Source organism: Bradyrhizobium liaoningense, from assembly GCF_018130785.1.
Taxonomy (GTDB): domain Bacteria; phylum Pseudomonadota; class Alphaproteobacteria; order Rhizobiales; family Xanthobacteraceae; genus Bradyrhizobium; species Bradyrhizobium liaoningense_A.
In genome coordinates this window covers 1-54881 of sequence record NZ_JAFCJT010000030.1, presented here as the reverse complement: position 1 = coordinate 54881, position 54881 = coordinate 1, and the positions used below count along the sequence as shown (strand labels likewise).

60 protein-coding genes (1 of these 60 running past the window's edge) are annotated in these 54881 nt (G+C 64.3%); 25 read left to right on the top strand and 35 right to left on the bottom strand.

Features of this window, described 5'->3' with window-relative positions; translation table 11 throughout:
- Together hutH and hutU are read left to right on the top strand one after the other, a co-directional pair.
- Positions 1-31, top strand: partial view of a histidine ammonia-lyase gene (hutH, locus tag JQ627_RS34640; RefSeq protein WP_212488828.1) — the final stretch only. Its footprint begins 1529 nt before the window's first position; only the last 31 of its 1560 coding nucleotides appear in the window; its start codon lies beyond the left edge, outside the window; its stop codon occupies positions 29-31.
- A 27-nt stretch (positions 32-58) separates the two neighbouring features.
- Positions 59-1729, top strand: a complete 1671-nt coding sequence (gene hutU, locus JQ627_RS34635) for a urocanate hydratase (RefSeq protein WP_212488827.1) — start codon at positions 59-61, stop codon at positions 1727-1729.
- Here hutU and JQ627_RS34630 read toward each other — a convergent pair whose 3' ends face one another.
- Complete coding sequence (locus JQ627_RS34630) at positions 1730-2350, bottom strand: TetR/AcrR family transcriptional regulator (RefSeq protein ID WP_212488826.1); 621 nt, start codon at positions 2348-2350, stop codon at positions 1730-1732.
- A 255-nt stretch (positions 2351-2605) separates the two neighbouring features.
- Between JQ627_RS34630 and JQ627_RS34625 the strand changes: the two genes are divergently transcribed.
- The 8 genes from JQ627_RS34625 to JQ627_RS34590 are packed head-to-tail and all read left to right on the top strand — an operon-like array spanning position 2606 to position 10969.
- Entirely contained in the window at positions 2606-3466 is an 861-nt protein-coding gene (locus JQ627_RS34625; protein ID WP_212488825.1) for a xanthine dehydrogenase family protein subunit M, read from the top strand.
- Positions 3463-3987: a (2Fe-2S)-binding protein gene (locus JQ627_RS34620; protein WP_212488824.1), complete on the top strand. Its 525-nt coding sequence runs from the start codon at positions 3463-3465 to the stop codon at positions 3985-3987. Before JQ627_RS34625 ends, JQ627_RS34620 begins: the two co-directional genes overlap by 4 nt.
- Positions 3984-6359, top strand: a complete 2376-nt coding sequence (locus tag JQ627_RS34615) for a xanthine dehydrogenase family protein molybdopterin-binding subunit (RefSeq protein ID WP_212488823.1) — start codon at positions 3984-3986, stop codon at positions 6357-6359. The genes JQ627_RS34620 and JQ627_RS34615 overlap by 4 nt, the downstream gene beginning before the upstream one ends.
- A gap of 23 nt (positions 6360-6382) precedes the next feature.
- Positions 6383-7624 (top strand): ABC transporter substrate-binding protein, encoded by a 1242-nt coding sequence (locus JQ627_RS34610; protein WP_212488822.1) that lies wholly within the window; start codon positions 6383-6385, stop codon positions 7622-7624.
- A 10-nt stretch (positions 7625-7634) separates the two neighbouring features.
- A complete protein-coding gene (locus JQ627_RS34605) occupies positions 7635-8510 on the top strand; it encodes a branched-chain amino acid ABC transporter permease (RefSeq protein WP_212488821.1) in 876 nt (291 codons plus the stop codon).
- Positions 8510-9505 carry a branched-chain amino acid ABC transporter permease gene (locus tag JQ627_RS34600; protein ID WP_249143642.1) on the top strand — a complete coding sequence of 332 codons (996 nt, stop codon included), beginning with the start codon at positions 8510-8512 and terminating at the stop codon, positions 9503-9505. The genes JQ627_RS34605 and JQ627_RS34600 overlap by 1 nt, the downstream gene beginning before the upstream one ends.
- Positions 9502-10257 (top strand): ABC transporter ATP-binding protein, encoded by a 756-nt coding sequence (locus JQ627_RS34595; protein WP_212488819.1) that lies wholly within the window; start codon positions 9502-9504, stop codon positions 10255-10257. Before JQ627_RS34600 ends, JQ627_RS34595 begins: the two co-directional genes overlap by 4 nt.
- Positions 10250-10969 carry an ABC transporter ATP-binding protein gene (locus tag JQ627_RS34590; protein ID WP_212488818.1) on the top strand — a complete coding sequence of 240 codons (720 nt, stop codon included), beginning with the start codon at positions 10250-10252 and terminating at the stop codon, positions 10967-10969. Before JQ627_RS34595 ends, JQ627_RS34590 begins: the two co-directional genes overlap by 8 nt.
- A 162-nt stretch (positions 10970-11131) precedes the next feature.
- On the opposite strand, the gene blaBJP is transcribed toward JQ627_RS34590, so the two are convergent.
- The gene (gene blaBJP, locus JQ627_RS34585; protein ID WP_212488817.1) at positions 11132-12016 is read right to left on the bottom strand and encodes a BJP family subclass B3 metallo-beta-lactamase; all 885 of its coding nucleotides are present in this window, start codon (positions 12014-12016) and stop codon (positions 11132-11134) included.
- A gap of 272 nt (positions 12017-12288) precedes the next feature.
- Here blaBJP and JQ627_RS34580 point away from each other — a divergent pair, with 272 nt between their 5' ends.
- A complete protein-coding gene (locus JQ627_RS34580) occupies positions 12289-13605 on the top strand; it encodes an esterase family protein (protein WP_212488816.1) in 1317 nt (438 codons plus the stop codon).
- Between the two features lie 22 nt (positions 13606-13627).
- On the opposite strand, the gene JQ627_RS34575 is transcribed toward JQ627_RS34580, so the two are convergent.
- The 3 genes from JQ627_RS34575 to JQ627_RS34565 all read right to left on the bottom strand — a co-directional run bounded on the left by JQ627_RS34575 (position 13628) and on the right by JQ627_RS34565 (position 15916).
- On the bottom strand, positions 13628-13900 hold the full coding sequence (locus JQ627_RS34575; RefSeq protein WP_212488815.1) for a TonB-dependent receptor plug domain-containing protein: 273 nt from the start codon (positions 13898-13900) through the stop codon (positions 13628-13630).
- 63 nt (positions 13901-13963) lie between these two features.
- Positions 13964-15331, bottom strand: coding sequence for a hypothetical protein (locus JQ627_RS34570; protein WP_212488814.1), 1368 nt, complete (start codon positions 15329-15331; stop codon positions 13964-13966).
- 315 nt (positions 15332-15646) lie between these two features.
- A complete protein-coding gene (locus JQ627_RS34565) occupies positions 15647-15916 on the bottom strand; it encodes a hypothetical protein (protein ID WP_212488813.1) in 270 nt (89 codons plus the stop codon).
- 154 nt (positions 15917-16070) lie between these two features.
- Between JQ627_RS34565 and JQ627_RS34560 the strand changes: the two genes are divergently transcribed.
- Positions 16071-16880, top strand: coding sequence for a substrate-binding domain-containing protein (locus JQ627_RS34560; RefSeq protein ID WP_212488812.1), 810 nt, complete (start codon positions 16071-16073; stop codon positions 16878-16880).
- On the opposite strand, the gene JQ627_RS34555 is transcribed toward JQ627_RS34560, so the two are convergent.
- The 3 genes from JQ627_RS34555 to pstS form a co-directional block, all read right to left on the bottom strand.
- Positions 16854-17552 carry an ABC transporter permease gene (locus JQ627_RS34555; RefSeq protein WP_212488811.1) on the bottom strand — a complete coding sequence of 233 codons (699 nt, stop codon included), beginning with the start codon at positions 17550-17552 and terminating at the stop codon, positions 16854-16856. The genes JQ627_RS34560 and JQ627_RS34555 overlap by 27 nt on opposite strands.
- Positions 17549-17914, bottom strand: coding sequence for an arsenate reductase (glutaredoxin) (gene arsC, locus JQ627_RS34550; protein ID WP_212488810.1), 366 nt, complete (start codon positions 17912-17914; stop codon positions 17549-17551). Before arsC ends, JQ627_RS34555 begins: the two co-directional genes overlap by 4 nt.
- Positions 17915-18094: 180 nt before the next feature.
- Entirely contained in the window at positions 18095-19150 is a 1056-nt protein-coding gene (pstS, locus tag JQ627_RS34545; RefSeq protein ID WP_212488809.1) for a phosphate ABC transporter substrate-binding protein PstS, read from the bottom strand.
- Between the two features lie 404 nt (positions 19151-19554).
- Here pstS and JQ627_RS34540 point away from each other — a divergent pair, with 404 nt between their 5' ends.
- From JQ627_RS34540 to JQ627_RS34525, 4 genes are all read left to right on the top strand, one after another.
- On the top strand, positions 19555-20406 hold the full coding sequence (locus tag JQ627_RS34540) for a 3-hydroxybutyryl-CoA dehydrogenase (RefSeq protein WP_212488808.1): 852 nt from the start codon (positions 19555-19557) through the stop codon (positions 20404-20406).
- Between the two features lie 135 nt (positions 20407-20541).
- Positions 20542-21006, top strand: coding sequence for a group III truncated hemoglobin (locus JQ627_RS34535; protein WP_212488807.1), 465 nt, complete (start codon positions 20542-20544; stop codon positions 21004-21006).
- Positions 21007-21270: 264 nt separating this feature from the next.
- Positions 21271-21924, top strand: a complete 654-nt coding sequence (locus JQ627_RS34530; RefSeq protein ID WP_212488806.1) for a ubiquinol-cytochrome c reductase iron-sulfur subunit — start codon at positions 21271-21273, stop codon at positions 21922-21924.
- Positions 21925-22053: 129 nt separating this feature from the next.
- Positions 22054-23781: a methanol/ethanol family PQQ-dependent dehydrogenase gene (locus JQ627_RS34525; RefSeq protein WP_212488850.1), complete on the top strand. Its 1728-nt coding sequence runs from the start codon at positions 22054-22056 to the stop codon at positions 23779-23781.
- Positions 23782-23971: 190 nt separating this feature from the next.
- Here the strand turns inward: JQ627_RS34525 and JQ627_RS34520 are convergent, their stop codons facing one another.
- The 8 genes from JQ627_RS34520 to JQ627_RS34485 form a co-directional block, all read right to left on the bottom strand.
- A complete protein-coding gene (locus JQ627_RS34520) occupies positions 23972-24232 on the bottom strand; it encodes a hypothetical protein (RefSeq protein ID WP_212488805.1) in 261 nt (86 codons plus the stop codon).
- 57 nt (positions 24233-24289) lie between these two features.
- Complete coding sequence (locus JQ627_RS34515) at positions 24290-26602, bottom strand: molybdopterin cofactor-binding domain-containing protein (RefSeq protein ID WP_212488804.1); 2313 nt, start codon at positions 26600-26602, stop codon at positions 24290-24292.
- Between the two features lies 1 nt (position 26603).
- Complete coding sequence (locus tag JQ627_RS34510) at positions 26604-27056, bottom strand: (2Fe-2S)-binding protein (RefSeq protein WP_014493612.1); 453 nt, start codon at positions 27054-27056, stop codon at positions 26604-26606.
- A 630-nt stretch (positions 27057-27686) separates the two neighbouring features.
- Entirely contained in the window at positions 27687-28250 is a 564-nt protein-coding gene (gfa, locus tag JQ627_RS34505) for an S-(hydroxymethyl)glutathione synthase (RefSeq protein WP_212488803.1), read from the bottom strand.
- A gap of 33 nt (positions 28251-28283) precedes the next feature.
- Entirely contained in the window at positions 28284-29393 is a 1110-nt protein-coding gene (locus JQ627_RS34500) for an S-(hydroxymethyl)glutathione dehydrogenase/class III alcohol dehydrogenase (protein ID WP_014493614.1), read from the bottom strand.
- A gap of 57 nt (positions 29394-29450) precedes the next feature.
- A complete protein-coding gene (locus tag JQ627_RS34495) occupies positions 29451-29972 on the bottom strand; it encodes a c-type cytochrome, methanol metabolism-related (protein WP_014493615.1) in 522 nt (173 codons plus the stop codon).
- An 81-nt stretch (positions 29973-30053) separates the two neighbouring features.
- On the bottom strand, positions 30054-31862 hold the full coding sequence (gene xoxF5, locus JQ627_RS34490) for a lanthanide-dependent methanol dehydrogenase XoxF5 (protein WP_212488802.1): 1809 nt from the start codon (positions 31860-31862) through the stop codon (positions 30054-30056).
- A gap of 46 nt (positions 31863-31908) precedes the next feature.
- Positions 31909-32166, bottom strand: coding sequence for a hypothetical protein (locus JQ627_RS34485; protein ID WP_212488801.1), 258 nt, complete (start codon positions 32164-32166; stop codon positions 31909-31911).
- Positions 32167-32377: 211 nt separating this feature from the next.
- Here JQ627_RS34485 and JQ627_RS34480 point away from each other — a divergent pair, with 211 nt between their 5' ends.
- Positions 32378-33346, top strand: coding sequence for a helix-turn-helix domain-containing protein (locus tag JQ627_RS34480; RefSeq protein ID WP_212488800.1), 969 nt, complete (start codon positions 32378-32380; stop codon positions 33344-33346).
- Positions 33347-33384: 38 nt separating this feature from the next.
- Here the strand turns inward: JQ627_RS34480 and JQ627_RS34475 are convergent, their stop codons facing one another.
- The 6 genes from JQ627_RS34475 to JQ627_RS34450 form a co-directional block, all read right to left on the bottom strand.
- Complete coding sequence (locus JQ627_RS34475; protein WP_212488799.1) at positions 33385-33810, bottom strand: hypothetical protein; 426 nt, start codon at positions 33808-33810, stop codon at positions 33385-33387.
- 132 nt (positions 33811-33942) lie between these two features.
- A complete protein-coding gene (locus tag JQ627_RS34470) occupies positions 33943-34944 on the bottom strand; it encodes a tripartite tricarboxylate transporter substrate binding protein (protein WP_212488798.1) in 1002 nt (333 codons plus the stop codon).
- A 100-nt stretch (positions 34945-35044) separates the two neighbouring features.
- Positions 35045-36067, bottom strand: a complete 1023-nt coding sequence (locus tag JQ627_RS34465) for an FUSC family protein (RefSeq protein WP_212488797.1) — start codon at positions 36065-36067, stop codon at positions 35045-35047.
- A 246-nt stretch (positions 36068-36313) separates the two neighbouring features.
- Positions 36314-37240, bottom strand: a complete 927-nt coding sequence (locus tag JQ627_RS34460) for a transporter substrate-binding domain-containing protein (RefSeq protein ID WP_212488796.1) — start codon at positions 37238-37240, stop codon at positions 36314-36316.
- Positions 37237-37593 (bottom strand): cytochrome c, encoded by a 357-nt coding sequence (locus JQ627_RS34455; RefSeq protein WP_212488795.1) that lies wholly within the window; start codon positions 37591-37593, stop codon positions 37237-37239. The genes JQ627_RS34460 and JQ627_RS34455 overlap by 4 nt, the downstream gene beginning before the upstream one ends.
- A 10-nt stretch (positions 37594-37603) precedes the next feature.
- A complete protein-coding gene (locus JQ627_RS34450) occupies positions 37604-39268 on the bottom strand; it encodes a methanol/ethanol family PQQ-dependent dehydrogenase (RefSeq protein WP_212488794.1) in 1665 nt (554 codons plus the stop codon).
- 341 nt (positions 39269-39609) lie between these two features.
- On the opposite strand from JQ627_RS34450, the gene JQ627_RS34445 reads away from it, so the two are divergent.
- The 4 genes from JQ627_RS34445 (at position 39610) to JQ627_RS34430 (ending at position 41527) form a co-directional block, all read left to right on the top strand.
- Complete coding sequence (locus JQ627_RS34445; protein ID WP_212488793.1) at positions 39610-40002, top strand: EF-hand domain-containing protein; 393 nt, start codon at positions 39610-39612, stop codon at positions 40000-40002.
- A gap of 170 nt (positions 40003-40172) precedes the next feature.
- Positions 40173-40253, top strand: a complete 81-nt coding sequence (pqqA, locus tag JQ627_RS34440) for a pyrroloquinoline quinone precursor peptide PqqA (protein WP_012029362.1) — start codon at positions 40173-40175, stop codon at positions 40251-40253.
- A gap of 24 nt (positions 40254-40277) precedes the next feature.
- The gene (locus tag JQ627_RS34435; RefSeq protein ID WP_212488792.1) at positions 40278-41183 is read left to right on the top strand and encodes a hypothetical protein; all 906 of its coding nucleotides are present in this window, start codon (positions 40278-40280) and stop codon (positions 41181-41183) included.
- Between the two features lie 134 nt (positions 41184-41317).
- Entirely contained in the window at positions 41318-41527 is a 210-nt protein-coding gene (locus JQ627_RS34430; protein ID WP_212488791.1) for a hypothetical protein, read from the top strand.
- Positions 41528-41537: 10 nt separating this feature from the next.
- Here the strand turns inward: JQ627_RS34430 and JQ627_RS34425 are convergent, their stop codons facing one another.
- Genes JQ627_RS34425 through JQ627_RS34405 form a run of 5 tightly spaced genes read right to left on the bottom strand, consistent with a single transcriptional unit; the run spans position 41538 to position 45158 of the window.
- Complete coding sequence (locus JQ627_RS34425; protein ID WP_212488790.1) at positions 41538-41885, bottom strand: hypothetical protein; 348 nt, start codon at positions 41883-41885, stop codon at positions 41538-41540.
- Positions 41886-41911: 26 nt separating this feature from the next.
- On the bottom strand, positions 41912-42706 hold the full coding sequence (locus tag JQ627_RS34420; protein ID WP_212488789.1) for a pentapeptide repeat-containing protein: 795 nt from the start codon (positions 42704-42706) through the stop codon (positions 41912-41914).
- A 47-nt stretch (positions 42707-42753) separates the two neighbouring features.
- On the bottom strand, positions 42754-43482 hold the full coding sequence (locus JQ627_RS34415) for an ABC transporter ATP-binding protein (RefSeq protein ID WP_212488788.1): 729 nt from the start codon (positions 43480-43482) through the stop codon (positions 42754-42756).
- Positions 43472-44209, bottom strand: coding sequence for an ABC transporter permease subunit (locus JQ627_RS34410; protein ID WP_212488787.1), 738 nt, complete (start codon positions 44207-44209; stop codon positions 43472-43474). Before JQ627_RS34410 ends, JQ627_RS34415 begins: the two co-directional genes overlap by 11 nt.
- 1 nt (position 44210) lies before the next feature.
- A complete protein-coding gene (locus JQ627_RS34405; protein WP_212488849.1) occupies positions 44211-45158 on the bottom strand; it encodes an ABC transporter substrate-binding protein in 948 nt (315 codons plus the stop codon).
- Positions 45159-45293: 135 nt separating this feature from the next.
- Between JQ627_RS34405 and JQ627_RS34400 the strand changes: the two genes are divergently transcribed.
- Positions 45294-45653, top strand: coding sequence for a hypothetical protein (locus tag JQ627_RS34400; RefSeq protein ID WP_212488786.1), 360 nt, complete (start codon positions 45294-45296; stop codon positions 45651-45653).
- A 157-nt stretch (positions 45654-45810) separates the two neighbouring features.
- Here the strand turns inward: JQ627_RS34400 and JQ627_RS34395 are convergent, their stop codons facing one another.
- Both JQ627_RS34395 and JQ627_RS34390 read right to left on the bottom strand, forming a co-directional pair.
- Positions 45811-46629: a quinoprotein dehydrogenase-associated SoxYZ-like carrier gene (locus JQ627_RS34395; RefSeq protein ID WP_212488785.1), complete on the bottom strand. Its 819-nt coding sequence runs from the start codon at positions 46627-46629 to the stop codon at positions 45811-45813.
- 52 nt (positions 46630-46681) lie between these two features.
- Positions 46682-47608 carry a quinoprotein relay system zinc metallohydrolase 2 gene (locus tag JQ627_RS34390; RefSeq protein ID WP_212488784.1) on the bottom strand — a complete coding sequence of 309 codons (927 nt, stop codon included), beginning with the start codon at positions 47606-47608 and terminating at the stop codon, positions 46682-46684.
- Positions 47609-47737: 129 nt separating this feature from the next.
- Here JQ627_RS34390 and JQ627_RS34385 point away from each other — a divergent pair, with 129 nt between their 5' ends.
- Together JQ627_RS34385 and JQ627_RS34380 are read left to right on the top strand one after the other, a co-directional pair.
- Positions 47738-48619 carry a substrate-binding domain-containing protein gene (locus JQ627_RS34385; RefSeq protein WP_212488783.1) on the top strand — a complete coding sequence of 294 codons (882 nt, stop codon included), beginning with the start codon at positions 47738-47740 and terminating at the stop codon, positions 48617-48619.
- On the top strand, positions 48616-49173 hold the full coding sequence (locus JQ627_RS34380) for a PQQ-dependent catabolism-associated CXXCW motif protein (protein ID WP_212488782.1): 558 nt from the start codon (positions 48616-48618) through the stop codon (positions 49171-49173). The genes JQ627_RS34385 and JQ627_RS34380 overlap by 4 nt, the downstream gene beginning before the upstream one ends.
- A gap of 107 nt (positions 49174-49280) precedes the next feature.
- Here the strand turns inward: JQ627_RS34380 and JQ627_RS34375 are convergent, their stop codons facing one another.
- The 6 genes from JQ627_RS34375 to JQ627_RS34350 form a co-directional block, all read right to left on the bottom strand.
- Positions 49281-49580, bottom strand: coding sequence for a copper-binding protein (locus JQ627_RS34375; RefSeq protein WP_212488781.1), 300 nt, complete (start codon positions 49578-49580; stop codon positions 49281-49283).
- 137 nt (positions 49581-49717) lie between these two features.
- Complete coding sequence (locus tag JQ627_RS34370) at positions 49718-50329, bottom strand: hypothetical protein (protein WP_212488780.1); 612 nt, start codon at positions 50327-50329, stop codon at positions 49718-49720.
- Positions 50326-51174 (bottom strand): ABC transporter permease, encoded by an 849-nt coding sequence (locus JQ627_RS34365; protein ID WP_212488779.1) that lies wholly within the window; start codon positions 51172-51174, stop codon positions 50326-50328. Before JQ627_RS34365 ends, JQ627_RS34370 begins: the two co-directional genes overlap by 4 nt.
- A complete protein-coding gene (locus JQ627_RS34360; protein ID WP_212488778.1) occupies positions 51171-51977 on the bottom strand; it encodes an ABC transporter ATP-binding protein in 807 nt (268 codons plus the stop codon). The genes JQ627_RS34365 and JQ627_RS34360 overlap by 4 nt, the downstream gene beginning before the upstream one ends.
- Positions 51974-52942 carry a YVTN family beta-propeller repeat protein gene (locus JQ627_RS34355; RefSeq protein WP_212488848.1) on the bottom strand — a complete coding sequence of 323 codons (969 nt, stop codon included), beginning with the start codon at positions 52940-52942 and terminating at the stop codon, positions 51974-51976. The genes JQ627_RS34360 and JQ627_RS34355 overlap by 4 nt, the downstream gene beginning before the upstream one ends.
- Positions 52943-52964: 22 nt before the next feature.
- Positions 52965-54146 carry an ABC transporter substrate-binding protein gene (locus JQ627_RS34350; protein ID WP_212488777.1) on the bottom strand — a complete coding sequence of 394 codons (1182 nt, stop codon included), beginning with the start codon at positions 54144-54146 and terminating at the stop codon, positions 52965-52967.
- A gap of 59 nt (positions 54147-54205) precedes the next feature.
- On the opposite strand from JQ627_RS34350, the gene JQ627_RS34345 reads away from it, so the two are divergent.
- On the top strand, positions 54206-54778 hold the full coding sequence (locus JQ627_RS34345) for a DUF3280 domain-containing protein (protein WP_212488776.1): 573 nt from the start codon (positions 54206-54208) through the stop codon (positions 54776-54778).
- The last annotated feature ends 103 nt before the right edge of the window (positions 54779-54881 follow it).

The window sequence follows — 54881 nt, the reverse complement described above, 5'->3', positions numbered from 1 at the left end:
TCCATCCGATCCGTTTCCAAGATTTGACTGAACAAGACTCGTCTGAAGAGGTTTTCGCATGAACCGCCGACTGGACAACGACCGCACCATCCGCTCGCCGCGCGGCAGCGAGATCAGCGCCAAGAGCTGGCTGACGGAAGCGCCCCTGCGCATGCTGATGAACAATCTCGATCCGGATGTCGCGGAACGTCCGAGCGAGCTCGTCGTCTATGGCGGCATCGGCCGCGCCGCGCGCGACTGGGAAAGCTTCGACCGGATTACGGCGGCCTTGCGCAAGCTCGAAGGTGACCAGACGCTGCTGGTCCAGTCCGGCAAGCCGGTCGGCGTCTTCCGCACCCATGCCGACGCTCCACGTGTGCTGATCGCGAACTCCAACATCGTGCCCCATTGGGCGACGCTCGATCATTTCAACGAGCTCGATCGCCAGGGCCTGATGATGTACGGCCAGATGACGGCGGGCTCCTGGATCTATATCGGCAGCCAGGGCATCGTGCAGGGCACTTACGAGACGTTTGTCGAGGTCGGCCGTCGCCACTATGGCGGCAGCCTTGCCGGCAAATGGATTCTCACCGCTGGCCTTGGTGGCATGGGCGGCGCGCAGCCGCTGGCCGCGACCATGGCCGGCGCCTCGATGCTGGCGGTCGAATGCCAGCCGAGCCGTATCGAGATGCGGCTGCGCACCGGCTATCTCGACCGGCAGGCCGCAACGCTCGACGAAGCGCTTGCGATCATGGCAGAGGCTGCGAAGACGAAGAAAGCCGTCTCGGTCGGCCTGCTCGGCAATGCCGCTGAGATTTTCCCGGAACTGGTGCGTCGCGGCGTCAAGCCCGATATCGTCACCGACCAGACCAGCGCGCATGACCCGATCAATGGGTACTTGCCGAAGGGATGGACGCTCGCCGATTGGGAAGCCAAGCGCGCCTCTGATCCGAAGGCGGTCGAGCGCGCATCGAAAACGTCGATGGTCGAGCACGTCCAGGCCATGCTGGATTTCCACGCGCAGGGCATTCCGACGCTCGACTACGGCAACAACATCCGCCAGATGGCGCAGGACATGGGCCTGAAGAACGCCTTCGACTTCCCCGGTTTCGTGCCCGCCTATATTCGTCCCTTGTTCTGCCGCGGCGTCGGGCCGTTCCGCTGGGCGGCGCTCTCGGGCGATCCCGAGGACATCTTCAAGACTGACGCCAAGGTCAAGGAGCTGATGCCCAACGACAAGCATCTCCACAATTGGCTGGACATGGCGAAGGAACGCATCAAGTTCCAGGGCCTGCCGGCCCGGATCTGCTGGGTTGGTCTCGGCGATCGCCATCGCCTGGGCCTCGCCTTCAACGAGATGGTGGCACGCGGCGAATTGAAGGCGCCAATCGTGATCGGCCGCGATCATCTCGATAGCGGCTCGGTGGCAAGCCCCAATCGCGAGACCGAGGCGATGAAGGACGGATCGGATGCGGTGTCCGACTGGCCCCTGCTCAACGCGCTGCTCAACTGCGCTAGCGGCGCGACCTGGGTCTCGCTACATCATGGCGGCGGCGTCGGCATCGGTTATTCCCAGCATGCCGGCATGGTGATCGTCGCCGACGGTACGCCGGAAGCTGCGAAGCGGATCGAGCGCGTGCTCTGGAACGATCCCGCCAGCGGTGTCATGCGCCATGCCGATGCGGGCTACGAGACCGCTATCGACTGCGCCCGTGATAAGGGCCTCGATCTGCCGAGCCTGGCGAAGTAGCTAGTCGCTCACGAGGAGCTTTGGCATCGTCATCTTCGCGCCGTCCATAAAGATCTGGACGGCGTCGCGGACGATTGCGTCGAGATCGGGCGGGATCGGCGTTTCGTAGATGAACTTGCGGATGGCGAGATAGAAGATGCGGCCGTGCAGGCCCCAGAACAGCTCGGTCTCGCGCTCGCTCAGTGGACGGGCCTTCGCATCCGGCAGCTTCAGATCGTGGCGCAGCTCGGCCGCCGCAGGCTCGATGATCTCGCGTCTGACGATATCGAGATAGCGGCCGGTGATGCCGAATGACTTCATGCCGGAGAAAACGAAGATCCGCACCCAATTGTACTCGAACACGCGCTCGACATAGTCGAGATAGAAGCGCGTCAGCCGCGCCTCCAGCGACAGCGAGCGGTCGCGGATCATCGGGCCCCAGTCGGGCGACCAGCGGCTGAGATAGACCTCCTGGTACACCCGCTCGATCAGTGCCTCCTTGCTGGGGAAGTGGCGATAGATCGCCGAATGCGTGATGCCCATGCGCTTGGCAAGCTCGCGGGTCTGGCCCTCGAAGCCGCGTTCGGCAAAGAAGCGGATCGCCTCGTCCACGATCGCGCGCTCGCGGTCGGCCGCACGCATGTTGCGGCGCTTTGGCGCGGACTTGCTGCCTGTCTCGGTCCGCCGTCGGACCGGTCGCTTCGCCGTTTTCTGCGCTTTTCGGGCCATTTCGTCGCTGAATCGCACGTCTCAGAGCCTTCATAGCCCAAGCCGCATTTGTGACCAAATGGTCATTTTCTGTTGACCGCCCTCCGGCGGCGTGTCAGGATTTTGAGACCAGATGGTTACAAATCTGGCATCCCGGCTGATGAGCCGACGGATCTCGAGGAAACGGCATTGAAGGCGAGGGCTTTCAGCTATTTTCGTGCTGCGACGATCGACCAGGCGCTGGATGCTCACGCGCGCGCTGGCGAAGACGCGCGCTTCATCGCCGGGGGCCAGAGCCTCGTGCCGGCGTTATCGCTGCGGCTGCAAGCACCGCGCTTGCTGATCGACATCACCCATATTGACGAGCTGCGCGGCGTCAGGCGCGACGGCGGCTACTTGCGCATCGGCGCATTGACGCGCCATTGCGAGATGCTGAGCGAGCCGCTGATCGCCGAGTTCGCGCCGCTGCTGCATGCGGCTGCCCCCTTCGTCGCCCATCCCGCGATCCGCAATCGCGGCACCTTCGGCGGAAGCATTGCGCTCGCCGATCCTGCCTCCGAATTCCCGGCGATGACCCTGGCGCTCGATGCCGAGATCGAGATCGCCGGTCCTTCCGGCAGCCGGCGCGTCAAGGCGGACGACTTCTTCGTCGAGTTGTTCGAGACCGCCTTGCAACCCGGCGAGCTGATCACCGCGATCTACGTCCCGCTGTTCAAGGCCGACCAGCGCTTTGCGTTCGACGAGCTGGCGCGGCGCCGCGGGGACTATGCGCTGGTCGGTTGCGGCATGCTTGCGACCTTCACCGGCGATCGCATCGACGACATCCGCATCTCCTTCTTCTCGGTCGGCAATACGCCGATGCGGGTGAAGGGCGCTGAGCTTACCTTGATAGGCTCGAGCCTCGATGCGGAACGTATCGCCGCCGCCCAAGCCGCGCTCGAAGGCGATCTCGCGCCGCCCGACAGCGACGAGATACCGCCGGCGATGCGGCTGCATCTCGCCCGCGTGCTGCTTGGCCGCCTGCTCGGTCGTCTGTGTGAGGGTGAATGAGCGGTTTTGACGAAACCCTTCCGGATGATGCGGACGAGACCGTGCGGGTCCGATTCATCGTCAACGGCCGCAAGGTCGCCTGCGAGGTGGCGCCACGGGAGACGCTGGTCGATTGCCTGCGCAACGCGCTCGAGCTGACGGGCACGCATGCCGGCTGCGAGATGGGCGCCTGCGGGTCCTGCCTGGTGCAGCTCGACGGCCGCGCCGTGCATTCCTGCCTGATGTTTGCGGTGCAGGCCGACGGCGCCAGGATCGACACCATCGAGGGGCTCACCGAGAGCGGCGTCATCGCCGACCTCCAGGCCGAATTCCATCGCCGCAACGCGCTGCAATGCGGCTTCTGCACGCCGGGCATGCTGGTCAATGCGCACGAGTTGCTCTCGCAGGTGGCGCAGCCGAGCCGCGAGGACATCCGCGATGCGCTGTCCGGCAATTACTGCCGCTGCACTGGCTATGAGGCGATCGTCGATGCCATCGAGGCCGTCGCGAAAGCGCGCAGCGAAGGCGGAGGCGCGTCATGAGTGCGCCGCTGACCTCGCTCGACCGCCCCAATTCGTACATTGGCCGCTCGGTGCCGCGGCCGAATGCCAAGCGGTTGCTTGCCGGGCGCGGGCGCTATGTCAGCGATCTCCGGCTGCCGCGCATGCTGTATGCCGCGTTCCTGCGCAGCCCATACGCGCATGCGAAGATCGTCTCGATCAATGCGCAGCAGGCCCGCATGCTCGAAGGCGTGCATCTCGTTGCCACCGGCGCCGATCTCGCAAGGATCTGCACGCCCTGGACCGGCACGCTCGATCATTTCAAGGGCATGACGTCCGCGCCGCAGTTGCCGTTGCCACTCGATCGCGTGGTCTGGGCCGGGCAGGCGGTGGTGGCCGTCGTTGCCGAGAGCCGGGCGATTGCCGAGGATGCGCTGGAGCTGATCGAGGTCGACTATGAGGACCTTCCCGTCGTCGTCGATATCGACGGCGCCCGTGAGGCCGGCGGTCCGCTGATCAATCCCGGCAGCGCAAATAACACCTGCTTCCGCAGCCAGCTCGACAGCGGCCCCGTCAACGAGGCCTTTGCACAGGCCGCGCACGTGGTGGAGGAAGAGTTCTCCTTCGGCCGCCACACCGCGGTGACGCTGGAGCCGCGCGCCATCGTTGCCGATTATGATCCTGCTGCCGGCGCGCTGACGGTGCATCATGCGACGCAGACGCCATACCAGTTCCAGGACCTCTATTCTCGTCACTACAAAATTCCAGAAGCCCGCGTCCGCGTGATCGCCACTGACATTGGCGGTTCCTTCGGGATGAAGCTCCACGTCTATCACGAGGACATGGCGGTGGTCGGCCTCTCGATCCTGCTCGGCCGTCCCGTCAAATACGTCGCCGACCGCATCGAGTCCTTCGTCTCCGACATCCACGCCCGCGACCATCGCGTCCGCGCCCGGATGGCGCTGGACGCCAAGGGCGAGATTCTTGCGATGGACGTGCTGGACCTCACCGCGATCGGGGCGTTCTCGACCTATCCGCGCACCAGCGTGGTCGAGGGCAACCAAGTGATCCGCCTGATGGGCGCGCCCTATCGTTTCAAAAATTACCGCGCCACGCTGGAGGTGATTTTCCAGAACAAGGTGCAGACCAGCCAGTATCGCGCCGTCGGTCATCCCATCGCCTGCGCCGTCACCGAACGGCTGGTCGACATGGCCGCGGCCAAGGTCGGCCTCGATCCCTTCGCCATCCGCGCGCAGAACGTCATCGCCGACGATGCCTATCCACAGACCTCGCCGAGCGGCTACCGCTTCGAGGCGCTGTCGCATCAGGCCTGCCTGAAGCAGCTGCACGAGATGATGGACCATGACGCACTCCGCGCCGAGCAGGCCGATTTGCGCAAGCGCGGCATCTATCGCGGCATCGGCATCGCGGCGTTCGTCGAGATCACCAATCCCAGCCCGGCCTTCTATGGCGTCGGCGGTGCGCGCATCTCCTCGCAGGACGGCGCGATCCTCAGCCTGACGCCGTCGGGCGAGGTGCGCTGCCTGATCTCGGTCACCGAGCAGGGGCAGGGCACCGAGGCGATCATCAGCCAGATCGTGGCCGATCAGCTCGGCCTGGCGCAGGAGCACGTCAAGGTCATCACGGGGGATACCGAGGTGACGCCGCATGGCGGCGCCACCTGGGCCTGCCGCGGCGCCGGCATTGGCGGCGAGACAGCGCTCCAGGCCGCGCGCGCGCTCAAACGCAACATTTTGGAGATCGCCGCGCTGATCCTCCAGGAACAGCCCTCGGCGCTCGACATCATCGATGGCGAGGTCGTGGATGCCGCGACGCGAAACCGGCGGATGCCGATCTCCGAGATCGCGCGTATCGCGTATTTCCGCTCCGACACCTTGCCGCCGGGCACGCAGGCGCAGCTCACCGTGAGCCATCACTTCGCGCCGCAGGGATATCCCTTCGCCTTCACCAATGGCATCCAGGGTTGCTCGCTGGAGGTCGATGTCGAGACGGGCTTCATCAAGGTCTTGAAGCATTTCATCGTCGAGGATTGCGGCCGCGTCATCAATCCGATGCTGGTGGACGAGCAGCTCCGCGGCGGCATCGTGCAGGGGCTCGGCGCGGCCCTGTTCGAGGAATGCCGCTACAGCGAGACCGGCCAGCTCGTGAACGGCTCGCTCGCCGATTACCTCGTGCCGATGCCGATGGAAATGCCCGACATCGTCATCGGCCATGTCGAGACGCCGACCGCCGACACCGAGCTCGGCGCCAAGGGGGTTGGCGAGGCCGGTACGGCGGCGGCGTCCGCCTGCGTACTCAACGCCGTCAACGACGCGCTCACGCCGTTCGGCGCGACGATCAATTCGATCCCGATCACGCCCACAAAAATCCTGAAGGCCCTGAAGCGTTTCTAGAAAAAAGACAGTTGGAGGAAATCATGCCCAAATCCGGTTCGACCTCGAAGATAACCCGCCGCACTGCGCTCGCTGGCCTCTCCGCCGGCGCGGCGCTGCTTGCCATGCCGCGTCTTGGCCGCGCCGCGGACGAGACGATCCGCATCGGCTTCCCGACGCCGCTCACCGGGCCGTTCGCCGCTGAGGCGCGCGATCAGGTCAAATGCGCCGAGCTTGCCGTCAAACTCGTCAACGACAAGGGCGGCATCGGCGGCCGCAAGGTCGAGCTCCTGGTCCGCGACGACAAGCTCAACGCCGGCGAGGCCGCGACCCGCACGCTCGAGCTGATCGAGAAAGACAAGGTTCACGCCGTGGTGGGCGCGCTCTCCAGCGCGGTGCAGCTCGCGGTCAACGAAGTTACCCGCGCCCGCGGCGTGATCTACGTCTCGATCAGCCAGTCCGACACGATCAACGAGGCCAAGGACTTCAGCAAATACACTTTCCACGAGGCACTCAATCCGCACATGACGACCGCCGCCGTGGCGCGACAGACCCTGAAGAAGGGCATGAAGGTCGCCCATCTGGTGGCCGACTACGCTTATGGCCATGAAATGCTGCGCGGCTTCAAGCGCGCGCAGGCAGCGATCGGCGCGGACAATGTCGGCGAAATCCTGCATCCGTTCGGCGCGGCCGACTATTCCACCTTCATGCCGCGCCTGATGTCGATGCGGCCGGATGTGCTCTGCATCTCCAATTTCGGCCGCGACCAGGCCAACGCGATCAAGCAGGCCGTGGATTTCGGCGTGAAGCAGCAGATGAAGATCGTCGTGCCCGTGATCCTGCACAACCAGCGCCTCGCGGTCGGCCCCGACGTGTTCGAGGGCGTGGTCGGCGGCGCCAATTATTATTGGGGACTGGAGTCGCAGAGCAAGTCGGCTGCCGCTTTCAACGCGGCCTTCAAGGCCGCCAATGGCGGCGCGATCCCGACCGATTACGGCGCTTACGGCTATTCCGGCGTGGGATCGTTGCTGGCAGCTATGCAAGCCGCCGGCGGCACCGACACCGACAAGGTGGTCGATGCGCTCGAGAAGCTGCAATACGATTTGACCAAGGGGCCGCAGCATTACCGCAAATGCGACCACCAGTCTGTGCAGTCGGTGTTGGTGCTGGAGTCCAAGAAGAAATCCGCCATGGCGAACGACAACGATCTGTTCGCCATTCTCGCCAACGACGCGGGTTCCGACGACATGCTGCGGACCTGCAGCGAGCTCGGCCACGCCACCTAAGACATAGACGATGGACCTGTCGCTGATCATCATGCAGCTTCTCTCCGGGATCGCCCTTGGGGCGGTCCTGGTGATCACTGCGCTTGGACTGACGATCGTGTTCGGCATGCTCGGGGTGGTCAATTTCGCCCATGGCGCGCTTTTCATGATCGGCGCCTATGCCGGGCTGTATCTGGCATCGCTCACCGGTAGCTTCTGGTGGGGATTGCTGCTCGCGCCCATCCTGATCGGCGCGTTCGGCATGCTGATCGAGTTCGTGCTGATCCGCAGGCTCTACGGGCGCTCGATCGACGATCCCCTGCTGCTCACCTTCGGTCTCAGCTACATCCTGGTCGAGGGCGTGCGCATCGTGTTCGGCAGCGACGGCATTCCGTTTCCGACCCCGCCGCAGCTCGTTGGCGTACTCGATCTCGGCATCGGCTTCTTCCCGCGCTACCGGTTGTTCGTCATCGCGCTGGTTGCGGTGGTGCTGCTGGTGCTCTGGCTGACGCTGGAGAAGACCCGCATCGGCCTGATCGTGCGGGCCGGCGCCCGCGATCCCACCATCATGCAGGTCCTCGGCGTCGATATCGGTCGGGTCTGGCTCGCGATCTTCGGCCTCGGCGTCGGACTTGCTGCGTTGGGTGGTGTGCTCGCCGGTCCGATGCGCAGCGTCAATCCGGAGATGGGCTCGCTGGTGCTGGCCGAAGCCTTCGTGGTGACCGTGATCGGCGGCCTTGGCTCGATCGTCGGGGCGGTCGTTGCCGGCCTCATGGTCGGCATCTCCATCAGCCTGGTGGCGCTGTTCGCACCTGAAATGGCGACCATCGTGATGTTCGCGTTGATGGCGGTGGTGCTGCTGATCCGCCCGCAAGGCCTATTCGGCGTGAGAGGGAGGACCGCGTGATGTCACCATCGAGCGACGAAGCGGTCGCCAAGCCCTCGTCCAGCGGGCTCGGCTGGCTTCTCGAACAGCGCGTGCTGCTGTCCATCGCGGTGCTGGCCGTGCTGCCCTGGCTGCTGCCGTCGCAAGCGCTGGCCGTCAACGTCCTGATCTACGGCGTCGTGGTGATGGGCTACAATCTGCTGTTCGGCTACACCGGGCTGCTGTCGTTCGGCCAGGCGGCCTTCTTCGGCGCCGGCGCCTATTTCACCGGCATTGCGATCGGCCGCTACGGCGTGCCGTGGTTCGCTGCGGTGCCGATCGCGGTGCTCCTCAGCACTTGCCTTGCCGCCGCGATCGGTATCGTCTCGACGCGCACCCGCGGCATCTATTTCTCCATGGTGACGCTGGCGCTGGCCCAGCTCGTCTACTATGTCGCGCTTCAGGCATCGTCCTTCACGGGCGGCGAGAACGGCCTGCGCGGCTTTACCGTCGACCGCATCAACCTGTTTGGCTTCCCCGTCAATTTCCTCGACCCCGTCAACAAATATTACGTGCTGATGGCCTTCGCGGCGCTGGCGATGTGGTTCCAGTCGCGGATCCTGAACTCGCCGTTTGGCGCCGTCATCGAGGCGATTCGCGAGAACGAGCAGCGGGCGCGGGCCTGCGGCTATGACGTCGAGCGCAGCAAGCTGATCGTGTTCATGCTGTCGGGCGCGATCTCGTCGCTCGGCGGCTGCATGCTGGCGCTGCATCTGTCGATCGTGCCGCTGGACCTTCTGCACTACCAGACCTCCGGCATGATCGTGATGATGGTGCTGCTCGGCGGCGCGCGCAGTTTCTTTGGGCCCTTCGTCGGCGCGGCGAGCTTCCTGATCCTGGAAGACGCCATCTCGCTCTGGACGCCGCATTGGCAGATCTTCGTCGGTGCGATCTTCGTCCTGTTCGTGCTGTTCCTGCCCAAGGGCATCTGGGGCACACTGCTCGACGCCATCGGTATCGGAAAGGCGCGGCCATGAGCGGCGAATTGCTCCGCGTCGAGGGCATAGGAAAGCGCTTTGGCGGCTTCGTCGCGCTCGAAGGCATCACCGTGTCCTTTGCCGCGGGACAGCTCACCTCGATCATCGGACCGAACGGCGCCGGCAAGAGCACCTTCTTCAACATCCTGTCGGGGGCGCTGGCCCCGACGTCGGGGAGGCTTCATTTCAGAGGGCGCGAGCTGAACGGCCTGCCGCAGCACCGTTTCGTGCATCAGGGCATCTCGCGCTCCTACCAGATCACGAACATCTTTCCGGACCTGTCCGTGCACGAGAACGTGCGCGTGGCTGCTCAGGCGCTGACCGTGAGCTATGACATCTGGCGCAACCGCGCCCGGCTGACTGAGCTGAACGCGCGCGCCGATGCCGCGCTCGATGCAGTCGGGCTGCTCGGAGCGCGCGGCGAGCTGGCAAAGTTTCTCTCGCATGGCCAGCAGCGCGCGCTGGAGATCGCGATCGCGCTGGTCTCCGAGCCGGAATTACTGCTGCTGGACGAGCCGACCGCCGGCATGGGGCCGGAGGAAACCAAGGACATGGTCGGGCTGCTCGAACGGCTCGCCGACAAGCGCACCGTGCTGCTGGTGGAGCACAAGATGAAGATGGTGCTGGGCCTGTCCAAGCGCGTCGTGGTGCTGCACCACGGCCGCTTGCTCGCCGACGGCGCGCCCGATGAGATCAGGAGCAATCCGGAAGTCCGCCGGGTCTACCTCGGACAGAGTGAAGGCTATGGCTGAGACCGCGCTGCTCGAAATCAATGACCTCCAAGCCTGGTATGGTGCAAGCCACATCCTTCACGGCATCTCCCTGCACGTGAACCAGGGTGAGGTGGTCGCTCTCGTCGGCCGCAACGGCGCCGGCAAAACGACGACCTTGCGGGCGATGATGGGATTGATGCCGAAGGCCACCGGTCGCGTGCGCTTTGCGGGCGGGGAACTTCTGTCGCTCCGCGCCCATCAGCGCTTCCATCTTGGCCTCGCCTACGTGCCTGAGGAACGCCGCATCGTCCCTGGCCTATCTGTCCGCGAAAATTTGCGGCTTGGCCTCGTCGCCGCCGGCAGCGAGATCGAGGAACGCGCCGCGATCGACGAGATCGCCGAAACCTTTCCTCGCCTGAAGGAGCGCCTCGATCAGGAGGGCGTGACGCTCTCCGGCGGCGAGCAGCAGATGCTCGCGATCGCCCGCGCGCTGATTGCAAAGCCCAAGATGATCCTGCTCGACGAGCCCTCGGAAGGCATCATGCCGGTCCTGGTCGAGGAGATGGGCGTGCTGTTCCGCCGCCTGCGCGACGAGGGCAAGACGCTGCTGCTGGTCGAGCAGAACGTCGAATGGGCGCTACGACTGGCCGATCGTGCCGTGATCATCGACCAGGGCGAGGTGGTGCACGAGAGCAGTGCCGCGGCGCTGCTGGCGGACAAGGACATCCAGGAGCGCTACTGCGCGGTGTGACGGCGCCGGAGGGCTTCACGCCAGCCGATCATCCGAAGAGCTTGCCGAGCTCGTTGAGCATTGCGATCGCGGCCTTGTCCAGGAGTTCGTGCAAGGCTGCGAGCGGACCCAGTGGCTTCACCTCTCCCGCGGGAGGAGAGGTGAAGAGAGAGCAAACGGCCGCTATTTCTTCTCCAACGCCGCCGTCTGCTTGGCGAGCTGCTTGTCGAAGTCCTCCGACAGGCCGGTTGCGTAGGTTGCGAGTTCGCCCGGCTTGACGAACGGGTTCGGTGCGCCGTCCTTCATCTCCGCACGCTTGGCCTGCATGCCATAGACTTCCGGATGCGGCCCGAGCAGCACGTCGATCTTCATCGCCTTGGCCTTGGCGAAGGTCGCGCGGTAATCATCAACGATGCCGGCATAGGTCGGCTGGCCGACCAGCCGGTTCAGCGCCACCGTGCCGCTGCAGAAGAACAGCACCTCGCGGTCCTGGCCACCGTCCTTGACGGTCATCTCCCAGCTCGTGCAGCCCGGCGAGTGACCGGGCGTTGCATGCGCCGTCAGCATGGTGTCGCCGAGCGTGACCTTGTCGCCTTCCTTCACCGTGCGGTCGACCTTCACCGCGGGGAAGGTGAGGTCCTCGTTCTTCTCGTCGCCTGGATAGTAGCCGCCTTCGAGCAGAGGCTTGTCGCGCTCACCGGCAACGAGCTGTGCGCCAGTCTCCTTCTTGATTTCGGCGAAGCCGCCGGTGTGGTCGAGATGCGCATGCGTGTTGAGGATGATCTTGATGTCGGCGACCTTGAGGCCGAGCTTCGCGATGTTGTCCTTGATCATGCCGGTCGACTGGGGCATCGCCGTGTCCATCAGGATCAGGCCCTGCGATGTCTTGATGACATAAACGGCAATGCCGTCGGTTCCGACATAATAGATGTTGCCGATCAGCTGGAACGGGTCGAATGGCGCCATCCATTTCTGCATGACCACTGCCAGGAAATCCTTGATGGTCTGCGCCTGCGCGCCGGTTGCGAGGAACGCCAGCGCACATAGCGTGGCCGCGAGCTTCTTCATAGGTTGCCTCCCGGAGTGTTCTTGTTCGTTTTGACCGTGCGTGCCCTTTGCGCGGCACGGCCGGTGCGCAAGCTACGTCGCGCGAGCTGCGGCAGCAACGGCCTCGTATCCGGAAAAATTTCATGGACATGCACGGAATACCGGTCGCCGTTCGGTTTGAGCATGGCGGCTATCGCTGCAATGCGGCCGCTTGCTGTTTGACCGCGCGCAGGCGGCCCGCCATACTTTGCGTCAAGACGAGCCAGAAAGACTTGTCGGCACCGGGAGCTGAAATGACCAATTCATTCCCCGTCCTCGCAGCGACGCTGATTTCCGTCGTCTCTTTTGCTTCGATCGCCTTCTCGCAGCCGGCCTGCGTCACCCAGAACATGGCTGTGCCGCCCGGGGCCAACACCACCGACAAGGCGGCACCGTTCTTCATCGACACGACCGGCCTTGATTTCAAGACGGCGCCACCGACGCGCGATCCTTCGAACCCCAACTATCCGCGCGCGACCGAGCTGCCCGACGGCACGCTGCCGCCGCCCGGCGCCGAGGGTAATTTCATCATCGGGCCCACCCACAATCCCGCGCCGGAGACGATTGCGAAGGAAGGCGTACCACACGGCACGACAAAATCCTTCACGCTGACGTCGAAGGAGAGCACGATCTACAATCCCGGCCTGATCCGCGACGACGTCGCCGGCTGCACCAATTCCTCGATCATGACGACCGTCACGGCGCCGGACGACAAGTCGCACATGATCGTCACGACCAGCCATCCCGGAATCTGGTCGCGCACGATCGACGTCTACGTGCCGGCGCAATATGTGCGCGGCACCGAGGCGCCGTTCATCGTGGTCGGCGACGGCGGCTCCAACGCCTACAAGGATCTCGCCACCACGCTCGATAATCTGATCGCGCAGCGCCGCGTGCCGCCGATGATCGCGATCCAGATCGGCAATGGCGGCCAGGATGCGCAGGGCAGCCAGCGCGGTCGCGAATATGACGCGGTGTCAGGCGCCTACGCGCAGTTCGTCGAGCGCGAAGTGCTACCGCGGGTCGAGGCAAACGCCGACGTCAAGCTGACCGGCAATCCCGAAGGGCGTGCGACCATGGGGCTGAGCTCGAGCGGGGCTGCGGCCTTCACGATGGCGTGGTTCTATCCGGATCTCTATCACCGCGTGCTGGCCTTCTCACCGACCATGGTCAACCAGCAATGGCCGCACGATCCGTCGCTGCGCGGCGGCGCCTGGGAATATCACAGCGCATGGACGGGGCCGCCCGGTCCCAACCTCATATCCAAGGCCGGCGTGCTCACGCCGGCCGAGCCGCCTGGCGTACCGCTGATCGTCGCCGCGCCGGCGAAGCCGATCCGCTTCTGGTTCTTCGGCGGCGACCAGGACCTGTTCTATCCGAACCCCACCATTCCCGACGGCATGCACGACTGGACCCTGTCGAACGCGCTGATGGCGAAGGTGCTGGCGGAGAAGGGCTATCACTACCAGTTCCTGTTCGTGCGCAACGCCAAGCACGTCGACCGGCCGACGATCGCGCAAACGCTGCCGTCGGCACTGGAGTGGATCTGGAAGGGCTATCCGATTCCCTGAACGAAAGGCCGCGCGAAAGCGCCTAGCGCCCGATCGTCACGCCGGCGGTCGAGCGCATGGCGTCCCGGAGGGTCGTCGCGTTCATGTCGTCGAGGACCTGACGCGTCAGCACGGTGGTCTGGCCCGGCGTGTTGAGGATCGTCTGGCCGCGCGAGGTCGAGAGCCGGTCGGCCTTGTAGGGCGCGGCCGGATCGGTGGCGGGCACATGGCGCGGGCGTTTGCCGGACGCCGCAAAGGCCCCTTGCGAGATGCAGAGGGCGGCAATCACGACCAGGCGCAATGATCTTGCGGGCATGCGGCCTCCCATGTCCAGGGCGTCAGCTTAGCATATGGCGGGCATGCTCACAGAGGACAAGGGTCAGGCGAGAGCGGCCTGGCGTTCCCGTAGCGGTTCGCGGGGCCGGTCGGGGTTACGCGGCTCGGCGAGCCGGGTAAAGCTGCGCTGACCCGCCGACGGAGGCGCCTCGACGACGACGCCCTCGCAGACGATCTGCCCGCCCAGCATCCTGAATTCGAGCTTGTCGTAACGTGGCATGGTCTCGCCGGGCGCGGGCGGCAGCAACTCGACGCGGCCCTGGATGTTCAGCGTGGCATCGCCGGCACCGTGAAGCCGCGGATTCCACATCCTGATCCCGGTCTCCGTCCAGCGTTGCCGGATCAGCGTGGCGCGGTCGAGGGGTTCCACGACCTTCGCGCGCGTCTTCGGCGCGCCGGGGATCACCGGAGCGGGAGACGAGAGGACCGGCTCCGGCGCGACCTGCGTGACGACGCTCGGTGCGTCGGCAGAGGAACCCTCCGCGGCGATCGGTGCTATCGGGCCAGGATCGTTGGCCGGGGCCGGCTCGATCTCGATTGCGACGATGGGGGAGAGCGTGCTGTCGATGCTGCTCCCGGAGACGTCCTCCGCCGAGACTTCGCTGTCCGCAAGCGCGGCACACGAGTCCTCCACGACAGCCGACTCAACAGCAGCGACGTCAGAGGAGGTATCGTCGTTGACGGCGAGAACAGGGGCATCAGCCGGAGCGATGTCGATGTCGATCGACGAGACCAGCGTCTCCTCTACGACGGCAAGCTCCTCCTCGGTCGAGAGTTCGGGAGATGTATCGCTGCTGATGACGGGCCCGGGAGCGTTGGCCTGCAGGCTCTCGGCCTCGACTGGCGCGACCCGCGCCTCTTCAACGATGACGGGTTCCACGTCCGCCGGGAGTTCCGCAGGCGGGTCACTGCTGACGAGCTCGGGAGTATCGACCGCTTCGCTCTCGATCTCGACGAGGGGGACCGCAGTCTCTTCTACGACGACGGATGCAACGTCGGTCTGGAACTCCGCAGGCGGCTCGTTGCTGACGAGCTCGGGAGCATCAACTGCCTCGCTCTCCACCTCGACTGACGAGACCGAAACCTCTTCGACGACCGGCTCGACCTCTGTCGGCGCGTCCAAGGATGAATCGTCGATGACGGCGATATCAGTTGGCGCTGCAGACGGGCCCTCCGAGATGACAAAGATAGCGGTGCCATCTTCGGCGACCGGAGTCGCAACGGAGATCTCGGTGTCATCGCACAGCGGGTGAGAGCTGCTGCTGTCGGGAGCCGGAACAGCTTCTGCGATGTCGGCAACGATTGCGGGAGAATCACTTGCCACGATCGGCGCGACGTCGATGCTGCTGCCGTGCGGCAAGGGCCGAAGTCGGGTGAACGCCCATTTCACCGCAGGAATGCGGCGCAGCAACGATATCAGTCTCGAAAGCACAGGGAGTTGTCCAAGAGGTACTCGGCGTGAGGCAATCGCTGATTCGCCAGCAATGCAAAAAACTGCCCCGGCCGTCACATCGATGTCAATGTTGGTGGGACCAATTGCAGAACATCCGTGCGCCCACCACGCGGGAGAGGGCGACGCGCCCGAGTGTCGCGCTTTCGGACGATCCACGATTGCAACGCCAGCTGTGTTGCATCCTTCATTCGAAATGCATCAATGCGAGCGTATGCGCGAAAACCCTTATGAGGGGACGATCATCCCCCCTCGAGATTTCGGAGCGCTGGCGGCCTACTTCCCGGAGCCGGCGCCGCCGGCCTGGCTGCCCATGTTGTTGGTGTTGCTGCCGCCTGCGCTCGGAGGCTGCGTGCCCTTGCTGTTGCCGGCCTCGTTCTGCATGTTCGACGCCTTGCCCGTCGTCATGCCCTTGGTCGCCGGACCCCGCGACGATTGACCGACCTCGCCCTGACTGGAAGCGCCCGGGGCGGGCTGCGTCTGTGCGAAAGCGCCACCGGTTGCCAGCGCCATGATGCAGGCGGATGCAAAAATGATCTTCTTCATGGGATTCTCCGTGGGGTCTACCTTCGTGACAACCTGCCCATGGAGACGGCGTTCCTAATCAGTGGCTCCACCAGGTGGGCCGATCGTCGGGGTTCCCCGCGCTGTTCGCCCGGAGTAATTTCGAACACCCGACATCCGATATGAGGACGACGCAATGAGGAAGCTTGCCGCCATCGCAGCGGTTCTGCTCTGGTCGACGAGCGCTTACGCGCAGGATCGCAGCATCACCGTGGCCTCGACGACGTCGACGGAACAGTCGGGTCTGTTCGGTTACCTGCTGCCGCTGTTCTCGAAGGCTGAGGGCATCGACGTGAAAGTCGTCGCCGTCGGCACCGGCCAGGCCCTCGACATCGGGCGGCGGGGCGATGCCGACGTGGTGTTCGTCCATGACAGGCCTGCCGAGGACAAGTTCATGTCCGAAGGGCAGGGCGTGAAGCGCTTCGACGTGATGTACAACGACTTCATCATCGTCGGGCCGAAGAGCGATCCGGCGCGGATCGCCGGCGGCAAGGACGTCACCGATGCGCTGCGCAAGATCGCGGCGACAAAGGCAACCTTCATCTCGCGCGGCGACAAATCCGGCACGCATGCGGCCGAGCTGAGATTGTGGAAGGAAGCGGGCGTCGATATCGGTGCCGGCAAGGACAGCTGGTATCGCGAGATCGGCCAGGGCATGGGTCCGGCGCTGAACATGGCCTCGTCGTCGAACGCCTATCTTCTGTCGGACCGCGGCACCTGGCTGTCATTCAAGAACCGGGGCGAGCTTGCCGTCCTGACCGAAGGCGACAAGCGGCTCTTCAACCAGTACGGCGTCATGCTGGTGAATCCGGCGATGCATGCGAATGTGAAGGCGAAGGACGGACAGGCCTTCATCGACTGGCTGGTCTCGCCGAAGGGGCAGGATGCGATCGCCGGCTACAAGGTCGGCGGCGAGCAGCTATTTTTCCCCAACGCGTCCCACTAGCAGGAAGGCGACGGTCGAGACCGCGACGCTGAGTGCGAGCAGGATCAGTCCGAGCCCGAGGGCCAGTGGCAGGTCGCCCTTGCTGGTTTCCAGCGCGATCGCCGTCGTCATCGTACGCGTGAAGCCACGGATGTTGCCACCGACGATAATGATGGCGCCGACCTCGGCGATCGCGCGCCCGAAAGCTGCGAGAAAAGCCGTCAGCAGCGACGTCCGGCCAAGCGCGAACAGCAAGCCAATGCTGCGCAGCGTCGATAGTCCGTCGATCCGCGCGAGGTCGCCATACTCCGCCCAAAGGAGGCTCGCCGGCCGGTGCACCAGCGCGACCACGATCGGGGTCGCGAGCAGTGTCTGCGCGATCACCATGGCGGTCGGCGTGAACAACAGTCCGGCCGCTCCCAGCGGGCCGGACCGCGACAGCAGAAGATAGAGCGCAAGCCCGACCACGACCGGCGGAAGGCCGAGCAGCGCATTGGTCAGCACGATGACGACCTGCCGCCCGCGGAATCGGGTGATCGCGAGCAGGGCCCCGAACGGCGCGCCGATCAGCAGCGCGACGATGCCGGCGGTCAGGCTGACACGCACCGACAGCGCGACGATGCCGAGCAGCTCGGCGTCGGCTTCGCCGATCAGGGTGAACGCGGCGCCGATGGATCGCGCGAAGTCGTTCATCCGGCCGAACGCTTCGGCGTCGGATGAAGCACCAGATCCGAAGGGCGGCAAAGTCTGACGTTGTTCGGGGTCACCACGATCGGCCTGTTGATCAGGATCGGATGTACCATCATCGCTTCGAGCAGCTGGTCATCCGTCAGTGCCGGGTTGTCGAGCCCGAGCTGCGCATAGGGCGCCGCCTCTTCGCGGACCGCCTCGCGCACCGAAATCCCCATGCGCGCGATGGACTGCTGCAACAAGGCTCGCGAGGGTGGCGTCTTCAAATATTCGACCACGTGCGGCTCGATGCCGGCACTCCTGATCGTGGCAGGCGCACTACGCGACGTGCCGCAGTCGGGATTGTGGTAGATGATCACGTCCATTCGAAAGTCCCCGGTCTTGGACCTTCGCGCGTTCTCGCCGCTGCGAGCCGGCAACAGGCCTTTCGCGGGACTAAATCACGATTCACGGCGAGATTTCCAGAAGGATCGGGGTCGCGTGGCTGGCACAAGGAACGTGGATGCCCGGGACAGGCCCGGGCATGACGGCCGCTCGTCCAAGCTTCAGCGCTTGACGTTAGCCGAGGCCGAGACCGTGGGGGGTGTCTCGATGCTCTGCTGCCAGTAGCGCTCGATCTGATCGACCAGGGCGGTCGGCAGCGGCACGTAATTGAGCGTCTCGGCCTGGGACTTTCCGTTCTCCAGCGACCAGCGGATGAAGTCGATGGCCGCTGCCGATCGTTCCTCGGATTTCGGCGCCTTCGGCATCAGCACGAAGGTCGTGGCTGTGATGGGGTAGGCGTCTTCGCCGGGCGCGTTGGTGAGCACGAGGTGGAAGTCCTTCTCTGCGTTCCAGTCCGCGCTCGAGGCCGCTGCCTGGAACGATGCGGCGTCGGGGACGACGAAATTGCCGGCGCTGTTCTGCACGACGCCAAACGAGATTCTATCCAGCCGTTGCAGCGCGTAGGTGTATTCGAGATAGCCGATCGCGCCGGGAACGAGGCTGACGAGCGAGGCGACGCCGTCATTGCCCTTGCCGCCGAGACCAAGCGGCCACTCGACCGAGGTGCCTTCGCCGACGCTCGTCTTCCACTGCGGGCTGACCTTCGAGAGGTAGTTCGACCAGTTGAACGTCGTGCCGGATCCGTCGATGCGATGAACCACCGTGATCGCAATGTTCGGTAGCCTGATGTCGGGGTTGATCGCGCGAATGGCCGGATCGTTCCATGATTTCAGCTTGCCGAGATAGATGTCGGCGAGCATCTGGCCGGTGAAGCGGATCTGGCCGGGCCTGACCCCATCGATATTGACGACCGGCACGACGCCCCCGATCACGATCGGGAATTGCATCATGCCGAGCCTGTCCAGCTCCTTGGGATCAAGTGGCATGTCGCTTGCGCCGAAGTCGACGGCCTCTTTCTTGATCAGGCCGACGCCGATGCTCGACCCGACCGCTTGATAGCTGACGGTGTTGCCGGTCTTCGTCTTGTATGCGTCGATCCATTTCGCCATCACGGGCGAAACGAAGGTTGAGCCGGCTCCTTTGGTCTCGGCTGCCAAGCCCTGCGTGGCGATGAGCAGAACGGTGAGGATGACGGGAAGTGCAATATGCTTTTTCATTTGCGCGACGCTAACAGGTGGGGCACGAGGCTGATGTGGGCTATGTCACAATAGCGTCGCGAGGCATTCGCGCTGGCCATTGCGCATCAATTACACCACACCGTTAGCGACCACCGCATCGTCCGATTGATGTAGATCAAGGCGGTCCGAACGGGCCGGGCTCAGCCGTCCCCGGTGAAAAGCGCTCGGGGGTAGAGCACGCGCAAATTCGGGAAAACCGCCTGTCAGACCGCCAAATCGTGCCGTTTCGCAACCCAAAGGCGGCTTTATTCCCGCCTTGGATGCTTTAAGGAAGGGACAGGATCGGGTCGCTCCCGCGAGGTGGCGGTGCTAGACCCTGATGCAGGAACAATGGGGCCGGGCCGGAGCTGGCGCGGACCGCAGGATGAGAAGGATGTGAAGCAATGATCAACACCGTTGGCATCATCGGGGCAGGGACCATGGGGAACGGCATCGCGCAGATATGTGCCGCGGCCGGGCTCTCGGTCGTGATGGTCGACATTTCCGATGCGGCGGTGAACCGCGGGATTTCGACCGTCGGGGGCAGCCTCGAGCGCCTGGTCAAGAAGGAGAAGATGTCGGCGGCCGACCGCGACGCCACGCTCAAGCGCATCACCGGCACCACCGACCGCGCGAAGCTCGCCGATTGCGACCTCGTCATCGAGGCCGCGACCGAGAACGAGGAGCTCAAGGTCAAGATCCTGAAGGATCTCTGCGCCACGCTGTCGCCGCGCACGCTGCTCGCGACCAATACCTCGTCGATCTCGATCACAAAGCTTGCCGCCGCGACCGATCGTCCCGACCGCTTCATCGGCATGCACTTCTTCAACCCGGTGCCGGTGATGGCGCTGCTCGAGCTCATCCGCGGCCTGCAGACCTCCGACGACACCCATGCCAAGGCGATGGATTTCGCCAAGCGGGTCGGCAAGGTGGCGATCACTGCGAAGAACAGCCCGGGCTTTGCCGTCAACCGCATCCTGTGCCCGATGATCAACGAGGCGATCTTCGCGCTCCAGGAAGGGATCGCAACCGCCGAGGAGATCGATGCCGGCATGAAGCTCGGCTGCAACCATCCGATCGGGCCGCTGGCGCTCGCCGATCTCGTCGGGCTCGACACCATGCTTTCGGTGATGGAGGTCTTCTATAAGGGCTTCAACGACCCCAAATACCGTCCGGCTCCCTTGCTCAAGGAAATGGTCGATGCCGGCCATCTCGGCCGCAAGACCGGGCAGGGCTTCTACACCTATAGCGCCTGATGGCGCGGGCGGCGGGTGCTCGGCATCCGCCGCCCGATCCCCGCAATTTGCGCTGCGACAAAGACGCCGCGCGCAATTGGCCCGACAATGTCGAACGGGCGGCCTGCGGGAACAACGGAACGGATAGCGAAGGACATGTCGGATCGACTGAAGGCCGAGCGCGAGGCGGCGGCCGCGCGGCGGAACCTGCTGACCCAGGATGCGATCGAGCGCACCGGGATCACCGAGGAGATGATCGGGGAACTCGTCACCCGCTTCTACGGACGCGTGCGCGAGGATGCGCTGCTGGGGCCGGTTTTTGCGATCGTGCAGAATTGGGACGAGCATCTCGCCAAGCTGAAGGATTTCTGGTCATCGGTCGTGCTGATGAGCGGCCGCTATCATGGTTCGCCGATGCGGGCGCATGTGCCGCTCAGGCTCGTCGGCGATCATTTCGACCGCTGGCTCGATCTGTTCGAACAGACCGCGCGCGAGGTCTGCCCGCCGCCGGCGGCAGCACTCTTCATCGACAAGGCGCGTCGTATCGCCGACAGTTTTGAGATGGCGTCGGCGACCATCGCTGGCCGCATCGCTGCGCCGCGTCACGTGCTCCGGTCCTGACGGCAGCAAGCCTGCCTGTAAAACGTACAGTTGTATCGCTTCGAGGTTGCGCTGCGCAGCCAGTAACGCGTTGCACCAATTCCCGCATCATCGGTCTGATCTGCAAAATCATCATGCCGATCGCGCGACGTGACGTTGCAATTGCAAATATGCGCTGGAATGCATTCACTTGCGTTCAACCAAAGCGAGCAAAGACATATTGATGCGCTGCGGCGCCAATTCTCCGCCTTTTTTTCGGCAGAGTTCCAGCGCCTGCTGGCGTGCATGTCGCGCGCATCATTCAACACCACTCCCTCATCGTCAGAGAGCACCGCGGAACCTGAAGTCGACGCGGGCACAGAACAGACGCGGCGGACGCTGCTGCTTGGCGCGCTCGCCACGACCGCCTGCCTTGGTTGTTCCACGCAGGCGCGCGCGGGCGAGGATCCGCCAGGCTCCGACGAACGTCCGCAGAAGGGTGATCTCCTCGTCTTCTCCGAAGGCGACAAGGAGGGAAAGCTCATCACCGCGGCCGATCTCCCGGCCGGCGGACCGCCGGTCCATGCCTGGCCGAAGGATCCCAACACATCGGTGGTGCGCAGCGCCTCGCGGCTCAACGAGATCCTGATCATCCGGCTTGATCCCGCCGAGCTCGACGAGAAGACCCGCGCGCGCGCCGTCGACGGCATCCTGGCCTATTCGGCGATCTGCTCGCATGCCGGCTGTCCCGTCACCGCCTGGGTCAAGAGCGATGTCGGCGACAAGGAGGTGTTCAAGTGCATGTGTCACAACTCCGAATACGATCCCCGCGAGGGCGCGCAGGTCGTGTTCGGGCCGGCGCCGCGGCGTCTCGCCGCGCTGCCGCTCGCGCTCGCTGACGGTTCGCTCAGCGTCGCCGGCAACTTCATCGGAAAGGTAGGTGGCGTGCAGCCAGGATGATGGACGGTGCGGGGTATGCCCGCGTCACGAGAGGCCGCATCCGCCGAGGGGCGGACGACGGGACGAACGACAAGAATTCAAAACAAGAATTCAAACGGATGAAAAAGGGGAACGTCCATGAAAACGTCCATGACCAGGAAGCAATGGTTGCTGTCCGGCTTCGTCGCCTTCACGTGTCTTGCCTCGACCGCCGCCGGCGCCGGCCCGATCGAGAATTATTCTCCGGTCACCGCGCAGCGGCTGGAAAATCCGGAACCCAGCAACTGGATGCTCTATCGGCGCACCTATGACGGGCAGGGCTATAGCCCGCTCGACCAGATCAACACCTCGAATGTGAAGAACCTCACGCCGGTCTGGACGTTTGCCACCGGCGTGGTCGAAGGCCACGAGGCGCCGCCGATCGTCAACAACGGTGTGATGTTCGTGGCGACGCCGATGGGCCAGGTGATCGCGCTGAACGCGAAGACGGGTGACGAGTACTGGCGCTACAAGCGGCAGCTCCCCGACGATCTGTTCCAGTTGCACCCGACCAGCCGCGGTGTCGGCCTCTGGGAGGACAAGCTCTATCTCGCCACCACCGACGACCATGTCGTGGCACTCGACGCCAAGTCCGGCAAGGTGGTGTGGGACACCAAGGTGCAGGATTACAAGAAGGGCCAGTACATGACCCTGATGCCGCTGGTCGTCGACGGCAAGGTCATCGTCGGCGGCTCCGGCGGCGAGTTCGGCGTGCGCGGCTATGTCGCTGCATTCGATGCCAAGGACGGCAAGGAGCTGTGGCGGACCTACACCATTCCGGGCGAGGGCGAGCCCGGTCACGACACCTGGCAGGGCGACGACTGGAAGAACGGCGGCGGCTCGGCCTGGATGACCGGCAATTACGACAAGGACACCAAGACGATCTATTGGGGCGTCGGCAACGCCGCGCCGTGGCCCGGTGAGATGCACCCCGGCGACAATCTCTACACCTCGTCGGTGCTCGCGCTCGATCCCAGCAACGGCAAGATCAAGACCCATCACCAGTATCACCAGAACGATTCGTGGGACTGGGACGAGGTCGAAGCGCCGATGCTGATCGACCTGCAACGCAATGGGCGCAACATCAAGAGCCTGGTCCATCCCGGCCGCGACGCGATCTTCTGGGTGCTCGAGCGCACGCCGACCAAGATCAACTATGTCGCCGGCTGGCCGTTCGTCTCCACCGACGTCTGGAAGGGCATTGATGCCGAGAGCGGGCGGCCGATCGTCGATCCCGATCACAAGCCGGCCGTCGGCAAACGCGTCGAGTTCTGTCCGTCGCTGTGGGGCGGAAAGGACTGGCCGTCGGCGGCCTATAGCCAGAAGACAGGCCTTGTCTACGTGCCCGCCAACGAGAATTTCTGCGGCGGATTTACCGGCGAGAAGCTTCCGCTCAAGCCCGGCGAGCTCTGGCTCGGCACCAAGCCGGAAGACATCGGGCTGAAGACCAAGCCCGGCGCGGATCATTTCGGCGAGCTCCAGGCCTGGGATCCCGCCACCGGCAAGAAGGTGTGGCAGCACAATTTCCCGAAGTCGCAGTTGTTCGGCTCAGTGACGGCGACCGCAGGCGATCTCGTCTTCGTCGGCGGCACCAACGACCGCAACTTCCGCGCCTTTAACGCCAAGACCGGCGAGCTGCTGTGGGAGCAGAAGACCAACTCCGGCATCATGGGCATGCCGTCGTCCTATGAGATCGACGGCACGCAATACATCGCGATCCAGTCCGGATGGGGCGTCGACGCGCAGCGCATCCAGGATGCGCTCGCGACCAACAATATCGGCATCGAATCCAATGTGCCGCAGGGCGGCGTCATCTGGGTGTTTGCGCTGAAGAAATAAGCTCCGCGGGCGGATCGAAGGAAGCGGAGCGTCAGGGGGCAAATGCGGCGGACGGCAACGTCCGCCGCATTTTGCATGTGTGATGGATCGCTATCTGCGCACCACTTCGTGCCGAAGCAAAGGTCGTTGATGGCCGGGACGAGCCAGCCATGACGATGCGGAAGCGTTTGCGGGCAAAAGCGCCAGGCAACTACTTCCCGTGACGGTCCACCTTGTCCTTTTCCTTCTGGTTCATCTCCTGAACCTTGGGATCGGTGCTGCTCTGCCCGGTGGTCTGGGTGGTCGAGGCGGGCGGGGCGGTGGCGTTGGGGAGTGAGTTCTGGTCGGGCGCGGTGGGGCGCGTGGCCGTGGTCGGCGGGGTCGTGTTGGTTTGGGCGAACGCGCCAGCGGCTGGTATGAAAAAGGCGCCCGACAGCAACGAGACTGCGAGCGCCTTTGAGATGTTGGTCATCGATCTGCTCCTGTCAGATCGATGGAAACGGCGCGAGGCCGCCTTGTGTTCCCGCCTCTATGCTTCCAATTGCTTGCCGAGCGGCAGGCTGCGAATACGCTTGCCGGCGGCTGCGAAGATCGCATTCATCAGTGCAGGTGCGAAGGGTGGCACGCCGGGCTCGCCGACGCCGCTCGGCGGCGTGTCGGGTCCGGGCGGGACGATGTAGACATTGGTGACCCCAGGGGATTCATCCATCCTGATGACCTGGAAGTCGTCAAAGTTCTTCTGCTCCACCTTGCCGTCCTTGAAGGTGACCGCGCCGTATTTGGCGAGGCTAAGCCCCATGATCGCCGCGCCCTCGATCTGCGAGGCGATGCGCTCGGGGTTGACATAGGTGCCGCAGTCGATCGCGGTGTCGACCCGCGGCACCGACAGCTTGCCCTTCTCGTCGATGGCCACCTCGACGATGGTCGCGATGTAGCTGACGAAGCTGCGGTGCACGGCGATGCCGAGACCATGGCCCTTTGGCACCTGACGGCCCCATTCGCCCTTCTCGGCGACCAGCTCGACCACCTTGCGCAGGCGCGCGGTGTCGATCGGGTAGCTGTCATAGGGCTCGCCGTAGTTCCACATATCTTTCACGGCGGGCTTGACGATGCGTGGGCTGCCGATCAGCGCGAGCAGCGTCTCCTTCTGGTCGCGGCCGGTCGCATGCGCGATCTCGCCGACCATCGATTGCACCGCGAACGCGCGCGGGATGTTCGAGACCGAACGGAACCAGCCGATGCGGGTGAACGCCGCAGCCTCCGGGTTCTCGCAGGAGATGTTGGCGATCTCGAAAGGCATGTCGACGAGGCCCATGCCGAGCTCGAACGGTGCGGCATGATTTGCGCCGGCGGCGAAGGTCGAGGCGATGGTCGGCGCCACGCTGCGGTGGCGCCAGGCGATCACCTTGCCGCTCTTGTCGAGCCCCGCCTCGATCCGTTCCACGGAGACCGTGTGCAGGAAGTCGTGGTGGAGGTCGTCCTCGCGCGTCCACTGCACCTTCACGGGCGCACCGAGCTCCTTCGACAGAAGCGCGGCCTCGAGCGCGAAGTCGCATTTCGACTTGCGGCCGAAGCCGCCGCCGAGCAGCGTCACGTTGACGGTGACGTTGTCCTCGGGAATGCCGAGCGTCTTGGCGACGTCCTCGCGGGTGCCGCCGGGGCTCTGCACCGGCGCCCATATCTCCGCCTTGTCGCCCTTGACGTCGGCGACCGCGACCGGCGGCTCCATGCTGACATGGGCGAGGTGCGGCAGATAGTATTCGCCGACGACGACCTTGTCGGCGCCTTTCAGCGCAGCGTCTGCGTCACCCTCCTGGCGTACGACGAGGCCCGGTTTGCGCGAGGCTTCCTCGAGCTCCTTGCGATAGGCGACGGAGTCGTATTTGCCGTTGGCGCCGTCGTCCCAGGTCAGCTTCAACGCGTCACGGCCCTTGATTGCCGCGCCGGTGTTGCGTGCGATCACCGCGACGCCGCCGAGCGGCTGGAATTTCGACGGCCATGGCCAGCCGCGCGCCTGCATCACCTTCTCGACGCCGGGGACCTTCAGCGCGGCGTCCGGATCGAACGAGACCAGCTTGCCGCCGGTCACCGGCGGGCGTGCGATCACGGCATACTTCATGCCGGGCAGGCGTACGTCGGCGCCGTAGCGCGCCTTGCCGGTGGTGATGTCGTGGAGATCGACGATGCCGACCTGGCCCTTGCCCAGATAGCGGAAGTCCTTGGGGTCCTTCAGCTTGAGGCCTTCGATAGCAGGCACCGATTCCTTGGCGGCGTCGGCAGCGAGTTCGCCGAAGCCGAGCTTGCGGCCGCTGGCGCTATGGACGACCTCGTGGTTGACGGCCTTGACCTCGGTCGCCGGCACGCCCCAGCGCTTGGCGGCGGCCTGCTCCAGCATGGTGCGGGCGGAGGCGCCGATCTGGCGCATCGGGATCAGATAATGCCGCGTGCTGCGGGAGCCGTCGGTGTCCTGGTTGCCGAACTTGACCTCGTCGCCATGGGCCTGCTCCACCTTAACCCTGGACCAGTCGGCTTCCATCTCCTCGGCCACGATCAGCGGCAGGCTGGTGCGCACGCCGGTGCCCATCTCGGCGCGGTGGGCGAGGATGGTGACGGTGCCGTCGGGCGCGACCGCGACGAAGACGCGCGGATCGACCACGACGCCGTGCGGCATCTTGCCGGCGCCGGTCTCATAGGCGAAGGCCTGGCGCGACATCACGGGGGCGGCGAGCACGAAGCCGCCGGTGACGCCGAGCCCCTTCAGGATGCTGCGGCGCGAGACCTTCTCGACCCGAATGTGCTTCTCGAAGCCACGAAGCTTCCCGGGGTTGTCGATGAAATTCATGTCACACTCCCGTCGATGCGAGATGGACTGCGTTCTCGATGCGCTGGTAGCAGCCGCAGCGGCAGATGTTGCCGGCCATCGCTTCGCGGATCTGGTCGTGCGACGGCTTGGGGTTCTCCATCAGCAGTGCGGCGGCCTGCATGATCTGGCCAGCCTGGCAGAAGCCACATTGGGGCACGTTGACCTGACGCCACGCTTTCTGGACGGGATGATCGCCGTTCGGATGCAGCCCCTCGATGGTGGTCACCTCGCGCCCGGCGACGTCGTTGATCGACGTGATGCAGGAGCGCACGGCCTCCTTGTCGACGATGACGGTGCAGGCGCCGCACAGGGCCTGACCGCAGCCGAACTTGGTGCCTGTCAGTCCGGCCTCGTCACGCAAGAACCAGAGTAGCGGGAGATCCGGGTCGCCGTCCCAGCTCTGTTCCTGGCCGTTGATCTTCACCTTGATCATGATGGTCCCTCGCTCTTCATAAGCATGTTGATTTCAACATTGCCGACACAGGTCGACGCAATGACCGTTGCCGCCGCATTCCGGCCTGTTCTCCCGCGCGGGCAGATCCCGGCAGGAAGCTGGAACGCGACTCGTGATGTCCGGATGTGCTTGTTACTTCCCGTCTTGTTCTTGATTGATTGAATTCGCGCGGCATCGTGACGACGCAATCGTAGCAGAGACCGCGCCGGCCCGGCGTTCACAGCCGGTTGTTCTTGACGGGAAAAGATTGCAACGAAGGTTTGTCAAAAGCAGGGCGCGGCATCACGCCCCTGCGCCTGCGAAACGTGCACGACAAAAAAGCTTCGTCCGGCAGAGGCTGCGCGGACGAAGCAGGATGCCTCAGTCGAGGGAGGGAGAAACGCAGAGGCGCGGACTTCGAGGGGAAGTCGGCGGCACTGCGCAGTCATTCAGAGACCAGGACTGAGGAGCTCATCTGAGGAGCTCATGGCCCTCGTGTCTTGCGTCGTGCGAAGCGGAGGCATCGCAGCGATTGGTTGGGGCCAGACCCGTCCGGCTCGCTGGCGATGGTCGGGGCCAGCGAGCGGACGGGCACGGCGAAGGTCTGGCGGGCCTGTTCAGGCGGCCTTGTCAGGCAGCCTTGGCTTTCGCCACGTGGGTCGCGATCGCGTCCATCAGCGCCGGCGACAGGCAGTCATAGGGCTCAAGCCCGATTTCCTTCAGCCGCGAGCGGATCCCTGCCATCTGTTCCGGCTTCACGCCGGATTCGATCACGGAGGAGACGAAGGCGGCGAATTGCGGCGCCTGCGAGCCCTGCTCCTGGAACAGCTCGGGATGGATGAAATCGAGGCCGTAGAACGGGTGGCCCTTGTTCTCGATGCGGCCGTACATGTGCGTGCCGCAGGCCTTGCAGGCGTAGCGCTGGATCACCGCGGAAGCGTCGACGATCTGGAGCTTGTCGCCGTTCTCGGTCACGCTGACGTTCTGGCGCGGCACCACGGCGACCACCGAGAAGTTCGCGCCTTGCGGTTTCCAGCACTTGGTGCAGCCGCAGGCGTGGTTGTGGGCGACGTCGCCCTTCACCGCGACCTTGACCGGGTGGTCCGTGCATTTGCAGACCAGTGTGCCACCGGCAAAGTTGCCGCTACCCTGTTTGACGCCGTTATCGATCGAGGGATGGAGTGCAACAGTCATGGGTCGATCCTCCTTGGGTGTGACGCTTTCGAGCTAGAACACGACGACTGAACGGATGGATTTGCCCTCGTGCATGAGGTCAAAACCCTTGTTGATCTCCTCGAGCTTGAGCACGTGGGTGATCATCGGATCGATCTGGATCTTTCCGTTCATGTACCAGTCGACGATCTTCGGCACGTCGGTGCGGCCGCGGGCGCCGCCGAAGGCCGTGCCGCGCCAGTTGCGCCCGGTGACGAGCTGGAACGGGCGGGTGGCGATCTCCTTGCCGGATTCGGCAACGCCGATGATGATCGAGGTGCCCCAGCCGCGATGGCAGGCTTCCAGCGCCTGGCGCATCACGGTGGTGTTGCCGGTGCAATCGAAGGTGTAGTCGGCGCCACCGTCGGTCAGGTTGACCAGATGCGCGACGATGTCGCCGGTGATCTTCTTGGGGTTGACGAACTCGGTCATGCCGAACCGGCGGCCCCAATCCTCCTTGGAGTCGTTGATGTCGACGCCGATGATCTTGTCGGCGCCGGCCATCTTGGCGCCCTGGATCACGTTGAGGCCGATGCCGCCGAGGCCGAACACGACCACATTGGAGCCCGGCGTGACCTTCGCGGTGTTGACGACGGCGCCGACGCCGGTGGTGACGCCGCAGCCGATGTAGCAGCTCTTGTCGAACGGCGCGTCCTCGCGGATCTTGGCGACGGCGATCTCCGGCAGCACGGTGAAGTTCGAGAAGGTCGAGCAGCCCATGTAGTGGTAGACCGGCTTGCCCTTGTAGGAGAAGCGGCTGGTGCCGTCAGGCATCACGCCCTTGCCTTGCGTCGCGCGGATCGCGGTGCAGAGATTGGTCTTCTGGCTCAGGCAGCTTTTGCACTGCCGGCACTCCGGCGTGTAGAGCGGGATGACGTGGTCGCCCGGTTTCACCGAGGTCACGCCCGGTCCGATCTCGCGGATGATACCGGCGCCCTCATGCCCCAGGATCGACGGGAAGATTCCTTCGCTGTCGAAGCCGTCGAGCGTGTAGGCGTCGGTATGGCAGATGCCCGTCGCCTTGATCTCGACCAGGACTTCGCCGGCCTTCGGTCCTTCCAGATCGACTTCGACGATCTCGAGTGGTTTCTTGGCTTCGAAAGCAACGGCGGCACGTGTCTTCATCGTAAACTCCTCAAATTCTCGCAGGACGCCACGAGGTGGTATCGGTCCTGGTAACCTTCATTTCTTACCCATGCAGGCGTCTTCCGCCTTGGTGTAGGTCTCGTTCTTCTCCTCCTTCTTGGAGGGACGTTGACGGCCCCACGCCTCGTCGGAGCGGGCGCGCAGATAGACGTAGAGATCGTCCATGTAGCAGGCGACGTTCGGGTTGTCGCCGAAGGCGGGCATGACGTTCTCCTGCGCGGTCGAGATGTTCTTGCGACCGGAGGCGACGACGCCGAGGAAGTCGCCATAGCTCATGGTCTTGACCGAATCCTTCAACGACGGTGCGTAGGTGGATCCCATGCCGTCGGGGCCATGGCAGACGTGGCAGTCGGAGTGATAGCGGCGATATCCGGAATAGGTGAACCAGTCCACGGTGCCGTCGGCCGAAATCTTGTAGGTCGGGTTTCCTTCCTTATCGAGCCACTTTCCGTCGTCTTCCTTCTTGACGGCGGTCGGGTCGCCCGGACCGTCCGCAACGGCAATTCCTCCCGAAGTCACGAAGATGGTCGCAGCGATGACAAAGCAGATTTTACGCAAGAGATGATCCTCGAAGGCATCAGGTGGAGACGAGCCGGCGCGTGGAGTTGATCCACGCGCCGGGGCGACACGAAGGTGAGGCTAGTTCGCCGGCAGCGAGAACACGGTCAGCGTACCGCCGAGTGCCGTGTAGTTGCTGAGAGCCGCGTAGCCACCGACTGCGCCGAGACCGGCGGTCGGATCGGTCAGACCTGCCGCCAGACCGATGCCGGCCCAGCCGCCCACGCCGGAGAGCACTGCGACGTACTGCTTGCCGCCGTTCTCATAGGTCGTGACGTTGCCGATGATGCCGGAGGGAGTCTTGAACTTGTAGAGCTCCTTGCCGGACTTGGCGTCGACCGCCTTCAGGTAGCCTTCGAGCGTGCCGTAGAACACCACGCCGCCGGCGGTTGCGAGCGCACCCGACCAGACCGAGAACTGCTCCTTGTTCGACCAGACGATCTTGCCGGTCTTGCCGTCCCAGGCGATGAAGTTACCCATGTGGGTTTCACCCTGCGGCGGATACATCGAGAGCGTCGCACCCACATAGGGCTGGCCCGCGGTGTAGCTCACCTTGAACGGTTCGTAGTCCATGCAGACGTGGTTGGTCGGAACGTAGAACAGCTGCGTGTCCGGCGAGTAGGCTGCCGGCTGCTCGTCCTTGGTACCGAGCGCGGCCGGGCAGATGCCCTTCACGTTGTGGTCTTCGCCGGCCTTGTCGGTCGACGCTGCGTCGAGCACCTTCGGACGGCCATAGGTCGGCGAGTTCTTGTCCATGTCGACGCCGGAGGTCCAGTTCACCTTCGGATCGTACTTTTCGGCGACCAGCAGTTCGCCGTTCTCACGGTCCATCGTGTAGGCGAGGCCGTTACGGTCGAAATGGGTCAGCAGCTTGCGCGGCTGGCCGTTGATCTGCTGATCCGAGAGGATCATCTCGTTGACGCCGTCATAGTCCCACTCGTCGTGGGGCGTCATCTGATAGACCCACTTGGCCATGCCGGTGTCCGCGTCGCGCGCGAAAATCGTCATCGACCACTTGTTGTCGCCCGGACGCTGCTTCGGATTCCAGGTCGAGGGGTTGCCCGAGCCGTAATACACGAGGTTCAGAGCGGGATCGAAGGACATCCAGCCCCAGGTGCAGCCGCCGCCGATCTTCCACTGATCGCCTTGCCAGGTCTTCAGCGAGGAATCGGCTCCGACCGGCTTGCCGAGCGACGTTGTCTTGGCCGGATCGACCTTGATCTGGTCATCCGGACCTTCGGAGAAGGCGCGCCAGACCTGCTTGCCGCTCTTGAGATCGTATGCGGTGACGTGACACTGCACGCCGAACTCGCCGCCGGAGATGCCGACCAGGACCTTGTCCTTGACGACCAGCGCGGCCGACGTACCGGTCTCGCCCTTCGCCGGATTGCCATTTGTCGCCGACCACTCGACCTTGCCGGTCTTGGCGTCGAGCGCGACGAGGTTGGTGTCGGCCTGATGCAGGATGATCTTGCCGTCGCCGTAGGACAGGCCGCGGTTAACCGTATCGCAGCACATCACGGGGATGACGTTCGGATCCTGCTTCGGCTCGTACTTCCAGACGATCTTGTTCTCGTTCGAAAGGTCAATAGCGTAGACCTTGTTCGGGAACGGCGTGTGGACGTACATCATGTTGCCGATGATCAGCGGGCCGCCTTCGTGGCCGCGCAGCACGCCGGTGGAGAAGGTCCAGGCGACCTGGAGCTTGCCTACGTTTTGTGCGTTGATCTGGTTCAGCTTGGAATAGCGGGTATTGGCGTAGTCGCCCGCCGGCATTACCCAGTCTTTCGGGTTCTGCGACATCTTGATCAGCTCGTCATTGGCTGACGCGCTGCCGACGGCGAGCATCGCCGCGGAGCCAAGATAGGTCGCCATTAGCACCTTGCGCATAGTCATTCCTCCGTTGGTCTCGTTTTATTGTTTCCGAAGCAATTGCTTAATCACCGGGCTTCTCGTCCGGCGTCTGCTCGTGCAGGGCGGTCACGTCTGGGACCAGAAAACGATGCTGTGCTGTTTCCTCCTCCGGATGAGAGCCACGGGTCCACGTGCAGAGCGGCCCGTTCTTGTTGTTCCTGCCGCAATCCCTAACGACTTCGTCATCGGGAAACTTGCCCAAGAGGGAAACTGCTTTGCTTGACAGCGCACGGACGCGAAGATTTTGATTTTGCAGTAGCGAATTCAGCGGCTTCCGCATGGCTTCTCGACTGCCTTCGACGCTCAGGTTCCCCTTGACGGCGCTGCAACTAAGGCGGAGGATTAAGTTTCAAGGGTGGCAATGGAACGTGGCGCTCGTTCTAAAAGACCGCTCAAATTCGAGGTAAACGTCACGCAATCACGGCTGAGGGCTCGGGAAGCGCTGGTCGCGATTCGCGTCGAATCTCCGGATCAAACCAGTGGCTGGATTAATGTCCGACACAATTCACACGCTCTCGACGACCGGACTGACGCCGAAGCGGCAGATCCAGAGCTGGATCGACGGGCTGACGAGCCTGTGTGGGTATTTCGATGTCGATCCGCTCGAGGCGTCCTCGCTCGAAGGCCGCATCGACTACACCAGCGTCTCGCGCCTGAAGCTCTGCCAGATCGAGGTGAGCCAGCATCGCATCGCGCACACGCTGGCGCGCGCCAAGGCCAATGAACACCCGTACATCAAGATCCACTTCCAGACTTACGGCGTGTCCTATTTCGAGCAGGAAGGCCGCCACATCGAACTGAATCCGGGCGACATCATCGCCTATGACGTTTCCTGTCCGCATTCGATCATCAGCCCCGCCTTCACCCGCCACGACGTGGTGATCGTGCCGAAGGCGCTGCTGCGCGACCGCGGATTCCCGTCGCAGCGGATGCCGGCTTGCAAATTGTCGGCGAAGACGGGGACGGGGCGGATCGCCCACGATTTTGTCCATGCCACCTTCGACGAGGCGGCCAAGCTGTCGGCGAACAGTGCGGTCGGCGTCGCCGATTCGCTGATCGACCTGCTGCTGCTGCCGCTGCGCGAAGCGGACACGATGTTCGATCGCGTCGGGCCCGAGGCGATGTATGTCCGCGCGCAGTTCTTCATCCGCGAGCACCTGCGTGACCCGGATCTGTGCATCGACCAGATCTCCGCCGAGCTCGGCTGCTCCAAGCGCTATCTGCACATGCTGTTCTCCGAGCGCGGCACCACGGTGAGCGACTATATCTGGCAGGCACGCTTACAGAACTGTCGCCAGGAGCTCGAGGCGCACGGCGGCAAGACCATCACCGACGTCGCGTTCTCCTGGGGCTTCTCCAGCTCATCGCATTTCAGCCGCGTGTTCCGGAAATACTTTGGCGTGGTGCCGTCCTCGATCCACAAGGCCCAGCAAGGCGCCGCGGCTTCGGGCGAGCATTAGGCGAGCGCCGCAGCCGACGCAGGCCGCGCGGCGATATCTCAGGCCGATATGGCGACGTAGGGAATGCTGGTCACGAGAGCGACGAGCAGCACCGCGTTGCCCAGCATTCCGCTCCAATGCAGCCGGCGCAGGCGGTGCGGGGCTTCAGCATCGCCAGCGTCCCTCGCGCTGAGCTGGTCGTCGATCCGTTGCATGAACCAGCGGCGCCCGCAGATGGCCAAGGCGGCAAGCAGGCCGACGCCCATCGCGGCGACCAGGCGCCCGTCGAGCAGGAAAGCCAGCGTCCCGATCACGCCGGCAACGCGCATCACCAGAAAATGGGCGTTGAACATCCCGCGCAATAGCTGTGCGACGGGCTGGATATCGAGCTTCACCAGCAGGAAGGCGGGCGAGGCCAGCGTGAAATAGCCCATCGGAAAGAGCAGAATGATCATGACGCCTACGGCAACGCCATCCGGTGTCATGCGATCGGCCTTTCTTGTCCGCCGGCAAGGGCTCCCGGCAGCGGCGCACAATCATAGCGGGAAAATGCCCTTCCGACACTAGGCTTTGGTCGGATGCCGGGCTGCGATGGACAGCTGTGCGCCGCGCAAGGTTCAGGCCGGCTCGAGGCCGAGCGACTGCGCGCTCTCGATCCAGATCGGCAATTCGCGCTGATACAGCGCATTGGTCTCCTTGAAGCCGATTGCCGGCTCGAGCACGAAGGTCGCGAGAACCTCCTTCACCTTCGGATCGCTGTTGGCGGCGACGCAGAGCTCGGCCAGGCGGTCGACGACCGGCTGCGGCGTCGCCTTCGGCACGGCCCAGCCGGAGAAGCCGCTCACGGTGAAGAACTTTGACGTTGCGCCCTGCTCGGGGAGGGTCTTGATGGCAGGGATCGCGTCGACCTTCTTCGAATGCACGGCGAACACGGTGCCGCGATCGCTTTGCAGGACGGATTGCGCCGCCGTGTAGCTGCCCATTGCGGCATCGAGCGTGCCTTCCAGCATTCCCGTCCACATCGGTGCCTCGCCGCGATAGTGGACCGGCTCGATGGAAAGGCCGTACTGCTTGTTGAGCTCGTTGATCGTCATGTGCGGGGCCGAGCCCGCACTATAGGTGCCGAAGTTGACCTTGCCGCTCTTGCGCGCGAAGGCGACGAAATCCTCCAGCGTCTTGACGCCGGTCTTGGGGTTCGCGACCAGCAACAGGCCGGCGCCCGGAATGACGCTGACCAGCGTCAGGTCCTTGTCCATGTCGTAGCCGGGATTCTTCATCACGACCCGGTTCATGATGTAGGTGGTCGAGATCGAGCACAGGATGGTGTGGCCGTCGGGCTCGGCGCGGGCGACCTCTGCGGTGCCGATCGCGCCGGAGGCGCCGGGCTTGTTCTCGACCACGACGGTCTTGCCGACTTGCTTGGAGATGAATTCGCCATAGGCGCGCGCGAGCAAATCGGTCTGTCCGCCGGCAGGATAGCTGCAAATCATGCGGATCTGTCGCGACGGCCAATTGCCTTGCGACGCGCCTTGCGCCGAGGCGCCGCGCGCGACGAAGGGCATCGCGAGTGCACTGGTACCGGCGGCAATGAAGTGGCGGCGATCGAATTTTGCGGGCATGATTCCCTCCTGATTTTTGTCGACCCTACTGCATCAGGTTGGGGTGGTAGGCGAGACAGATTGGCGCATTCGACAGGGACGCGCGACGCCCATTTGCGCGTCATCCGGGCGATCGGGTCTTCCGCATCACCCGCAGCCAGACGATCTCGGTCAGGGCCACCGCAATCAGGCCGAACGCACCGCCGATCAGCACGTTGACGATGCGTTCCTCGGCGATGCCGCTGGCGCCGCCGGCAAAGGACGCGGCGAGCGCGATGAAGAAGCAGCGCAGGCCGAAGCCGACAACGTAGCGGGAGAACGAGATCAGGGTGAGGGTGGCCGCGAGAATCGCGATGGCGTAGCCGACGCGGCTTTGCGGCAGGGCAAGGCCGGCGAGAAAGCCGAACGGCGCCCCGACGAAGGCGCCGATCGCCCGCTGCTTCAGCTTGCCGGTGGACGCCGTGAGGTCGCCAACCACGACGCTTGCGGCCGACCACATGACCCATTGCCCCTGCTCGAGGTTAAAGATCTCGACCAGGGCGGCAGCGGCAAAGACGGCCATGGCGGTTGCCGCTGCGGGCAGAAACCCTTCGGTCGCGGGCGGTCCGAACGAGGTCGCGGCATTGCCGCGCCGCTGCTGGTCGTAAATCTGGATGGCGCAGACGAGCGCTAGCGCGATCGGAGACGAGGCGATGATCACGCCGGCATGACGGACGGCTTCCGAGGCGCTCACGCCCTCCCGCACCTCGCACGCGAGATAGACGGCGGGGATGAACACCCAATTGCCGAGCGTGCGGAAATCTTCACCATAGCGTGTCCCCGCCACCGCAAGGAAGCCGGCGAGCGCTGTCAGCACCACGAATAGCGGCTTGACCGGAGCTGCAAGGAAAAGCGCGGCAAAGGTGACGAGGATGGCGAGATAATGCCACGCGACGACTTTTGGCGGAAAGTGCCGCCTGAGCGCCGGAATGAGCAGCGAGACCGCGACGAGCCCCAGGTTCAGCAGCGCCGTCTCGCGCGAGATGAAATAGGCAGCGACCATCGGGCCGACGACGATCACCGCGCGCAGGAGCTCGCTGCTCTTGACTTCGCGGGAGAGGAGATCGCGCAAGCCCGCGGCGGAGGGTGTCGTGGGGGGATTCACGGGGCACCAAAGGGGCGAACGAAACACTATGCATACCACGGAAATGTGGTCGGCACTTTGGTGTGTGGAGCGACGGTCGCACCACACACCTCACTGTCATCGCCCGGCTTGACCGGGCGATCCAGTATTCCAGAGGCGCTTGCGATTGAATCGAGAGGCCGCGGCGTACTGGATGCCCCGCCTTCGCGGGGCATGACATCGGTGATGTAACGGCGCGTGTGGCTACCCACCGCTGAATGTGGCTACCTACCTTTGAATGATCTTCGCCCAGGCATCGCCGAGCACCGCAGGCTCGCGCGGCGGCAGATAGGTGAGGCCGGCCTGCTTGCCGAATTCGGCGATCTTGCCTTCGGCAGCAAGGCCGGTCAGCGTCTTGTTGACGGCCTCGATCAGCGCAGGATCGCTGGTGAGCCCGACATAACCGCGATTGGCGCCGATCGGGTAATAATAGCCGGATGCGGTGATCACGGTGTCCGGATGCGTGGCACGGTGGGCGTCGAAACGGCCGAGGTCGATCAGCGTCGCGTCATAGTCGCCGCGCTGGAGCGCGCCGAGGAGATCGTCGCGGCCGGGAACGAGATGGGTGATGCTGTCGATCAGGCGCCCTTTGTCGAAGGTCATCAGGATGGCATCGCCCAGCGATCCGCTCTCGATCGCCAGGCGCAGGCCGGCGAGGTCGCCAATGTCGCCGATCTTGCGCCCCTGCGCCTTCGGCCCGAGCACGACCGTCATCGGCGAGTAAACATAGGGCTTGCTCGGCGCGAGCTCGCCGAGCGCGACGCGGCGGCGCCGGTCGTCGCGCGTGGCGCCGGCGAAATCCGGCAGGCGCGCCGTCTTCATGCCGGGCTTGACGAGGGAATCCGTCGTCAGCGCATAGCCGCCGACAAGCGAGCAGCGCCCGTCGGAGAGCAAAGCGTTGGCCTCGAGCTGCGGGCTGGAATCCTCGTCGAGCTTGCTCTCGAACCACTGGATTTTCAGCGGCCGTCCCATCCGCTCGGCGATCGCTTGCGCCAGCAGCACGTCGAAGCCGGCATCCGGCTTGCCCTTGTGATGCACCGAGAGCGGCGGCCGGTCCTCGTCGAGACAGATCTTCAGTGGATCATCGGCCGCGCGGGCGGCCGTGGCTGTCGCGAGGATCGCGGCAACGCTCCACGCAGCGAGCCAGCCCCTCATGGCTTCCTCCGGCTGGAGACGAAGGCCCAGAGATTTCCGATCTCGTCGTCGTTGAGGATGTCGGCCCAGGGCGGCATCTTGTTGTTCTTGCCGTTCTTCACCGTGGTGACGAAGCGCGTCTTGTCGTCGGGGAAGGCGCGCAGGTCCGGTGTGATGGTGCCGGAGTTCATCAGGTTGGGACCGTGGCAATGCGAGCATTTCGAAGCGTAGGTCGACTTGCCATGGTCGATCTGCGCCTGCAGGGGATTGCCGGTTGCGTCGTCCGCGGCACGAACGGTCGCCGCAAGCGCGACCGTCAGCACCGCGACGGTGGCGATCGTCGCCACCGTCTTGTGAGAGATGTCTTTCAGCATAGCGCCGGGGTTATTGCTTGACCGCAAAAACCCAAAGCGAGCCGCCGGGCGGCACCTTGGCAAGGCGCTCGTCGCCGGAGAACAGCGAGTAGACGCCGCCATAGCCGGAGGTGACGGCAATGTACTGCACGCCATCCTGCTGCCAGGTCACCGGCTGTCCCTCGATGCCGGAGCCGGTCTGGAACTGCCAGAGCTTCTTGCCGGTGTCGGCGTCGAAGGCCTCGAACTCGCCGGTCAGCGCGCCCGTGAACACGACGCCGCCCGCCGTCGACAGCACCCCCGAGAAGCGGGGGATGTCGGCGGGTGCTTCCCACTTGGCCTTGCCGGTCATGGGATCGATCGCCTTCAGGTGTCCCCGCGCGCCGTCCCCGAACTCCCAGGGATCGGTGAGGTCCATGCCGAGATACCATTCACCCTGCTTGAAGGTGACGGGCTCGGCCTTGTACTTGCCGCCAAAGGCGAGCGTGTTGGCGTAGGCCAATCCGGTCTGCGGATTGAACGACATCGGCTCCCAGTTCTTGCCGCCGAGGATCGACGGATAGACGGTGACCTTCTTGCCCTCGCGCGCGTCCTTCGCCACGTCGGTCTCGATCGGGCGGCCCGTCTTCATATCGACGCCGGTTGCCCAATTCACCTTCACGTAAGGATTGGCCGCGAGCAGCTTTCCGTTGGTGCGGTCGAGCACGTAGAAGAAGCCGTTGCGGTTGGCGTCCATCAGCACCTTGGTCGGCTTGCCCTCGACATTCATGTCGGCGAGGACCATCTCGGCCACGGCGTCATAGTCGAACGGGTTGTTCGGCGAGAACTGGTAGTGCCACTTGATCTTGCCGGTCTTGGGATCCATCGCCAGCACGGAGCAGGTGTAGAGGTTGTCGCCGGGACGTACCGCCGAATTGAACGGGCCGGGATTGCCGATGCCCCAATAGACCGTGTTGAGCTCGGGATCGTAGGAGCCGGTGATCCAGGTCGAGCCACCGCCGAGCTTCCAGGTGTCGCCTTTCCAGGTGTCGCCGCCGGGCTCGTCCGGCGAGGGGATCGAATGGGTGCGCCACAGATGCTTGCCCGTCGCCGGATCCCAGCCGTCGATGAAGCCGCGGGTGCCGAACTCGGCGCCGGAGATGCCGGTGATGACAACGCCGTCGGCGACCAGCGGCGCCACCGTCATCGAATAGCCTTCCTTGATGTCGGCGGCCTTCTGCCGCCACAGCTCCTTGCCGTCCTTGGCATCGAGCGCGATCACGTTGGCGTCCAGCGTGGTGCGGAAGACCTTGCCGTCATAGAGCGCAGCACCGCGATTGATGATGCCGCAGCAGACGATGCGCGGCGTCTCAGCGGGATACTCGACCTTGGATTTCCAGATCTGCTTGCCGGTCTTGGCGTCGACCGCCATGGTGGCGTTGTGCGAGGTCACGTAGATCACGCCCTGGTACACCAGCGGCTGCGATTCCTCGCTGCGATCGTCGTTGAAGGAGTAGTTCCAGACCGGGACGAGATTCTTGACGGTGTCTTTGTTAATCTGGTTCAGCGTCGAGAAGCGCTGGAGATTGTAGCCCATCCCGTAGTTGAGAACGTTCGATGTATCGGTCGCGCCCTTGACCAACTGTTCGGTCGTCTGTGCATACGCACAGGTCGACGCAAGCATGACGAGGCTCGCGGCCATCGCAAAGCGTTTCATCCGTTCCTCCCAATATGCGCGCCTTTTGACGCTGCGGAAGCAACACTCCGCCCGATTGCAAAACCCGTCAATACGAAAGTCGTAAGTGCGTCGCCGATATGTTGGATGCCAGATGCCGGTCACCTGACGGAAACCTGACAATCGACTTCTACTTGTGCGCAGACGCTGGAAAAATTCCGTGGCATGAAGCGGAGCCAGCTTGGGCCGCTCTGCTCGGGCAGTCGGGTTCCGCGAGTTGTGTCGCGCGCCGGTTGCAATTCCGGACTTGAACCGGGGTTCGCTTGTAGACTTATGTTGTTTTGATCCCGCCCGAATCGGGGCTCTTGGTCAGGGAGGTCTGAATGATATCGCGTCGCTCTGTTGCGCTTGCTCTCACGAGTGCAGTGCTGTCCGGTCCAGCTTGGGCTGCCTCCGGCAGCGCCGTGAAGATGTTCGATACCGACAATGACGGCACGCTTGATCTCGCCGAGGTGAAGAAGGCGGCCACCGCGGTGTTCGCAAAGCTCGATCCTGATCACGACGGCACGCTGGACGCGCGCGAATTGCGCGGACGGTTAACGGCGAAAGAGCTCGCCGCCGCCGATCCCGATCGCGACGGGACTCTCACGCTCGACGAATATCTCGCGGTGGTGGAGCAGCGCTTCAACGCAGCGAATCCGGACAAGGACGGAACGCTGGATGCGAAGGAGCTGAACTCGCGCGCCGGCCGCGCGCTGCAACGATTGTTGCGGTGAATCAGCCGCGCTTGACTGGGAGCGAAGGCGGTTTGCCCGAGAGGGAAATTCGCGAGCATAATGCGACAGTTCGCTGTGTTTGCGCTTCGATTCCAGGCTTGCGCTGCACCTGACGCAGCCCTAGGTTTTGCCCCGCGCGATGTCGCGCTCAATACCCTTGGGAGACCCGAATGGCTTGGAAAGCTCCGAAGATCGTGGAAGTGCCGGTCGGCATGGAAATCAACATGTACGCCTGCGCTGCGCGCAAGTAAGACTGACGACCTGCCGCGGCTTCGATGGCGAACGCCGTCGAAGCCGTGGTAGTGTTCGCAATGCGCCTTGGAGCCCACACGATCTGGACGGCAATTGCGTTCGCTTTTGCGCTTGCACCGGCGCGTGTCAGTGCCGAAGAGGGCTTCGATACCGAGCACATCTTCGGCTTCATGATCGGCACCGACGTCGGCAATCCCGGCGAACGCGAATTCCAGACCCAAACGACAGGGAGCTTCGGCAAGGGCGGCGGTACCTATCGCGCCCTCCAGCAGGAGGTCGAGATCGAGGTCGTGCCGCTGCCGAACTTCCGTGTCGAGGTCGGCGGCACCGCCACGCTGCACGACATCACCGGCGTCCCCGATATCGACGACCGCCGCCAGTTCAATTTCCAGGGCGCCTCGCTCGACCTGCGTTACCGCCTGCTCGACCGCGAGCGCGCGCCGTTCGGGTTGACTGTCGCCGCCGAATTCCATGGCGATCGCATCGACGAGACCAGCGGCGCGAAGGGACGGATGTACGGCTCCGAGTTCAGGCTCGCTTTCGACCGTGAGCTGATTCCGAACTACGCCATCGCGGCGCTCAACCTGATCTATCAGCCGGAATGGGCGCGCTTCGAGGTGGCGGGAGTGTCCGAGAAGAGCTCGACGATCGGCGCGGCCTTTGGCGGCATGGTGCGCGTGCGCCCCAATTTTCTGCTTGGCGGGGAGATGCGCTACTTCCGGCAATATGAGGGCATCGGCCTCGGCGAGTTCTCAGGGCAGGCGCTGTTTGTCGGTCCGACCGCCTATTTCCAGCTATCGGAGAAGTCGCGGCTCACCCTGAGCTGGAGCATGCAGGCCTGGGGCCGCCCGGCCGGATCAGGCGGCAATCTCGACCTCGTCAATTTCGAGCGCCATCAGGCGCGATTGGTGTTCGGGGTGAACTTCTAGCGCACTTTGTTTCGCATCTCCCCGCACGCGGGGAGAGGGAACACTCCGTTCCACACGCTCGTTTGAAACTTCCCGCTCCTCGGAACGTATCCTTTCGTGCTAATCTTTATCGTCCCTTGCGACAGGATCCCGGCATGAATCCGATTGACCTGGTGGTGACTGTGTGTGCGGTGCTCTCGCCTGCGACCTGCGAGGAGCAGCATCTGGTGTTCAACTATGCGGGGTCGCCGAGGCAATGCGCGATGGCCGCGCCACCCTATATCGCGCAATGGGTCGGCGACCATCCGAAGTGGCAGGCGGTGCGGTGGCGCTGCGAATATCCGCACCCGAACGACAAGGCGTGAGCCGCCTTCGTTATTTCGAGCAGTCCTTCAGGTCCTTGTCGGCGATCGAGAATACCGCGTCCGCCTTGATCTCGATGTCGCGGACGATGCACTGCCGTGCATTGGGATAGCTGACCTTGGCGTCATAGCGGCCGGGCTCGATGCCGGTGATGCGCAGCCGCTCGTCGTGGTCGACCTCCTTGTCCTTGTCGTTCAGGCACTGGTTCGGTCCCCAGTCGGTCTTGCCGGCGGGCGAGAGCTGGAAGCCGGAGATCGTCTCCGTCGTCAGATTCCAGAGCCGGATGCCCTTGCCCTTGGTCTGCGCGGCGGCTTCGCCGGCAAGCGTCAACAACGCGATCAAAGCTAGAACCCAACGCATCAGCCAGTCCTCCCAAAGGCGCGCCGTCATTGCCTGATCAGGCGCTCGCGGTTCTTTGCCTTGTCGAAATTTTTGGCACGGTCAAGGCCGTTCGGTGCGATCAGCTTCGCCGAGACGAGATCGGCGCCGTCGAAATCGGCGTCGATGACGATGGCGCCGGTCAGATCGGCTCCGCCGAGTTGGGCGTTTTTCAGCGATGCACCGCGCAGGTCGGCGCCCCTGAGGACCGCGAATTCGAGGTCGACGCGCGACAAATCGGCGTTGCGCGCGTTCACCCGTTCCAGATTGGCGGATCTCAGCACCGCGCGCATCAGCCCCATCGACTGGTTGCGCATATCGGCGCCAAGGTGCGCGTCCGCGATCGAGGCGCCGACCAGGCTTGCGCCGGTGAGGTCGGCAGCGATGCGCGCTCCCGACAGGTCCGCACCGTCGAGACGCGCGCGGGCCATTTGCGACGCGAACAGATTGGCGCCCTTCAGGCTTGCGCCGGTAAGATCCGCATCCAGCAGCCACGCCTGATCGAGGATCGCACGATCAAGCCTGGCGTCTCGGAGTATTGTCTTGTTGAGCCGCGCGGCGCGGAGAACCGCGTTGGACAGGTCCAGCCCCGAGAGATCGAGGCCCGACAGGCGCTTGCCGGTGAAATCGGCAGGCTGCGCGGCGCTCGCTTTGGCCAGCACGGCCTCGACCTCTGGCCTGGTCATTTCGGCCGAGACCATCGCGGGGGAGGTGAGGTCGACGTCACGCATCATGTCCTGCGCGCTCACCGTCATCGCGACGAGCGCGAAGCCAAGCGTTGCGAGGGCGACCGTCCGCGTCATCATCAACTCCGCCGTCGGCCTGTCTAGCACGTCCGCCAAGCGACCGGCTATGAGACATCTCGCTCGGCGCGGTCGCCTTGAGTTCGTTGGGCGAGGCTGGCCTTGATCGCTGCAATCTCGGCTTCGCCCCGTGTGTCGCGCGGGATGCCGATAGGCACCTCGGCCACGATCCGCGCTGGCCGCGGCGACAGGAAGAACAGCCGATCGCCCAGGCGCACTGCATCGTCCAGGCTGTGTGTCACCAAAAGCGTCATCACCGGCCGGCTCGCGACGAGCGTTGCAATCTCATCGCGCAGGCGTCCGGCGAGAGCGTCATCGAGCGATGCCAGCGGTTCGTCGAGCACCAGAATATCCGGCTCGACGGCAAAGGCGCGGGCGAGCGCCACCCGCCGGGCCAATCCCAGCGAGAGCTCACCGGGATAGTGGCTGCGATGTGCCTCCAGCTCCAGGATTTTGAACAGTTCGGACAGTTTGGCGTCGCTGACGGCGGGCGCCGCCAGCCGCACGTTCTGCTCGACCGAGCGCCAAGGCAACAGCCGCGGCTCCTGGAACACCATGCCGATCCGCGCGTTCGGCGGGCGCGCGACGGTGCCTTGAAAATCCGGATCGAGCCCGAGGATGATCCGCAGCATCGTGCTCTTGCCGCAGCCGGACGGACCAATGAGCACGCCGACCTCCCCGCCTCCGAGCGAGAACTTGATCGGCGCCAGCACGTCCTGCGTGCCGCCCGCCGCGTTCTTGAACGTTTTGCCGGTGATCTCGACCTCAAGCCGCACGGGGCCGCCACCGGGTTGCGCGGGCTTCGAACGGCTGCACCAACGCCGTCTCGATCACGAGAACGACGGCGGCGAATGTCAGGGAATAGGCGAGCAGCCGCGGTGTGTCGAACAGCTGGAAGGCGACGCCGATCTCGAAGCCGACGCCGTTCGGCCGCCCGAGCAGTTCGGCGACCAGCACGATCTTCCACACCAGCGACAATCCGGAGCGGGCCGAGGCTGCGATATAGGGCGCAAGCTGCGGCAGCACGACGTGGCGGAACGCGCGCCAGCGCGGCATCGCGAACACGGTGGCCATCTCGTCCAGCGAACGGTCGAGCGCGCGCGTGCCCTCGCGCAAGGTGACGATGGCGGTCGGCAGCTTGTTGATGGCGATCGCCGCGATCGCGGCCGCTTCGGTCAAGCCGGCCCAGATATAGGCCAGCACGATCACGACCAGCGCCGGCAGGTTCAGGAGCAGGATCAGCCAGGGATCGCCGAGCCGGTCGGCGAGCTTTACCCGTCCCATCAAATAGCCGATGGCACTGCCGAGCGACATCGCCAGCACGAAGGCGAGCGCGACGCGCGCCAGCGTGGCGCCGAGATGCAGGAACAGCGCGCCGCTCGATGCTTCCGCGATGATGACGCTGAGCACGGCAGGCGGGGAGGGCAGCTTTGCGCCGCCGACGAACAGCGCCGCAATCCACCAGGTCGCGAGGAACAGGGAAAACGAGAGAAGACGCAGCACCTCAGTCTCCGGGGACCGCGTGATAGAAGGTGCCGGGATCGAGCTCGGCCGCCGGCCCGACCAGGTCGCGTCCGCCGATCTCGGCGAGCACGCGATAGAGCACGCGCGCATCCTTTTCCTCGTCCACGATGCTCCGGCGCGGAATGCCGTCGCGATAGCGGTCGCGGTAGGTCTTGAGGATGGCCGGATCGCTCGCTCCGGTGAGCGGCGCGATCTTGTCCCAGGCGGCGTCCGAGGTGACCAGCAGCTGCTTGGCCTTGCGGGTCATCGCAATGAAACGCGCCACCGCATCGCGGTGGCTTGCGGCCCAGCTCTCGTCGAAGACATAACCGACCGCGGATACCGCGCCCTTGGCCCCCAGCTTCGGCAAAATGTCCTCGATGCCGGCGAGGCGGCGAAAGCCCTTGGCCTCGAGCTGCGCACAGAAATTCCAGAAGTTGAGGCTGGCATCCATCTCGCCATCGAGCGCCTTGGCGGCAATCAAGGGCGGCGCGCCATAGACGATGCTCGCGTCCGACTTCAGATCGATGCCGTCCTGCTTCATCCGCGCCTGCAACAGCAGCCAGCTCTTGTCGATCGCGCCGCCGCCGACGCCAAGCTTCCGTCCCTTCAGGTCGGCGAGCGTCTTGAGCGGCGACGAGGCCGGCACCATCACCGCGCCAAGCGCGCTGGAATAGGGATAGAAGGTGAGCTTGGCGCCGAGCACGCGCTCGCGCGACACCCACAGCCAATCGGACAGGATGATGTCGGCATTCCCGGCGCGCAGGGCGATCTTGCCGGCCTCCGGGCTCGCGAGCTCGGCGACGTCGAGCGACAGATCGGCTTCCTTGTCGAGCCCGCCGGCGCGGATCGCGGCCAGCTCCCAGGAGAATGTTCCGGTCTTCTGCACTGCAAGGCGGATCGTATCCGCGGCGCGGCCGGGTGCGGCCAGCGACAGCGCCAGCGTCATCGCGAGCGCCAATGTTCGTCCAGGCGCTCTCAAACCAAGTGCTCTCATCACCTTGTGAGCCGTTTCCTCGAAGGGAGTGCTTTTCATGACAATACGCATAGCATAGCTTTCGTCGCAACCAGCGGGAGGACGCTCATGAATCTGGCCGGACAGCTACGACCGATTGTCGCCGCATTGGCGGTGTGGGCTGCGACCGTCTCCGCCGCGCGTGCCGAGGAGGCCAATGATTATCCGACCTCGGCGCGTGCCGAATACGTCTACGGCTGCATGAAGGCCAATGGCGAGTCGCGCCAGTCGATCGAGCAATGTTCCTGCTCGATCGACGTGGTGGCCTCGATCGTGTCCTATGACCGCTACGTCACCGCGGAGACGGCACTCAGCATGTCTCAGGTGCGAGGCAATTTAGGTGTCCAGTTCCGGACGTCGGAGCAGGCGAACACGGCGGTGAACGATCTCAGGCGCGCGCAGGCGGAAGCCGAGGTGAGGTGTTTCTGACAGCTAGCTTCACGCCAACGGTAGTCGTCATGCCCGGGCTTGTCCCGGGCATCCACGTTCTTAGGATCGGCGCGAAGTCCGTGGATGGCCGGGACATAGGCGAGCGAAGCGACGCCGTCCTTCGGACGGCTATGCCCGGCCATGACAATCGAGAGACTTAAGTCCCCGGCTTCTCCACATCCCACTCGTTCCGGAACACGTGTCCATCCGTGTCCTTCGCTTCCGCGCGAAAACGCCTGGCGCCGTTGGACACATATGTGAAGCGCAGATTGGGATCTTCCGAGATCGAGATGCCGCCTTCCATCGACAGCACGGGGCTGTCGTCCTGCGTCAGCTTCAGCTGGTTGACGAAGAAGGCGGGGATGTAGAGCTGCGTGACCTGGTCCATCTGCAGGCCGGAATTGTTGGGATGGCCGATCATGATCTGCGCCTCGCGGACGCGGCTCGCCGGTGCCTCCTCGCGCGCGAATTGCCGGTAGCGCATCTGGCCGAGCCGGTTCCTGGCTTCCTCGATATTCTTTCCTGCCGGTGCCGAGCAGCCGCCTGACGCCTTCACATAGGTCTTGGCGACGTAGAGCTGACCATCGCTGAGCTCGGCGACCGCGTGGACGTCGGTGTAGTTGTTGACGCGCACGCGCGTGGAGATCTCGGTGACGTTCGCGTCCGGTCCGAGCTCGAACTTCGCTGCCATTGGCGCGGGGTTGCGGTCGATCACGAGGGTGATCGAACGAATGCGCCTGCTGTCGCCGGGCGACAGCTTGCTGCGCAGGGTCACGGGCACGATCGCCGCGTCCTCGGCGCGATAGGGCATCTCGATGCCGATGACGTCGTTGCCGTCGTTGATCGGACGGTTGCTGAAGATGTCCTGCACCAGGCCCGGCCAGGGATCGTAAGCCTCTTCGGCACTCGCCGGCACAGCGAATGCGATGCCGAGCAATGCGGCAATCAAGGTCAGGCGGCGTGTGCATCCCGGCATGGTCATGGTCCCGCGCGGACGAAGCAATATTTGGCGCATCGTAGCCCGCCCGCTACTCCCATTCAATTTCCGAAAATGCTGCGGTTGCGTTGCGGGCGTTGTAGTCGTCGAACAGCTCCCAGTGCGACCGCTCCGTTGCTGCGGCCTTGTCGGCGGCAGTTCGGATCGGCTCGCCCTTCTTGTTCGACGCCCGCACGTCGGTCAGCATTGCCGTCAGATAACGCCGTTCATCGGTCAGGGCTGCAGGCCAGTCGCTCACGGGGCCGTGACCGGGAACGACGCGTCGCGCCGGAATCCTCTCAAGTTCCCCGAGGATGCCGAGCCAACCGCGAATGCTGCCGTCCATCACCGGGATATGGCTGAGGAAGACGAGGTCGCCCGCGAACAGCGTCTTGCTGGTCTCGTCGAACACGGTCAGATCGCTGTCGCTGTGCCCGGTCGGCCAGGCCCGCAAGGTGAGGCGGCGCGACCCGAGATCGAGCGTCATGGTATCAACGACGAGCAGGGTGGGCGGCACGATCTTCACGGGATCGATCAGCTCGCCACCCATGATGCGTCTGAAATTGTCGAGATAGTACGGCCCGCGTGTCGCCAGCGCCTGCGGCAGCTTGCTGTGGCCGACGAAGCTGGTTCCCGCTGCGACAAAGGCCGCGTTGCCGAAGACATGGTCGGGATGGCCATGGCTGTTGATGACGTAGCGGATCGGCTTGCTGGTGCGCGCCCGTACAGCGGCCAGCAGTGCCTCGCCTTCGCGCAGGCTGCCGCCGGTGTCGATTACCGCCACCGCATCCTCGCCGACGACGAAGCCGACATTGGCGATGTCGCCCTCATTCTCTCGGGTCATCAGCGCGATGGTCCCGGAGTGTACGAAGATTCCCGGTGCGACTTCGCTCACAGGCAATTCGGCCGCCGCGGCGCGTGCTAGCGTTACTGTCCCCAGCAGGGACAAGGCTGCGATCACGAGAGCGATGCGAGACACTTTTCCGCCTCAGTTCAAAGGGTTGCGCGCATTGCACTGCAACAAAGCAAAGCCAGCACAAAGTTTGGCCAAACATGGCGCGCCATGCGTTGCATGGCTAGCATTCAAACAAACCGAGGAGGAAGCGCGATGACGGAGGCCGGACGACATCGTCGCTGGTTGTTTTCACTGTGGGTCCTGGCTGCATCCTGCGCGCTCGACGACGTCGCCATTGCGCAGACCAGCGAGACCGGCGACCTCTCGTTCGAGCTGGTCGACCCAAAAGTGCTGCGCGTCTGTGCCGACCCGCGCAATCTGCCGTTCTCGAACGAGAAGGGCGAGGGGTTCGAGAACAAGCTCGCCGAGCTGCTCGCGGACAAGCTCCAGAAGAAGCTCGACTACGTCTTCTTCCCGCAGGCCACCGGCTTCGTTCGCATGACGCTGGGCGCGCATCGTTGCGACGTCATCATGGGATTTCCGCAAGGTGACGACCTCGTGCAGGGCACCAATCCCTATTACCGCACGACCTATGCGCTGGTCGCCAAGACCGGCAGCGGGCTCGAGGACGTCGATACGCTCGAAGACGCGCGCCTGAAGGGCAAGCATGTCGGCATCGTCGCCGGCACGCCGCCGGCGACCAACATGGCGCTGGCCGGCCTGATGGGCGATGCAAAGCCCTATCCGCTGATGATCGACACACGCTTCGACAATTCGGCGCAGGCCATGATCGACGACCTCGCCGCCGGCAAGATCGACGCCGGCGTGCTATGGGGGCCGATGGCCGGGTACTATGCGAAGAAGGCCGGATCGCTGCACGTCACGCCGCTGGTGAAGGAAACCACCGGGCCGAAGCTGGTCTATCGCATCGGCATGGGCGTGCGCCCCGCCGACCAGAACTGGAAGCGGCAGCTCAACAAGCTGATCCAGGAGAACCAGGGCGAGATCAACAAGATCCTGCTCGACTTCGGCGTGCCGCTGCTCGACGAGAGCGACCGGCCGCTCGGTGCGGAGACGGCCAAGAAGACGCCATGAGGCGGCTGCTTGCCGCCGCGCTGCTCGCCGCCATCGTGGCGGCGCCGGCATTGGCGCAGCAGCAGGAGCCGTTCGAGCCCGAGGGGTATCGCGCCGACAATTACCGCGCGCCGGTGCCGGCGACGCTGGCTGGTGCGCGCGTGCTGACGACTGCTGAGGCCGAAGAGATCTGGCGTGCGAAGCGCGGCGCGTTCATCGACGTGCTGCCACGCGCGCCGAAGCCGAAGAATCTTCCCGAAGGCACCGTCTGGCGCGATATGCCGCGGAAAAACATACCAGGCAGCATCTGGCTGCCGGACACCGGCTACGGCGCGCTGCCGCCCGCCATGGACGGTTATTTCCAGCGCGGCCTCGCCCGTGCTGCGCGCGGCGACAAGGCCGCGCTGCTCGTGATCTATTGCCTGGCCGATTGCTGGATGTCCTGGAACGCCGCCAAGCGCGCATTAGCTTACGGTTATGCCAACGTCGCCTGGTACCCCGACGGCACCGACGGCTGGGAGCGCGCCAAACTACCGACCGAGGAGACGCAGCCGCAGCCGCGGCCGGAGCAGTAGCCACAGGCCGTCATGCCCGGGCATCCACGTACTTCAATCCGTGGGCGTGGATGGCCGGGACAAGCCCGGCCATGACGCCGTGCCGCGCGCGGGGAGAAGATGCAGGGTTACTGCTTCTGCAATTTGGTCAGCGTGCCCGTACCGTTATTGTCGGTCGCCGTGTACGTCACCCTGTCGCCGGCATGAACGGCATCCAGCATCGCGGCGTCCTTGGCCTTGTACTCCTGAAGCGCGCCGGCGCCGCCTGCGCTGCCGCCGACCGTGCCTTTCTGCATCTGCTGGATCGAGATCGTGCTATTGAGCCGGTCGATTCTGGTGACCATTCCGGTCATGTCGTCAGCAAGAGCGCTGGTTGCGAGCATGCCGAGGGCCGCGGCACCCGCAAAGATGAATTTTGTTGTTCCCATCGAGGCCTCCCGACGTCTTGAAGTTCACTTCGACAAGCCATCTTCAATGGATTTAGTTCCGGCAGATAGCGCGGCAAAAGGTTAACGATCCCGCGGCGATCGCGGGAACTTTTGGTGAGCTGTCAGCGAGGCTGACGCTATTCCATTTCCTGCTGGATCACGCGTCCCAGAGCGAACAGGCGTTGGTCGATCGTGGTCGGAACTTCACAAACGAACCGCACCACCTTGTGGCGGTCCTCGAAGATGCGGGTCTTCCAGATCAGCTCGTTGCTGAGTGCCTCGACCTTGGCCTCGTCGCGCGGCGTCGCGCCCTGGAGCGCCTGGAGCGCCAGGGTCTCCTCGCGAATCTTGTCGGCGGCCTCGCGCTGCTTGCGGCTGACGCGTTCGAGCCCGCTCATGACCTGGGAGCGCTGCGCATTGAGCGTGTCGAACAGGCCGGCGAACAGGAGTTTTGCGTTCGCGGTCTTGTCCGTGGAGCCCGCCAGAAAATCCTTGACCGACTTCTCCGCCTCGTCGAGCGGTGTCTTGCGCGCCGACAGCTTTGCGACCAGCGCGCTGACCTTGGCGTCGTCCTTCCACTTGGTCTCGGCATCGTCGAGCGCCGGGCCGGCCCATACGGCAGCGAGAGAAATCACCGGCACTTTTGCCTGCGTGCAGGGCCAGTCGGGATAGCGCGGATCGGCCGCGCGCGCGGCCGTGCCCGACAGCGCAAGCGCCAGAGCGGCCATGACCACGATTCGAGACATCATCCTTCGCCTCCCGCAGGGCCCCGTCGCGCCAGCCCGCGCGAGGGATCATAGGCCAGAATCGCGCCGATCATGAAGACGATTGTGCAGGTCGCGACCACTGCCAGCGAGATCCAGTTGATCTGTCCATACAGCGCAAAACGTATCAGCTCGACCGCATGGGTGAACGGGTTGGCCACGCAGAGATAGTAGAGATAAGGGCTGCCCTCCTGCACGCGCCAGAGCGGGTAGAGCGCGGAGGAGGCGAAGAACATCGGGAAGATCACGAAGTTCATCACGCCGGCAAAATTCTCGAGCTGTTTGATGCCGGAGGAGATCAGCATGCCGAGCGAGCCCAGCATCAGTCCGGACAGGATCAGCGCCGGCAGCACGGTGAGATAGCCCGATGGAGGTGGGGTGATGTCCCAGAACCAGGCGATCAGCAGGAACGCATAGACCTGGAGCAGCGACACCGCAGTGCCCGCCAGCAGCTTGCAGAACAGGAGGAAGCCGCGCGGCAGCGGGCTCACCAGCAGCGTGCGCATGTTGCCCATCTCGCGGTCATAGACCATCGAGAGCGAGGACTGCATGCCGTTGAAGAGCTGGATCATCGCCATCAGCCCGGGCGCGATATAGACCTCGTAGAGGATATAGGTTTCGTAAGGCGGGATGATGGAGATGCCGAGCACCTGACGAAAGCCGGCGGCGAAGATGAACAGCCACACCAGCGGCCGCACCAGCGCCGAGACGAAGCGCTCGCGCTGATGCAGGAAGCGCAGGCCCTCGCGCCAGACGATGCCGGTAAGGCAGGTCATGTATTCCGCGGCCGAGAAACCGCGCGGTGTGTCCCGCGTCGTGATGCTGCTCATGTGCCGCCTCCCGGCATGGTTTGCGCGCCGGTCAGGCGCATGAAGGCGGTGTTGACGTCCTGCGCGCCGGCATCCGTGATGACGCGGCTCATCGGCCCCTGCGCCAGCACCTTGCCCTGGTGCAGCACGACGAGATCGTCACCGGCCATGATTTCGTCGAACAGATGCGTGGCCCAGAGCACGCCGATGCCTTGCCCGGTCACGAGCTGGCGAACATGGCTGATGATGTCGGCGCGCGCCTTGACGTCGAGGCCGACGGTCGGCTCGTCCAGCAATAGCAGCCGCGGCCGGTGCAGCAGGGCGCGTGCGATCTCCAGCCGCCGCATCTGGCCGCCCGAGAGATCGCGCACCTTGCTGGCCGCCCGATCGGCAAGCCCGATGCGGCCGAGCAGCTCGGCGCTGCGCGCAGCCGCCTCGCGTCGGCTGATGCCGTGCAGGGCTGCGTGATAGAGCAGGTTCTGCGTCAGCGACAGATCGAGATCGAGCGTGCGCGGCTGAAATACGACGCCGAGCAGCCGCAGCGCTTCGCCGGGGCTTTGGCTGATGTCGTGGCCGAAGATGGAGACGCGGCCGGTCTGGATGCCGAACAGGCGCGTGACGAGCGAGAACAGCGTGCTCTTGCCAGCGCCGTTGAGGCCGAGCAGCGCGGTGAAGCTCGCAGGCTGTACATTGAAGGACACGTCCATCAGCGCCCGCCGCGGCCCATAGGCGTGGCTGACGCCGTCGATTGACAGCGCCGGCACCGCGGCCACGTCTGGCCTCGGCATCTCCTGTGGTTCGGCGACGGGGGCAGGGCTGGTCATGGTGCTATCGTAATGCCCCAGGGCAGTTCGCCCACCTGAATGGTCTTGATCACCTTTTGCGCGGCGACGTCGATGACCGAGACGTCGTTCGACACGCCGTTGGTGGTGAGCAGATATTTCTCGTCCGGCGTGAACGCCATGTGCCAGACGCGCTGTCCCACCAGCAGGTATTTCGTCACCTTGCGCGAGGCGACGTCGACGACGGCGACGCGGTTGGCCGGGCCGAGCGCGACGAAAGCGGTCTTGTCGTCCCTGGTCATGCCGATGCCGACCGGCTGGATCGCCTCTTTCCGCAACCCCGGAATCTCGAACGTAACCTTGCCGGTCACCTCGTGCTTTTTGGGATCGATGATCGAGACGGTGCCGCCGATCTCCGAGGACACCCACAGCTCCGAGCTATCATGCTTGAATTCGGCAAAGCGCGGCCGCGCGTCGACCAGAACGTTGGCGACGATCTGGCGCGACGAGGTATCGATGAAATGCGCCATGTTGGTCGTCTCGGACGTGTTGATCAGCGTCTTGCCATCGGGGCTGATAGTCATGCCCTCCGGCTCGACGCCGACCTGGATGTCGCCGAGCCGCGCGCGCTTCTCAAGGTCGATCACGGTTACCGTATTGTCGTTCTCGTTGGCGACATAGAGGATTTTTCCGGCCGCGTCCTGCGCGAACAATTCCGGGTCGGGCCCGGAGGGCAGGCTGTCCACAATGGCTTGCGTCTTGGCGTCGATGACCTGGATGGTGTCGTCGTCGCCGACCGCGACCATCACGAACTTGCCGTCGCGCGTGAAATCGATGCCGCGCGGGCGCTGGCCGACCTTGATGGTCTTGGTCACGGTCCAGCTGTCGGTGTCGATCACCGAGACGGTATTGCTCTTCTCGTTCGAGACATAGGCGATGAATGCATGCGCGGGCACGGCCGCGAGCGCCAGCGCGGACAGCAACCCAACACGCCACATGCGCAACATCCAGGTCCTCACTTTAATGTCCTCATTTCAGCTTGCATTTGCTCTCCGGGCGGTCGAAGCCGAGCGTGTCGAGCTCGGAGACCTGGTGCAGGAATCCCTCCTGCGGCGACACCGACACCACCATGCGGCCGTCGACCAGCAGGATCGGCTGGCGTAGCTGGAGATTCCAGTCGCGCAGTGTCAGCCTCGTGCCCTTGAAGGCAGCGACGGAGAAATCCGGTCCCTTGATGAAATCGGTGACCTTCTTGACATCGCCGGAATTGGTGCGTGAGGTGGCTTCCCCAATCATGCGCACCGCCGTCCAGGCCTGCATGTCAAGCGATGTCATGCGCCGCGAGTTCAGTTTGACGAAGCGGTTCTGCATCTGGATCGCGCCCCACTGATCCTGCGATGCGTCCCAGCTTTTTGGCACGAGGCCGGCCGAGCCTGCGACGGGCCGGGGATCCCAGGTGCGATAGGGCAGGTACGCGCCGAACACCTCGCTCTCGTCGGCGGCAACGAGCACGTCGTAGGCCGGCAATTGTTGCGTGAACACCGGCATCTGCCGCTGGATCAGCGTGACGCCACTATCGGTGCGGCGCGCGCCGCCCTTGTCCTCGAAGGTCTTCTCCTGCACGATCTTGGCGCCGAAGCGTGTGGCGGTACGCCGGAGCGCGTCGGCAAACAGCTTGTCCTCGTCATGCGAGCCGACCACGAGCACCCAGCGCTTCCACTGCTTCCACACCAGATATTGGCCGAGTGCATCGGCCAGCATCGCACGCGTCGGTGCGGTGTGGATGACATTGGCGCGGCAATCAGTCTCGCGCAGGCGCTCATCGATCGCGCCGGCGTTGAACAGCAGCGTGCCGCGCTCACGCAGGGCATCTGCGACCTTCAACAGCGCGTCGGCCGGCAGATCGGCGATGATGAAGCCGTTTTTCTCGGCAAGCGCGGTCGCAGCCTGAACCGGATCTTCGCCTTCCTTGATGCGGCGCTCCTCCAGCGTGAAACGCTGGTTGAGGAATTTTCCCGTGGTGTTGTTGTCGTCGATGGCGAGGCGCGCGCCAGCGACGCCGTCATTCTCCGCGGGCTGCTCGACCAGCGACAGCGTCGATCTGGTGCCGGCGACGCCGAGATAGCCGACACCGATCTGGACCGGGTCGGCCGCGAGCGCGCTCGTCGCGGCAAGACCTAAGCCGATCAGGCCGACCAACCATCGGATCATGTTTCCTCCAGATGTTCTCCCTGGCTTGACCGCCGGTGGAGAATTGTCTCTGCTAAAGCATGACCGATTTGGCCCGGCTTGCAACCCCGCATTTCGTCCCCGCGCGCGCGAGGCCCGGAATCACGATCATGCGAGCGCTGATATGTTTCGCGGCTTTGCTGTTGACGGGTTCGGTCGCGCTGGCCGATCCGCCGAAGCTCGCCGTGTTCGATTTCGAGCTGATCGATACCAGCCTTCCCGGCGAGTTCTACGGCTCGAAGCCGGAGGAGGCGCGGCTCGAGCGCATCAGCGAGCAGTTGCGCAAGGCGCTGGCTGAGTCAGGCCGGTTCCAGCTGCTCGATATCGCGCCGGTCAGGGACGCCGCCCGTCACGCCAATTTGCAGGCCTGCGGCGGCTGCGACCTTAAGCTTGCGGGAGAATTGGGCGCCGAGCTCGAGATCACCGGCATGGTGCAGAAGGTCTCGAACCTGATCATCAATCTCAACATCTATCTGCGTGACGTGAAGACCGGCAACATGATCGCCGCCGCCAGCGCCGACATGCGCGGTAACACCGATGAAGCCTGGACGCGCACCATGAGCTACCTGATCCGCAATCGATTGCTGGCGCCGAATTACGGCAAGCCGGAGTAGGCCGCGCGCTTACCCTCCCCCTCCAGGGTAGGGCTATCGCATATGGGCAAGGACGGAGAGGAGAAAGTCGTTATTCCACCTCGCCTGGAGCATTTTGTGGCTG

Bases quoted from the DNA above. Each gene is read 5' to 3' on its own strand.
- gfa (WP_212488803.1), bottom strand. From the start codon at position 28,250: ATGACTGTTGCACTCCATCCCTCGATCGATAACGGCGTCAAACAGGGT.
- JQ627_RS34520 (WP_212488805.1), bottom strand. From the start codon at position 24,232: ATGACCAACATCTCAAAGGCGCTCGCAGTCTCGTTGCTGTCGGGCGCC.
- JQ627_RS34615 (WP_212488823.1), top strand. From the start codon at position 3,984: ATGAGTGCGCCGCTGACCTCGCTCGACCGCCCCAATTCGTACATTGGC.
- JQ627_RS34535 (WP_212488807.1), top strand. From the start codon at position 20,542: ATGTCGGATCGACTGAAGGCCGAGCGCGAGGCGGCGGCCGCGCGGCGG.
- JQ627_RS34380 (WP_212488782.1), top strand. From the start codon at position 48,616: ATGAGGCGGCTGCTTGCCGCCGCGCTGCTCGCCGCCATCGTGGCGGCG.
- JQ627_RS34590 (WP_212488818.1), top strand. From the start codon at position 10,250: ATGGCTGAGACCGCGCTGCTCGAAATCAATGACCTCCAAGCCTGGTAT.
- JQ627_RS34565 (WP_212488813.1), bottom strand. From the start codon at position 15,916: ATGAAGAAGATCATTTTTGCATCCGCCTGCATCATGGCGCTGGCAACC.
- JQ627_RS34540 (WP_212488808.1), top strand. From the start codon at position 19,555: ATGATCAACACCGTTGGCATCATCGGGGCAGGGACCATGGGGAACGGC.
- JQ627_RS34460 (WP_212488796.1), bottom strand. From the start codon at position 37,240: ATGAGGGGCTGGCTCGCTGCGTGGAGCGTTGCCGCGATCCTCGCGACA.
- hutU (WP_212488827.1), top strand. From the start codon at position 59: ATGAACCGCCGACTGGACAACGACCGCACCATCCGCTCGCCGCGCGGC.
- JQ627_RS34365 (WP_212488779.1), bottom strand. From the start codon at position 51,174: ATGAGCAGCATCACGACGCGGGACACACCGCGCGGTTTCTCGGCCGCG.
- JQ627_RS34560 (WP_212488812.1), top strand. From the start codon at position 16,071: ATGAGGAAGCTTGCCGCCATCGCAGCGGTTCTGCTCTGGTCGACGAGC.
- JQ627_RS34350 (WP_212488777.1), bottom strand. From the start codon at position 54,146: ATGATCCGATGGTTGGTCGGCCTGATCGGCTTAGGTCTTGCCGCGACG.
- JQ627_RS34405 (WP_212488849.1), bottom strand. From the start codon at position 45,158: ATGACGCTGGCGCTGTCGCTGGCCGCACCCGGCCGCGCCGCGGATACG.
- JQ627_RS34360 (WP_212488778.1), bottom strand. From the start codon at position 51,977: ATGACCAGCCCTGCCCCCGTCGCCGAACCACAGGAGATGCCGAGGCCA.
- JQ627_RS34450 (WP_212488794.1), bottom strand. From the start codon at position 39,268: ATGAAACGCTTTGCGATGGCCGCGAGCCTCGTCATGCTTGCGTCGACC.
- JQ627_RS34425 (WP_212488790.1), bottom strand. From the start codon at position 41,885: ATGCGTTGGGTTCTAGCTTTGATCGCGTTGTTGACGCTTGCCGGCGAA.
- JQ627_RS34580 (WP_212488816.1), top strand. From the start codon at position 12,289: ATGACCAATTCATTCCCCGTCCTCGCAGCGACGCTGATTTCCGTCGTC.
- JQ627_RS34600 (WP_249143642.1), top strand. From the start codon at position 8,510: ATGTCACCATCGAGCGACGAAGCGGTCGCCAAGCCCTCGTCCAGCGGG.
- JQ627_RS34445 (WP_212488793.1), top strand. From the start codon at position 39,610: ATGATATCGCGTCGCTCTGTTGCGCTTGCTCTCACGAGTGCAGTGCTG.
- JQ627_RS34595 (WP_212488819.1), top strand. From the start codon at position 9,502: ATGAGCGGCGAATTGCTCCGCGTCGAGGGCATAGGAAAGCGCTTTGGC.
- blaBJP (WP_212488817.1), bottom strand. From the start codon at position 12,016: ATGAAGAAGCTCGCGGCCACGCTATGTGCGCTGGCGTTCCTCGCAACC.
- JQ627_RS34375 (WP_212488781.1), bottom strand. From the start codon at position 49,580: ATGGGAACAACAAAATTCATCTTTGCGGGTGCCGCGGCCCTCGGCATG.
- JQ627_RS34485 (WP_212488801.1), bottom strand. From the start codon at position 32,166: ATGCGGAAGCCGCTGAATTCGCTACTGCAAAATCAAAATCTTCGCGTC.
- JQ627_RS34355 (WP_212488848.1), bottom strand. From the start codon at position 52,942: ATGTTGCGCATGTGGCGTGTTGGGTTGCTGTCCGCGCTGGCGCTCGCG.
- JQ627_RS34370 (WP_212488780.1), bottom strand. From the start codon at position 50,329: ATGATGTCTCGAATCGTGGTCATGGCCGCTCTGGCGCTTGCGCTGTCG.
- JQ627_RS34515 (WP_212488804.1), bottom strand. From the start codon at position 26,602: ATGAATTTCATCGACAACCCCGGGAAGCTTCGTGGCTTCGAGAAGCAC.
- JQ627_RS34605 (WP_212488821.1), top strand. From the start codon at position 7,635: ATGGACCTGTCGCTGATCATCATGCAGCTTCTCTCCGGGATCGCCCTT.
- JQ627_RS34345 (WP_212488776.1), top strand. From the start codon at position 54,206: ATGACCGATTTGGCCCGGCTTGCAACCCCGCATTTCGTCCCCGCGCGC.
- JQ627_RS34630 (WP_212488826.1), bottom strand. From the start codon at position 2,350: ATGCGTGCGGCCGACCGCGAGCGCGCGATCGTGGACGAGGCGATCCGC.
- JQ627_RS34430 (WP_212488791.1), top strand. From the start codon at position 41,318: ATGAATCCGATTGACCTGGTGGTGACTGTGTGTGCGGTGCTCTCGCCT.
- JQ627_RS34525 (WP_212488850.1), top strand. From the start codon at position 22,054: ATGACCAGGAAGCAATGGTTGCTGTCCGGCTTCGTCGCCTTCACGTGT.
- pqqA (WP_012029362.1), top strand. From the start codon at position 40,173: ATGGCTTGGAAAGCTCCGAAGATCGTGGAAGTGCCGGTCGGCATGGAA.
- JQ627_RS34400 (WP_212488786.1), top strand. From the start codon at position 45,294: ATGAATCTGGCCGGACAGCTACGACCGATTGTCGCCGCATTGGCGGTG.
- JQ627_RS34435 (WP_212488792.1), top strand. From the start codon at position 40,278: ATGGCGAACGCCGTCGAAGCCGTGGTAGTGTTCGCAATGCGCCTTGGA.
- JQ627_RS34470 (WP_212488798.1), bottom strand. From the start codon at position 34,944: ATGCCCGCAAAATTCGATCGCCGCCACTTCATTGCCGCCGGTACCAGT.
- JQ627_RS34395 (WP_212488785.1), bottom strand. From the start codon at position 46,629: ATGCCGGGATGCACACGCCGCCTGACCTTGATTGCCGCATTGCTCGGC.
- JQ627_RS34385 (WP_212488783.1), top strand. From the start codon at position 47,738: ATGACGGAGGCCGGACGACATCGTCGCTGGTTGTTTTCACTGTGGGTC.
- JQ627_RS34620 (WP_212488824.1), top strand. From the start codon at position 3,463: ATGAGCGGTTTTGACGAAACCCTTCCGGATGATGCGGACGAGACCGTG.
- JQ627_RS34480 (WP_212488800.1), top strand. From the start codon at position 32,378: ATGTCCGACACAATTCACACGCTCTCGACGACCGGACTGACGCCGAAG.
- JQ627_RS34455 (WP_212488795.1), bottom strand. From the start codon at position 37,593: ATGCTGAAAGACATCTCTCACAAGACGGTGGCGACGATCGCCACCGTC.
- JQ627_RS34610 (WP_212488822.1), top strand. From the start codon at position 6,383: ATGCCCAAATCCGGTTCGACCTCGAAGATAACCCGCCGCACTGCGCTC.
- xoxF5 (WP_212488802.1), bottom strand. From the start codon at position 31,862: ATGCGCAAGGTGCTAATGGCGACCTATCTTGGCTCCGCGGCGATGCTC.
- arsC (WP_212488810.1), bottom strand. From the start codon at position 17,914: ATGGACGTGATCATCTACCACAATCCCGACTGCGGCACGTCGCGTAGT.
- JQ627_RS34555 (WP_212488811.1), bottom strand. From the start codon at position 17,552: ATGAACGACTTCGCGCGATCCATCGGCGCCGCGTTCACCCTGATCGGC.
- JQ627_RS34420 (WP_212488789.1), bottom strand. From the start codon at position 42,706: ATGACGCGGACGGTCGCCCTCGCAACGCTTGGCTTCGCGCTCGTCGCG.
- JQ627_RS34500 (WP_014493614.1), bottom strand. From the start codon at position 29,393: ATGAAGACACGTGCCGCCGTTGCTTTCGAAGCCAAGAAACCACTCGAG.
- JQ627_RS34575 (WP_212488815.1), bottom strand. From the start codon at position 13,900: ATGCCCGCAAGATCATTGCGCCTGGTCGTGATTGCCGCCCTCTGCATC.
- JQ627_RS34475 (WP_212488799.1), bottom strand. From the start codon at position 33,810: ATGACACCGGATGGCGTTGCCGTAGGCGTCATGATCATTCTGCTCTTT.
- pstS (WP_212488809.1), bottom strand. From the start codon at position 19,150: ATGAAAAAGCATATTGCACTTCCCGTCATCCTCACCGTTCTGCTCATC.
- JQ627_RS34510 (WP_014493612.1), bottom strand. From the start codon at position 27,056: ATGATCAAGGTGAAGATCAACGGCCAGGAACAGAGCTGGGACGGCGAC.
- JQ627_RS34530 (WP_212488806.1), top strand. From the start codon at position 21,271: ATGTCGCGCGCATCATTCAACACCACTCCCTCATCGTCAGAGAGCACC.